Raw genomic sequence first — 49958 nt, 5'->3', positions numbered from 1 at the left:
CACCCCCCACACCAGGACGACCGCATACGAGATGAACCACAGCGTGAACGTCATGAACGCCACGTAGAGCGTATCCTTCACGCCGAAGTCGGTGACGTCGACGCCGACAACCTTCAGGATCGGGAACTGAACGGCCACGAACCCGGCCAGAACGAACAATGCCGTCGTCGATCCGGCGTCGGCTGGGGCCGTCCCGACGTAGCTGGCCGACGCGATTCCGGCACCGATTCCGGCCAGACAGGCGATGGTCGTGACGACCACGCTGCGAGCGTGGCCCGTGATCCCCGAGTCGTCGCTCATACGTACGCGTCCGCTGGCGGCGGTGAAAAGGCGTTCGTTCCCGTACGACTGCCGATCGCCGGTCGGTGTCGGCGGGTCACCCGGACTCGCCCGCCGACGTCCCGGTGGTTCCGACGGTTCTCGGGACGACATCTCGAGCGCGCGCGAGCCATATCGCTGACTGGCCGGTCAGTTTACGTCCGGATCCACGCCATCGTACCAGCAACAATATCCGGTTTATCCGTCGAATCCCACCCCAATATCCGCCCACATCCCCCCGAAATCGGGGTTCCGCATCAACCTTTATCACGATGTGCTTTTTCGAGACGAACAATGGCTGAAACAGAACAGGACGCGCTCGACGATGCCGAAACCCTCGAGGACCTACCGCCGAGCGCGAAGCTCGTGTTCAAGGTGCTCGAGTACAACGGAGCGCTCACACAGAAGGGGATCGTCGAGGAATCGATGCTTTCGGCACGGACGGTTCGATACGCTCTCGAACGTCTCGAACGGATCGGGGTCGTCGACGAGGACGTCTACTTTGCGGACGCCAGACAGAACCTCTATGAACTCACCGAGCCCGGGATCGAGGCCACCGCCGAGGAGGGTGAGGCCTGCTGTCACGCGGATTGACGCCGCTCGGCATCACGACTCCGATCCCGTCCCCGCCGACCCCGACAACCCCACCGACCACGCCGGTGTTCGTCGACGCGTCACCCGTCTTCGCTGTGGTTCTCGGTTGGCTCGCGGAGTCGTGTGATCGCCGACCGAACGGTCAACCCGATCGTGGTGAGCAGTCCGCTCGTCACCGCCAGCACGAACGCGAGCAACAGAAACCACCCGTCCGGCCCGAACACCGGATACTCGCGCGTGCCCGCCACGGGGCCGAACAGCTCGAGTACCCGGACCGCGTATGCGCCACCCCCAACCACGAGGCCGACGATCCCGCCGATCGCGGCGTTCCGGCGGACGCCGAGGGCGACGAAGAAGGCCGATAGCGACGCGTCATCGGGATGATCCTCGCTCACGATCGGATCCACCGGTTGCTCGAGTATAGGGCCGTCGACATCTCGTTCCACAGCCACGACCGGAGTCGGTTCCCAGCAGCAACCGGTTCCCACAACCGGTTCCCACAACCGGTTCCGTCCGATGACTGCGTCGATCGGATCCACTCAAGTGGTCGTCTCCCGAACCGACGGCCGTATGGATCGCCGGCCATCGCCTGCTTCGGTCTACGCCGACCTCCGGGATCGCCTCCGTGACGGTCCGTCCGACGTCTCGATCACGTCACTACCGGACGGATCGATCGACGTCCGCTGCCGCGTCGAGTTCGGTTCCGGGGGCGTGGTACGATCCCGGAAACGGTTCGGCGAGGCGATCGCCTCGGGTGCTCACAAATCGGCTCGTCTCATCCCGACTGCCCGTGAGCCCGGCGGACAGGCGGTGAACCTCGCGATCGGTGCCGACGCACTCGGCGCGGAGGTGTGTCTCCTCGGCCACCTCGACGCCGACGAACTGTCCTCGTTTCCGTTCCCGACCTACTCCTTTGGTGAGCCCGCGACCGTCCGCCTGCTCGAGTTCGCGGACGAAACCGTGATGCTTGCCGAGGAGGCGCCGACGCTCCGCTCGTGGGGACGGACCGATCTATCCGCCGCCGTCGAGGCGATGGATGAACCGCTGTGTGCCGACGTCGTCTGTTGGGGCAACTGGGTGTCGATTCCAGGAACCACCGCAATGCTTCGGCACGTCGCCGAGCGGCGTGACTCGGTTCCCGGGATCGTCCTCGTCGATCCCGGCGACCTCGTCGACAGCGATCCCGACGCGATTCGGGACCTGTTCGATGCACTGTCGGCGCTCGAGTCGGTTGCGGACGTCGTGTTCAACGCCAACCGACGCGAGATCCGTGCGTGCACCTCGGTCCTCGACCCGCCGGTGAAACCACCCGGAGACGAACCCCGTGCCGATCCCGAGTCGGTCGAGATCAGCACGGCCGACGACGACACACGGCTTCGGTCCCTTCGTGCAGCGGTCGGGCTCTCCGGCGTCGTGATGCACGCGGCCGACCGGAGCGCGATGGCGACTGCCGACCGTGGCGCGGTCGTTTCGGTCCGGAACCTCGAAACGACCTCGCCGATCCGATGGACCGGCGGCGGAGACCGGTTCGGCGCCGGTCTCGCGGTCGGCCTCGGCGCCGGCTGGCCGGCTGAGACCGCGCTCGCTTGCGGCAACACGGCCGCGTCCTACTACCTCACGCACGATCGGACCGGTGACGCCGCCGATCTCGCCGACTTCATCGAGGAGACGATCGAGGAGACGATCGATGAGTTCGATCGATCGGACTCTCACGACGACGTCGACCGTCGCTGAACACTCGGGCGTGTCCTTCGATTCGGCGTGTCTTACAGCGGTGACTCGACGTCGCCGCCGGTGCGGTCGTCACCGTCCTCATCTCCGCCATCGCCGCCGGTGTGGCCGTCGCCGGCGTCGCTCTCGGACGTCCGGACCCTCCCTTCGTCGGCCGCATAGACGCCGGTCTCGTCGGCGGCGTGCTCGAGGCGATCGGCCAACGCCGATCCCATATCGTAGGTATCCCGGACGGTCCGGGCGAGGATCCCGTCGTCGTCGAAGGCGACGAGCACCGCGACGTAGGGGTCGGCCGTCGGCCGCAGCAGAAACACTGCCCTGTCGCGATCGTCGTCGAGCCGGTCGTTGACCCGCGCTATCAGCGGTTCGATCGGGATCCGTCCGCTCCGGAGCTCGGCCAGGGTGTCCCGGTCGGATGCATCGGGGAACAGGTACAACGCCCCGTTCGGATCGCCGTCCTGGCCGCGGGTGGTCGTCGACACCACCGATTCCCCAGCGGCGCGGGCCCCGTTCCACGCCTCCCGTGCGGCCTCGAACATCCCGGTGACCTCGTCGGCGACGTACAGACGCGTCCGGGAGACGATCTCGAACTCGATGAACCGGGCGGTTCCGTCCGTCCAGCCGACCGTCGCGTCGACGACGTACCCCGGTTCGAGGGGAGCCGTCGGGACCGCGTGCGGGCCGTCGATGTGCAGCGGTGCGTACGCCTCGGCCGCGTCCGGATCGTCCGGGGCGACCGGTTCCGACGGAAGCTCGACGACCGTGAACGAGGGCGACTGGTCATCCTCTGCCGACTCGTCATCATCCCCCCCGACACGTCGCTCCTGTATCCGAAACCGTCCCGACGTCGTCGGTTCCATACGGCGATCCAGTCGGTCCTGCCGGATAAGCCGGCTGATCCGGGCTACAGGTGTGAACACGTTTCGTCGTCCGGATCCGCATCGTTATGGGGGCGCGGCCCCAACGCCACGCCACGAATGGGATTTCTGGAGGACAAGGGCCGCGCGCGGCTCTTCTACAAGTATCTCTCGACGGTGTATGACCGGATCAACCCCTTCGTGTGGGACGAACGAATGCGCGCGGAGGCGCTCGACTGGCTCGACGTCGAGGCCGGTGATCGCGTGCTCGACGTCGGCTGCGGGACCGGGTTCGGCACCGAGGGATTGCTCGAGCACACCGACGACGTACACGCGCTCGACCAGAGCGTCCACCAGATGGAGAAGGCGTTCGCCAAGTTCGGCACACGCGATCGCGTTGCCTTCTACCGCGGAGACGCCGAACGGCTGCCCTTCGCCGACGACACCTTCGACGCCGTGTGGTCCTCCGGCTCCATCGAGTACTGGCCACATCCCGTGGCGGGGCTTCGTGAGATCCGCCGCGTCGCCAAGCCCGGCGCGTCGGTCCTCGTCGTGGGGCCGGACTACCCCAACTCCCACCTGCTACAGCGGCTGGCCGACGCGATCATGCTCTTTTATGACGCCGAGGAAGCCGACCGGATGTTCGAACGGGCCGGGTACGAGACCTACGAGCACCACATTCAGCAGGCCAAACCCGGGAGCCCGAAGGCGATCACGACGGTTGCGACCGTCCCCGACAGCTGAGCCCTCGCTCCCGACAGCTGATCCGTCGCCACCGTCTTCGGGACCGTCGTCCCGCTCCCGACCGCGTTCCTTCGGCTCCCGACCGCTTCCTTCTGGCCCCGATCACGTCGCCGTCGTCGTCAGCTTCGCCACCGGCTGGTCGCCGTCGAAGATGCGTAGTTCCACGGTCGTTCCCGGCGTAGGAACCGGATCGTTGGTCCCGGCGACGCGAAACGACGCGCTCTCTCCGGTGGAGAGCGTGGTGGTTCCGGCGCTGTTGAACGCCCCGGTCGGCCCCGGATCGAATCCGGCGGCCGAGAAGAAGGGAACGGGCGGTTGGTCGGCCAGCGGCTCCCCGTCGACACGCAGCCGGATCCGGAGGTCCGGGATGGAGAGCGCGTCGCCGCCGCGGTGTCTCAGGGTGACCGTCCGGTCCTCGACGGACAGCGATACCGACGCCGTTGGTGCTGGCTCCATCGGGTCGACGGCGCTCGTGACGAGCACCGCCGATCCGCCGGCAAGGACCGTGACGAGCAGGATCAACAGCACGGCCCCGATCGGGGCGAACCCACGTGACGATCGGTTAGGCCGACCAGTTGACGAGTCGGCGTCCGCGGTCGGTTTCATACTCCGCCTGCGTCGACTTCCGGTTAAAACCCTCGGCCGGTCATTCACTCTCGGATGACGGTTCCGGGACCCGCGGCAGATCCGTCGGCCTGATCTCGGAGATCCACGCGACGCGTGGGTCGTCAACGACCGTCACCCGGTGTGGTCGATCGGGAGACAGCAGCCAGAGCTCACCGTCGCGATCGGTCGTTCCGACTTCGCGACTGTCGTTGTCAGCGATCGCGACCGTCACGGTAGCGTTAGCGATCGGGTCGCCGCCCGTTCGGTCGATCGCCTGCACCCGAACCGGTCCGGCAGGATACGTCCGCTCGACGACGAGATCGATGCCGTCCTGCGTCGTCGTGACCGTGTCGCCGTCGTCGAACGCCTCGAGGTCCCGTTGCTGGTGCTCGATGAAGATATCGCCGTCCCCGGCGCTGACGAACGTCCGGAGCCGCCCTCCGTCGAACGGGACGGTCACCCGCGTCACGCCGCCGGTCCCGAGCGTGTCGGCCGACCCGCTCCGCTCGTCGATCCGTGGATACGCCGAGAGGGTCCGGTCGAGCGCTCGTTGGCTGTCACGGCCGCTCCCCTCGGCGGCTCGGTCCCAGCGGTCGCCGCGATACACCTCTCGAAGGTACTGGTCCCCGTCGATCGCCGCGAGGACCATCCCGTCCGCGTGCGTCTCGACGGCGATCCGATCGGGGGACGCCCCGCCGCGAAGCGTTTCGACGGCGTAGTCTCGAACTGGCCCGGAGTAGACGGTGAGCCGGAACGCCAGCGATTCGGTTTGTAGGTCCGTCTCCGGTGTCTCCGATGCGAGCGCGTTCAGGACTTCGAGTCTCGTCCGGAGGACCTCCGCCGTCGACGAGATCCGAGCCAGCTCGATCACGAACTCCTGGTCGGTCAACTCCCCGTTCGTGTGTGCCTCGATCGCTTGGTGTTGTCGCTTGTAGAGCGTCGTTTCCGCCTCCCGGATCGCGTTTTCGGCGGCGACGAGGCGACGCTCCCGCTCGCGTTCGGTCTCGGCGGCGCTGACGCGTTCGATGATCTCCGCGGTGCCGATCTCGGCCGTCGTTTCCGCCGTTTCGAGTCGGCTCGCCGGACCGAGGCTCGCGCCGTGATGGTCGATCGAGACCGTCGTCGCACGGTTTCTCGGCGGACCGAGGACGTGAATACGGGTGTCGTTTTCGTCGGTCCCGTTCGATTCGGCCTGTGGAATTCCCCCGTTCCGGTCGATTCGCGCTGCGGGATTCCCTGCCGATTCCGAACTGCGATCGCTGCCGATCGTGACTTCGCCATCGATCGTGGGTTGGTCTATGGACTCGCCCGGGTCGGCAGATCCACCGGTGCCGACACCCCCGCCCCAGCCGACGACACCGGCCGGTCCCAGCACGGCCGCAACCACCAGCGCTGCCGCACACAGGACAGGGAGGGCCCTCATCGAGCGGAGATCCGTCGGCATCGAATAAAAAGCCCCGTATCGCTTCGTCGTCGCGTCTCGGCCATTGGCCCCGTCGTCACGTGCCGGTGCTGCTTCGGACGTCGCGTGCCGGTGCTGCTTCGCCGTCGGCGCTCGATCGATGCCATCGCGTACCGGTCGTGGCACGGAAATCAACCGATGAAAAGGATTTTGCCACCCGCACGTGAGTGAACGCCTGTATGCGGTCGTCCGCCCTCCCTATCGTTCTCGCCTTCCTGCTCCTCCTCTCCGGAGGGCCCATCGCCGCCGTCGCCGGGGCCCAGTCGGGTGGCCCGACACCACTCGACTCCGATGACGTCGCCTCCGTCGGCGGCGGTCCGACGGAACCGGGCGACAGCGCCGCCGCCGTCGGATCACGACCGCGACAGATAGCCGAACTCGACGCCCGTTCTCGGACGGTCTTCGAGATCGACCTCCAGTCGGATCGTGATGCGCGCTGGACGGTCACCGTTCGATACGTCCTCACGGACGACAACGAGACCGCGGCCTTCGAGCGCATCGCCGGTCGATTCGAGTCTGGTGACGTCGGCCCCTCGGCTGACCTCTATCGAAACCTCGCCGCCGGCGCCTCCGCGGCCGCGGGTCGGGAGATGTCCATCGATGACGTCGACCGTGAGACGGCCCTCGATCGCGGCGTCGATCCGGCTGACGTCGACGGGATCGACTCCCTCGAGGGTCTCGAGGACGGCGAGACGGTCGCGGTCGGTGAGCTCCGCCTCACGTTCACGTGGACGGCGTTCCTCAGAGCTGACGGCGATCAGCTCGTCCTCGACGACGCCTTTCGAACGGCCGATGGCGGCACGTGGCTGCCGTCGCTCGATGCCACCCAGCGAATGGTGATCCATCCGCCGGATGGCTATCAGGCCGATTCCTTCCCCGGGATCGGGCTCTCGCTGTCGGACCGCGCGGTGGTCATCGATGGGCCGCGAACCTTCGGTCCGGACGACCACATCGAGGTGGTCTACTCGCCTGCGCCGGGTGCAATCTCCGGACCGCCGTGGCTGCTTTTGGCGGGTGCGATCGTCCTCGCGGCGACGGTGATCGCGATCGGCTTGGTTCGGTATCGTCGCCACGAGGGACCTGCACCCGAGCCGACCGCCGGCACGGACCAGTCCACGGTCAGCGAGTCCGGCGAGACGGAGTCGGGAATGGCCGTCGAATCCACCGAACCGACCGGTGGAGCGGCTGATGTCGAGGACGCCGAAGCTCCCGATACCGCTCCCGGAGCCGAGTCGACGGATGCGTCCCTCGAATCCGGGGCAGGAGACGGGACGGTGGCCGGATCTGGCGAGACGGTTGACGAACCGGACGAACCGGACGAACCGGAAGATGCGGACGGAACGGAGGGAACGGGTGAAGCGGAGACGGCGGACGGAACGGAACCAGCGGACGAAGCGGGCGACGCGGACGAGGCCGGCGATGAGGGTGCTGCGACGGCGCCGGATCCCTCCCTGCTCTCCGACGAGGAGCGCGTGGAGGCGCTGCTCGAACGCAACGGTGGCCGAATGCGGCAGGCCGACATCGTCTCTGAAACCGGCTGGTCGGACGCGAAGGTGTCCCAGCTCCTCTCCGCGATGGCCGACGAGGAGCGTGTCGAGAAGCTTCGCCTCGGTCGTGAGAACCTCATCTCCCTTCCGGACCACACGCCCGAGGACGTCGAGGAATAGCGCGCTCCGGGCTCCGACGACGTGGAGGGCCCATACCGTGTGTGGTCCGATGACGGCGCGGGGAGAACGGTTTCGAAAGTCCTTACAGGGGGTGCTGGTAGGTATTCACTATGAAGGTGCTGGTAACCGTCAAGGAGGTAGCCGAAGTCGGGGACGACTTCGCGATCGAGGGAACCGACATCGCCGAGGGCGACCTCGAGTACGACCTCAACGAGTGGGACGATTACGCGATCGAGGCGGGCGTCCAACTCGCCGAGGCCGGGGTCGCCGACGAGGTCGTCGCGCTCACGATCGGACCCGAGCGGTCCGAGGAAACGATCCGGATGGCGCTCGCGAAAGGTGCCGACCGCGCCGTCCGTGTCTGGGATGACGCGATCGAGGACGCCTTCCTCGACGTCGAGACCAAGGTCGACCTGCTCGAGGCGATCGTCGACGAGGAGGAGCCGGACCTCGTGCTCTCGGGCGTCCAGGCCGCCGACGACGCCTTCGGTGCGACCGGCGTCGCGCTCGCCGACCGGATCGGCTTCGAACACGCCGCCGTCGTCAACGACCTCGACCTCGACGCCGATGCGGGCGTCGCGAACGTCCGCCGCGAGCTCGAGGGCGGCGTCGAGGAGCTGACCGAGGTCGATATGCCGGCCGTCCTCACCGTCCAGACCGGGCTCAACGAGCCCCGGTACGCGAGCCTTCGCGGGATCCGGCAGGCACAGCGCAAGGAGATCGCGACCCGGAATCTCGCCGATATCGGACTCTCGCCGGCCGACGTCGAGGGCGCGTTGACCGTCACCGAGATGTACGAGCCCGAAAGCGAGTCCGACGCGGAGATCATCGAGGGCGACGCCGGCGAGGCCGCCGGGCGCCTTACCGAGGTCCTGCGTGAGAAGGGGGTCGATGCCTGATGGCCGACCCAGCCGTTCTCGCCGTCGCCGAACACCGTCGCGGGGAGCTTCGCGACGTCTCCTTCGAGCTGCTCACCGCAGGTCGAGAACTCGCGGACGCCATCGGCGGCGAGTTACACGTTGCGGTGATATCCGGCGACGTCGAGACACACGCGGACGCGCTGAACCGTGAGGGCGTCGACGCGATCCACACGGTCCCGGTGGGCGAGGAGTTCGACCACACCGTCTACCAGGGCGCCGTCGAGGAACTGGTGGACGCTCACGACCCGGCGACCGTCCTGTTCCCCAACTCGGTCAACGGGCTCGATTACGCACCCGCGGTCGCGGAGAGTCTCGGCGTCCCGCTCGTCACCGACGCCATCGACGTCGCCTACGACGACGAGCTGACCGTGACCCGCGAACAGTATGGCTCGAAGGTCGAGACCATACTCGCGGTCGAGGGCGACCGATACGCGCTCACGGTTCGTGGCGGCGAGTGGCCGGCTGCAAACGGTTCCGGGAACGCAGTCGTCGAGACGTTCGACGTCGACGTGGATCCCGCCGACTCGGGTGCCCGCGTGCAGGGGTACGAGGAGGTCGGCGGCGGCGACGTCGACATCGCGGACGCGGACGTCCTCGTGTCGGTCGGCCGCGGGATCGAGGAGGAGGACAACCTGGATCTGATATTCGATCTCGCGGAGGCGATGGACGCGACCGTCTCCTCCTCGCGACCGATCGTCGACAACGGCTGGCTGCCGAAGAACCGGCAGGTCGGCCAGTCGGGGAAGGTCGTGACGCCCGACGTGTACCTCGCGATCGGGATCTCCGGCGCCGTCCAGCACGTCGCCGGGATGAAGGGGGCCGAGACGATCATCGCGATCAACACGGACCCGAACGCGCCCATCTTCGACATTGCTGATTACGGCATCGTCGGCGACCTCTTCGACGTGGTTCCCGAACTCATCGACGACTTCGAGTAGCGCGTTGGCTGGGGACGACCGGCCGTGGTGCGGCGGTCCCGTCTCACTCCGTTTCTCCCTTCGTGTGTCCCGCGGGGCAGGTCGTTCGCTCCGTCCACCGTGCCGTATCGCGACGCGTCTCCCTCTCGTCACCGATATGTGATAAGACTGTAGACGACGAACACGAACCCGAGCGCGGTGAGTCCGTTGTTGACGGTCAACAGCGACGGCGTCGCGGTGAACTGCGTGAGGAACGCGCTGATGGAGGTGGCGACCGCGGCGGCGACGACGAGCGAAAAGCCGATCGAGAGGTGGATCATCGCGTACCGCTCGGTGTGTCGGTACGCCTGGAGGGCGAGCGTGACCATCGTGAGGCCGGCGACGACGAGTGCGAGGGTCACGAACAGGTAGAGGCCCTCTGCGAGTTCCATATCTCCCCTGAAACCGGGCGGGAAATAAAACCACGGATCGGGATATCAATAGTGATAATATGGGAGGCGCGGGATCGCCGACGAAACGCGATTCGAGCGACGCCACGTTGGAGGAAAGAGTATATACCCACAGGGCCGCAGAATCAACACGAAGAATCGGATGTCGGGGGAAGACTTGATCGAGGTACTCGGAAACAAGTACAACACGGAGATCCTTGCGGCGGCCGACGACCCGAAGTCGGCCCAGGAGCTGAGCGACGAGCTCGACGTCCCGATCGCGACGTGTTATCGCCGGATCGACGAACTGGAGGAGGCTAACCTGATCGAACTCCACGACCGGCCGCTCTCGGACGATCACCGGCGGGTGAAGGTCTACCGACGGCGGATCGACAGCGTCGCCGTGGAGTTTCACGACGGCGTCTCGATCGAACGCACCGAGCGGACGACCGCGGCGAACCGACTCGATGAGGTCTGGCGGAACCTCTCGAACGCGTGAGTCTGCCCCCCGGGATCGAGAGTCTCAAAACGGCGATTCAGACCGTTCCATCATCGCGAACCCGCCGGCCTGGTCGTGGACGGTGAGTCCTCCCGGCCCGATCTCCAGCGGGAAGATGTCGGTGTCGATGTCCTGTTTCCGCATCTTGGCCACCCAGACGTACCGGTTGACACCCGATTCCGTCGGCGTCTGAATGAGGTAGACGTTTCCGTCGGTGAGGAAGTTCTCCAGGCCGATCTCCGTGTCGGGGAAGACGGCACCCTGTTCGTTGATCAAAAGCGACGTCAGCCCGCTCTCCTTGAGGATATCGGAGAACTTCAGCAGGGAGGTTCGCTTTTCGTGTTCGTCCTCGAAGAACAGCTGAAACATCGACAGCGAGTCGAGCACTAGCCGGTCGAACTCGCCCTCGGCGACCGTCTCGAGGAGCCGGTCGATCGTCTCGGTGAAGTCCTCGATGCGGAGCATCTCGCGTTTATCCAGGATCACGATCTCGCCGTCGTCGACGAGGTCGCCAAACTCCTCGAACCCGACGGATTCGGCGGCCTCCCGGATGTCCTCCTCGTTCTCCTCGAAGGAGACGTACACCCCGCGGTCGCCGTGTTCGGTCACCCCGGTATAGAGGTACTGAATGCCGAAGATGCTCTTCCCGGTTCCCGGGTTTCCGGAGACGAGCACCGTCGACCGTTCGGTGATCCCGCCGCCCAGGATCGAGTCGAGGCCGTCGACGCCGGTGGAGACGAGGTGTGGCATACCGTCTCTCCCTCCGGCAGCGATGGATAAAGTCCTCCCGGTCGATCCGGGCACACGGCGGATCAATCGGACCGCTCCGTGGCCGATCGGGCTGTCCGATGTCCGTCTGGATACGCACGACAACCCCTATAGGTGTTCGTCCCGAACGTCCCGAGAATGACCGAGGAGTTCGACCTGCTCGAGTCCGATGGCCAGCCGGGCGACGAGTGGGAGGAACTCGACGTCTCCGACACGGAGGCCGACCGTATCGCCCGCCGGCAGGACCGGGAGTTCAACGAGTTTCGCAAGCGGCTGAAGGACGCCGACCAGTTCAAACTCGACGGCTCCGTCTTCGACGACGCCACGCTCGCGGCGATCTACAAGCTCGTGCAGGACGGCTACATCACCGCCTTCGGCGGGCCGGTCTCGACGGGCAAGGAGGCCAACGTCTTCGAGGCGTTCGGCGAGGACGAAGACCAGGAGGTCGCCGTGAAGATCTACCGGATCAACTCCTCGAACTTCACCCAGATGCGTGAGTACCTCGAGGGCGACCCGCGCTTTGAGGGCATCGCCTCCGACAAGAAGGCGACCGTGCTGGCCTGGACCAAAAAGGAATTCGCGAACCTCCGTCGTGCTCGCGACGCCGGCGTGCGCGTCCCCGAGCCGATCGCCGTCCAGCGGAACGCGCTCGTGATGGAGCTCGTTGGCCACGCCGACGACCGCGCGCGGCGGCTCTCGGAGGTGACCGTCGAGAACCCCGAAACGGCCTACGAGGTCGTTCGCGAGTATATGCGCCGGCTCTATCGGGCCGGGTTGATCCACGGCGACCTCTCGGAGTACAACCTGATCATTCACGATGGGGAGCTCGTCGTCATCGACCTCGGTCAGGCGGCCACCGTTCACCACCCGAACGCCCGGACGTTCCTCGAGCGGGACTGCCGGAACGTGGCGGCCTTCTTTTCCAGACTGGGGATCGACGTCGACGATGGCGATCTGTGGGATTACGTGACCGAACCGGAGCCGGATCCCGAAGCCGGTCGTGACGACGACTCGGGAGTCGACGACGCGATCATCGACTCGTAGCATCGTCGCGGACGTAGCGCCGTCGCGGAACGCTTTTCGCCGGGCGCACGAAGGGACGGTATGGCGCTTGCATCGATCGTCGCCGGGTCCGGACTGTTGCTCGCCGCGGCGGCCGCGATCGCGGTCTACTGGGACGCCGACCGGCTCGGGATCGCGCGGGCTCCGCTGTGGGCGGCGTTCGTCTTCTCCACGGTCGCGGTCGGACTGACGCTGCCGGTTCTCATCCCGACGGTCCCGATCGCCGGCACGCTCGTGGTTCTGGTGATGGGCCCCGCGATCTACGCCTTCGAGCGCGACGACACGCTTCACGGCGGCGACGCCGACCCGTCCTCGCTACCGGACGAGGCTGACGGAAACGATCGCGACTGACCGCTTGTCTCCGAGACGGTCGGCCGCTACCGGCCACCACGTGGGTACGTGCGGCCGAGGTCGACCGGTGAGTCAGTCCCTCCTTCGGGAGCGTCGCCCCCGTTGACTCGGTCGCCCCCGTCGATCTCGTCATCCTCGTCGATCTCGTCAATCTCGTCGTCCCCGTCAGGGCTGACGCTCCCGGTTCGGTACCCCTCCAGATCGAGCGTGACGTGGTCGAAGCCGATCTCCCGAAGCCGGTCGGCGACCGCGTCAGCGAAGTCCGGATCGAGCGCAGCCGGAAGTTCGTCGGGGGAGACCTCGATGCGGGCCAGCCCGTCGTGGTCGCGGACGCGAAACTGGCTAAAGCCCCGCTCTCGAAGCGCCTGCTCCGCCCGCTCGACGCGCGTCAACCGTTCCTCGGTCACCTCGAGGCCGGTCGGGATCCGCGAGGAGAGACACGCCATCGACGGTTTATCCGAAACCGAGAGGTCGTAGGCGTCGGCGATCTCGCGGACCTCGGCCTTGTCGATGTCGTGGGTCAAAAGCGGCGATCGAACCGACAGCTCCTCGACGGCGCGGAGCCCGGGGCGATGTCCCTCGCCGGGATCGGAGGCGTTCGTCCCGTCACAGACCGTCTCGATGCCCAGATCCGCGGCCGTCTCGTACATCCGCCCCAGCCGCATCGTCCGGCAGTGGTAACATCGGTCCCCGTCGTTGGCGACGAACGCGGGGTCATCGAGCTCGGAGAACTCGACGATCTGGTGGGAGATCCCGATCTCCTCGGCGACCCGGGTCGCATCGTGCAGCTCGGCTGCCGGGAGCGTTTCGCTTTTCGCGGTGCAGGCCACCGCGTCCTCCCCGAGTGCGTCGTGGGCGAGGGCGGCGACGACCGAGGAGTCAACGCCGCCGGAGAAGGCGATCACGGCGCCGTCGAGGTCGGCAAGCGACTCCCGAACGAGGTCGACCTTCCGGGCGAGCGGGGGCGCGAGCGCGTCGCGATCGAGGCCGTCGGTCATCGCGTCCGCCGGCGTCCCGGGCGTGTCCGTAGCCGGATCCATACTCGACGCTTGGGCACTGTGCAGGAAAAAGGGCGTCGTCGCGGTCGTGGTGACGGACCCGCACCCTTTTGATGGTTCCCGCGATACCCCGGAGTGAATGGAGCTGGAGGCGATCCCCGGCGTCGGGGCGAAGACGGCCGACGCCCTGCGGGAACTCGACGATCCGGAGGTGGCGCTACACAACGGCGACGTCGCCGCGATCGCACGGGCACCCGGAGTCACCCACGGTCGTGCCGTCCAGGTCGCTCGGGGAGCGATCCGGAAGCGGCACGACGACGACGGTCGCGTGGTGGCCACCGATCGCGCCCGCGAGATCTACCGCGACGCGGTCGGCCTCCTGCAGGATCGGACGGTCACCGACTACGCGGCACAGCGGCTCGAGACCTTCTACCCCTCGGCGTCGCCGTCACGGATCGAGTCGGTCCAGTCGCTCGTCGAAACCGCGATGGACCGCGATCCGGACCCCGAGACCCTCGAGGCACTCGCGGACGTCGAACCGCTCGTGTCGCCATCTACGGTCCGGGTCCGGGAGCGCTGTCTCGCGACGGCCGACGCGGAGCGATACGCCGAGGCCGAGGACGCGGTGCCCGAGCTCTCGGTGGAGATCGTCGAGGACGGCCGCGACGTCGCGGAGCTCGCGCGCTCGTACGCGACGGTCGTCGTGCTCGACGAGTCGTTTGCGGGACTCGACGTCGAGGGGGACGTTCGGGTTCGCCCGGACGCCCTCGAGACGCCGGGTGAGACGGTTCCCGAACGCCTCCTCGCGTTCTTCGCCGAGAACCGTGACCGGCTGATCGCGGCGGCGACCGTCCACGAGACGGCCGGGATGGACCCGGCCTGTGACCTCGCGGCGCTCCGGGACGCGCTCTCACGACTCGACGACGACGGCACCGTGATCGGGGACGACGAGCACGAGCGGCTGGCGGTCGCAGTCGACGACCTCGACGCGGCGGTCGGCACCGCCGAATCGGTCGCCAACGACCACCTCCGGGATGCGATCCGCGAACAGGACGTGACGATCGAGGGACAGGACTTCCTCTCGCTCGTCGAGCAGGGCGCCCGCGTCGATTCGCTGCTCTCGCGGGAACTCGCCGACGAATACGACGCGGCCCTCGAGGCCGCCACCGACCACGTGGTCGACAGCCTGCGACTTGCGCCCGGCGAGGCGGAGATCGCCGACCGGATCTTCCGCGGCGACCCGACGTTTCCGGTCGAACACGACGAGGACGCCGTCTCCAGGCTCCGAACGGAGCTGACGGCGGCTCGCGACCAGCGCGCGACGAGCCTCAAGGAGACGCTCGCCGCCGACCTCGCCGACCTCCGCGAGCCCGCCGCCGATCTCGTCCACGACGCGCTCGAGCGCGACGTCGAGCTGGCTATCGCCCGCTTCGCCCGCGACTTCGAGTGCACGCTGCCGACGTTCGTCGACGGTGACGGGTTCGCCATCGTCGGCGGCCGGTCGCCGCTGCTCGACGTCGAGTTTGCGGCCGTCGAACCGGTCGACTACGCGGTCGAGGGGGCAACCCTACTCTCGGGCGTCAACTCCGGCGGAAAGACGTCGACGCTTGACCTGGTCGCGCTCGTGACGATCCTCGCCCAGATGGGACTGCCGGTCCCGGCCGAGCGGGCGCGCCTCGAGCGGTTCGAGGAGATCCACTACTACGCGAAGTCACAAGGGACCCTCGACGCGGGCGCCTTCGAGGCCACCATCAGTGAGTTCGGCGACCTCGTGGCGGGGGCCAGCGGTCGGCTCGTGTTGGTCGACGAGCTCGAGTCGATCACCGAGCCCGGCGCCTCCGCGAAGATCATCGCCGGCATCCTGGAGGCGCTCGAGGGTCAGGACGCGACCGCCGTGTTCGTCTCTCACCTCGCCAGGGAGATCCGCGACGCCGCCGACTTCGACGTCGCCGTCGACGGCATCGAGGCAGTCGGACTCGTCGACGGCGAGCTCCGCGTGAACCGCTCGCCACAGAAGGACCACCTCGCCAGATCCACTCCCGAACTCATCGTCGAGAAGCTCGCCGACGAACGGGGCGAGACGTTCTACGACGACCTGTTGGAGAAGTTCTGATGGTGGTCGCCATCTCCCTCCCCGTCTTCCCCCTCGTCGTTGCGACCGATCCGGTCCTCCTCCTCGCCGGGTCCTCTCTCCCCCTCGTCGCTGCGATCGATCCGGTCCTCGTCGTCGTCGCACTCGTCCCGATCCTCGCCGTCCTCGCGGTCACCGTCGGGCCGCTGTACGTCGCCGACAGGTACCGAACGACCCGCGACCCGACACGGGCCGAGCGCGCTCAGCTCGATGAGTTGCGGTCGGCCGCCGGGCTCGACGTCGATCCGGTCGCGATCCTCGAACCGGACGGAACGAGCGGCGACGCCGACGACCGCGGAACGACTCCCGTCGAGGTCGCGGTTCGAGGACCGCCAGGACGACGCGTGCTGTTCGTCTCCGAGGCCGTGCTCTCGTCGCTCGAGGAGGACACCGCGGTCGCCCTCCTGGCCGCCGAGGCAGGGCGCGTCGAGACGCGCTACACCGAGGTGCGTGCGTTCGGGATCGCCGGCGTGACCACGATCCTCGCGGCGATCGTCACGACGCTCGTGCCCTTCGATGCGGGATTTACCGCCCTCGCCGTCGTCGGCGTCGTCTCACTGTGGGCCGGCAGACGGGTGCAGTACGCCGCCGACGAGCGGGCGGCCGACCGCGTGGGAGCTTCACGGGTGGCCGACGCCTTCGAGCAAATGGCCGACCGCAGGGGCGTCGTGCCCGAACGCGGGGACTGGCGGACCTGGTTCGAGGTCCAGCCCCCGCTTGGAGACCGGATCGACCGGCTTCGGGGCCGGGGCGGAACGTGATCGCCCCGCGGACGCCACCGTGGATCGGCGGGCTTTAGGTCCGGATGCTCGCAACGATCACACGAGCGATCGATCCGCGCTCCACGGGACGCGCTCCACGGGGCGCGACCCAGGAGCCGCGATCCACAACGCGCGATCACGAGATCACACCCGACACATACCTATGAGCCACGAAGACTTCCCCACGGACGACCCCGCGGTGGTGACCTGCGGGTTGCCCTACGCCAACGGCGACCTCCACGTGGGTCACCTCCGCACCTACGTGGGCGGCGACGTCTACGCCCGCGCACTCGAACGACTCGGCCAGCAAACCGCCTTCGTCAGCGGTTCGGACATGCACGGCACGCCCGTCGCCGTCAACGCCGAACAGGAAGGCGTCTCCCCCGAGAACTTCGCCCTCGAGTGGCACGAGCGGTACGCCGAGACGTTCCCGAAGTTCAACGTCGACTTCGACAACTACGGGCACACCCACGACGAGACGAACACGGAACTCACACGCGATCTCGTCCGGGATCTCGACGAGCGCGGCCACGTCTACGAGAAGGAGATCATGGTCGCGTACGACCCCGTCGACGACCAGTACCTTCCGGACCGGTACGTCGAGGGGACCTGCCCCTACTGCGGGGCCCACGCACGCGGCGACGAGTGCGACGAGGGCTGTCAGCGCCACCTCGAGCCCGGCGAGATCGAGGACCCCGTCTCGACGATCACCGGGAACCCCGCCGAATACCGCGAGCGGACCCACAAGTTCTTCGCGGTCTCCGAGTTCGCCGACTACCTCTCGGACTTTCTCGACCGGCTCGAAGGGACCTCGAACGCCCGCAACCAGCCTCGAGAGTGGATCGAGCAGGGCCTGCAGGACTGGTGTATCACCCGCGATATGGACTGGGGGATCGACTATCCCGACGCCGACGGGGAGGAGACCGACCTCGTCCTCTACGTCTGGGTCGACGCCCCGATCGAGTACGTCTCCTCGACGAAGCAGTACGCCGACCGAGCCGGCGCCGACGTCTTCGACTGGGAGGCCGCCTGGCGGGACGACGCCGACCACGACGGCGGCCAGATCGTCCACGTGATCGGCCGCGACATCATCCAGCATCACACGATCTTCTGGCCCGCGATGTTGCACGCCACCGACCACGTCGAGCCCCGCGCCGTGATGGCCTCCGGGTTCGTCACCCTTGGCGGGAAGGGCTTCTCGACGAGCCGCGACCGGGCCGTCTGGGCCGACGAATATCTCGAGGAGGGGTTCCACCCCGACCTGCTGCGGTACTACCTCGCGACGAACGGCGGCTTCCAGCAGGACGTCGACTTCTCCTGGGAGCGGTTCCGCGAGCGCGTGAACACCGAGCTGGTGGGGACGATCGGCAACTTCCTCTACCGGTCGCTGCTGTTCGCCCACCGCAACTACGACGGGACGCCCGAAGGCGTCGAGACCGCCAGCGAGGAGGTCACGGCGGCGATCGACGAGGCCGTCGCCGACGTCACCGACGCGGTCAACGACTACTCGGTCCGCGATCTGGGCGACGCCGTCACCGACCTCGCCGGGTTCGGGAACGAGTACATCCAGCGCAACGAGCCGTGGGCGCTCGTCGACGACGATCCGGATGCCGCCGCGCAGGTCATCTACGACTGTGTCCAGATCGCGAAGGCGATCGCGGTCCTCTTCGAGCCGATCGCCCCCGACACATGCGAGCGGCTCTGGAACCAGCTCGGCGAGGACGGCTCCGTCCACGACGTCACCGTGGATGCGGCGACGGAACCGCCCGCGGGCGCCTTCGAGGAACCCGGCGAGCTGTTCGAGAAGATCCCCGAAGAGCGCGTCGAGGAGCTGAACGAGAAGCTCGAGGAGCGTGTCGCCGAAGCGAGCGACGCGGACACGGCGGACGCCGTCGAGGACGCGGACACGACGGACGCCGAGGACGACGGGACCGCCGATAAGTCCGGCGAGTCAGCAGCGAGCGACCTCGAGCCGCTCGCCGAGGAGCGCATCGGCTTCGAGGAGTTCGAGGACCTCGACCTCCGAGTCGGCCGAATCGTCTCCGCAGAGGGGATCGAGGGCGCCGACAAGCTCGCCCGCCTCGAGGTCGATTTGGGGGTCGAAACGCGCCAGATCGTCGCCGGGATCAAGCAGCTCCACGACCTCGAGTCGCTGCCGGAAACGCGCGTGATCGTGCTCGCGAACCTGGAACGCGCGGAGCTGTTCGGCGTCGAGTCGAACGGGATGGTGCTCGCCGCGGGCGAGGAGGCCGACCTCCTCACGACCCACGGCGACGCCGAGCCCGGGACGCAGGTCAAGTAGTCGTCCCGGTCACGGACCGTTGCGTTTTGGGTTATAACGCGTCGGGAAGCGCCTCGAGCGACACCGTCTCCGTCCGGACGTCGGTCGGGTCGCCGACGGACTCCTTGAACCCCGATCCGGTGGCGATGCAGATGACGTCCTCGTCGGGACCGATCTCCCCGTCCCGAGCGAGCCGACGGGCACCGGCCAGCGATGTCGCCGAGGCGGCCTCGACGGTGAGGCCGGCCGCGGTCGCGAGTCGCCGTTTCGCCTCGCGGATGGCGTCGTCGGCGACGGCGATCGCCGTGCCGCCGGTCTCGCGAGCGCCGTACAGGGCACGGGTTCCGCTCGGCGGCTCGGGGTTCGCGATGGAGTAGGCGATCGTCTCGCCGGGGTCGACGGGATCGACCGTTTCCGCCCCGCGTGTGGCCGCTTCGGCGATCGGCGCGCACGCAGCCGCCTGGACGAGGTAGAGCCGGGGCATCGCGTTCGCCGCGCCCGGTTCCGAATCCGCATCGATCAACCCGGCCGCTCGGAGCTCCGCGAGACCCTTATATGCGCCGCTGGCGTGGCCGCCGGAGGAGGTCGGAAGGACGATCGCGTCCGGCAGCGCCCCGGTTCGTCGGCGGTGCTGGGCGAGCGCCTCCAGCACCGTCGTCTTCTGGCCGGCGACGCGGCCCGGCGAGTCGGAGTTGATGAACCGGATCCCCCGCTCGGCACCGGCCTCGATCGCGTCGTAGTAGAGTCGGCCGTACTCGCCGTCGATCCGAAGGATCCGTGGGTCGTATCGGCCGATGTTTCGGATCCGCTCGTCCGAGATGTCGTTCGGAACGCAGACGGTACACTCGAGGTCGGCGGCCGCGGCGTGTGCGGCGACGGACATCGCCATATTGCCGTGTGAGACCGTTCCGACCGCATCGTTCCCCTCCGCCAACGCGATCTCGATCCCGACCGCGGTGCCACGGTCCTTGAACGAGCCGGTCGGATTCCGGCCCTCATCCGCGATCGAGACCGCTGCACCCGCGTAGTCGTCGAGCGCCGGCGTTCTGACGAGCGGCGTTCCCCCGCTTGCGGTTGCGAGCCCGTCCGTCGGTGGGTCGACCGGCAACAGGTCCGCGAACGCCCACGTACCGGCATCGAGATCGGACGGCCACTCGATGTCGGCGACGTCGCCGACGGCGGTCGACTCCGTCTCATACCACCGCGGTTCGCCACAGGAACAGCGGGGCGACGCGGGCGCTTCGACCGTCTCGCCGCAGGCGTAACACGCGAGCCTTGCCATGGTTCGGGTCATCTCGGCGGCGAGAAAAACACGGCGGTCGGCGGCGCAGTCCCGTACATCACCGGTTCACGGAGGGGTTTTGAGGGGCCCTCGACAACGGGAACTATGCGAAACGCCAAGATCGTCTGTACGCTCGGACCAGCGTCGGACGACGTCGAAACGATCCGTGCGCTCGCGGACGCCGGAATGTCGGTCGTCCGGCTCAACGCGAGCCACGGGACCACGGACCACCGTCGGGACGTGATCAACCGCGTTCGGTCCGTCGACGACGCCACCGACTCCCCCATCGCGGTGATGGTCGACCTGCAGGGACCGGAGATCCGCACCGCCGAGACGGACGAATCGGTGACCCTCGAAGCCGGGACCGATGTCCGGTTCGCCGTCGGCGAGACCGTGACACCAACCGCGGTCGGGCTCTCCCACTCGATCGCCGCTGCCGAGATCGGGGATACGGTCCTGCTCGATGACGGGCGGATCGAGGCGACCGTTGCACGCGTCGAATCCGACGGCACCGTCGTCGCCACCGTCGACTCCGGGGGCGAGCTCGGATCCCGAAAGGGCGTCAACCTTCCGGGCGTCGCGATCGACGTCGACCTCGTCACCCCGAGCGATGAACGTGAACTCGAACTCGCGGCGGAGACGAACGCGGACTTCGTTGCCGCCTCGTTCGTCCGCAACGCTGCCGACATCTACACGATCGCGGATCGTTTGGACGCGTTCGGCGGTGGGGACATCCCGATCCTCGCGAAGATCGAGCGAGCCGGCGCCGTCGAGAACCTCACCGAGATCGTCGACGCCGCCGACGGCGTGATGGTCGCACGCGGCGACCTCGGCGTCGAGTGTCCCCTCGAGGACGTGCCGATGATACAGAAGCGGATCATCAGAATCTGCGTCGATGCCGGCGTGCCGGTGATCACCGCGACCGAGATGCTCGACTCGATGGTGCACTCCCGGCGACCGACGCGGGCGGAGGCCTCAGACGTCGCCAACGCCGTCCTCGACGGCACCGACGCGGTGATGCTCTCGGGAGAGACGGCCGTCGGTGATCATCCGATCCGCGTGGTCGAGACGATGGACCGGATCGTTCGACAGGTCGAGCGGAGCGACGAATACGCCGAGACCCGCGACCAGCGCGTGCCCACGGCGGACGAGGATTCACGGACCGAGGCGCTTGCACGTTCGGCCCGGTACCTCGCGCGTGACGTCGGCGCGAGCGCGATCGTCGCCGTCTCCGAGTCGGGATATACGGCCCGCAAGACGGCGATGTTCCGTCCTGGGGTCCCCGTCGTCGCGACGACCCCGACCGATCGGGTTCGCCGGCAGTTGGCGCTCTCGTGGGGCGTCTCCCCACAGTACGCCGACTACGCTGCCGACATCGAACACGTGCTCGACAACGCCGTGGACGCCGCGATCGATGCCGGCGTCGCGAGCTCGGGCGACACGCTGGTCGTGCTCTCGGGGATGATGACCGAGATCGAGGGAACCGACACGACGAACACCCTGAAGGTCCACGTCGCCGCCGAGACGATCGCCACGGGCAAGGCGGTCGTGAGCGGTCGCGTCGCCGCGCCGATCGTTCGCCTCCCGGATGGTGACCTCTCGGCCCTGACGACCGACTCGATCGTCGCCCTGCCGGCGTCGTTCGACGGAGAGTTCACCGGCGACCTCTCGCGGATCGCCGGTGTCGTCGGGGAGCGGCCGGGAATGACCGGCTATCCGGCGGTCATCGCCCGCGAACTCGGCGTTCCGATGGTGTCGGGCGTCACGCTCCCGCGTACCGTCACCGACGGTGACACCGTGACCGTCGACGGCGAGCGTGGCGTCCTCTATGAGGGCGACGTCACCCTTCAGACTCGCCGTCGGTGAGTCCTCGCCGGCCCTCTCCACCCAGCCGCGTGGAATCGGATCGGCCGACCCCACCAGCCATTTAGCCGTCGCCCGCGAAGCAACGGGTATGAGTCGGAGTGACGACGGGCGCGAACGCGCGAACACGGCGGCCGGGGATGGAACGGACACCGAGACGGAGGCCGAGTGGCGGTTCGGCATCGACGACGTCGGTCCCGACGGCATCGTCGAGGAGACGAGCCCGGGTGAGGGCCCCATCGAACCCGAGGCGATCGAACCGATGCACGCCGTGTTCGTCGCTCTCGGGGTCGTCCTGACGGTCGGCCTTCTCGCGACCGCGCTGTAAGACCCGGCGGGATCCGGCTCGCCCGCCCACGACCGTCCGTGCCGTGGGATCACTTGTGCCGTGGATCTCTTGTGCCGTGGGATCACTTAATCGGCTGGAACCCGTACGTCGCGTATGGTGCTTCCCTTTCAGGCCGGCGTTCTCGACCCGGGAACCCTGCCGATGCTGCTCGTGGTCGCGGGGCTCCTCCTGTCGCTCGCCGAGGCGATCGCCCCCGGCGCGAACTTCATCGTGGTCGGGGTCTCCCTGCTCGGGGCGGGGATCGTCGGACTGGCGTTCACGCCGCTCGCCAGCCCGTTCGCTCTCGGCCTGTTCGTGCTCGTGTTCGGCGCGATCGCCTTCTACGGCTACCACGAGCTCGACGTCTACGGCGGGAAGGGCCAACCACAGACGCGCGACAGCGAGTCGCTCACCGGGGTAACCGGTCGTGTGACCGAGCGCGTGACCGAGACCGACGGACAGGTCAAACTCGACGAGGGCGGGTTCAACCCGTACTACTCGGCCCGCACCATGGACGGCGAGATCCCGGAGGGAACCGAGGTGTTCGTCGTCGACCCGGGGGGCGGAAACGTGCTCACCGTCGAGTCGGTTGCGGCGGTCGAGGACGACATCGATCGCCAGCTGGCCGTCGACCGGGAGCAAACACTCGCCGCCAATGACGCCGGGACGGCGGCTGGAGACGACAACGTCGGGACGGCTGGGGACGATGACACCGGGACAGCTGGAGATGACGACACCGGGACGGTAGTCCAGGACGACGACGCGACCGAACGCGAGCACGCGTGATCGATCAACTGGCGGACCGAACGCTTATGATTGTCCTGTGGTAACGATCGGTATGGATACACTGGTCCTCCAAGCGCTGTTCGGCCTCGCGCCGATCGGCTTTTTGTTCCTTCTGTTGGTGGTGGTGGTCGTCTGGCAATCCGTCGAGATCGTCGACGCCTACGAGAAGAAGGCCCTCACCGTCTTCGGGGAGTACAGACAGCTGTTGGAGCCGGGAATCAACGTCGTTCCGCCGTTCGTCTCGCGGACGTATCCCTTCGATATGCGGACACAGACCCTCGACGTTCCGCGTCAGGAGGCGATCACCCGCGATAACTCCCCGGTGACCGCCGACGCCGTCGTCTACATCAAGGTGATGGACGCCAAGAAGGCCTTCCTCGAGGTCGATAACTACAAGAAGGCCGTCTCGAATCTCGCCCAGACGACGCTTCGCGCCGTCCTCGGCGATATGGAACTCGACGATACCCTGAACAAACGCCAGGAGATCAACGCGAAGATCCGCAAGGAGCTCGACGAGCCGACCGACGAATGGGGGATCCGCGTCGAGAGCGTCGAGGTCCGGGAGGTCAACCCCTCCAAGGACGTCCAGCAGGCGATGGAGCAGCAGACCTCCGCCGAGCGCCGTCGCCGCGCGATGATCCTCGAGGCGCAGGGTGAACGCCGGTCCGCCGTCGAGCAGGCGGAAGGTGACAAGCAGTCGAACATCATCCGGGCACAGGGTGAAAAGCAAAGCCAGATCCTTGAGGCGCAGGGTGACGCGATCTCGACGGTTCTCCGCGCGAAGTCCTCCGAGGCGATGGGCGAGCGTGCGATCATCGAACGCGGGATGGAGACGCTCGAGGCGATCGGACAGGGAGAATCGACGACGTTCGTCCTCCCGCAGGAGCTCACGAGCCTCGTCGGTCGGTACGGCAAGCACCTGACCGGCTCCGACGCCGCAACCGACACCGAACCCCTCGACGGGCTGGAGTTCGACGACGAGACCCGACAGCTGCTCGGCCTCGACGACATCGACGAGATCCTCGGCCAGATCGACGCGGCCGCCGAGATGGACGTCGAGGAACTCGAGCAGGAGGCTGAAGCGATCAAGTCCGGTGACACGAGCGGCATCAAGTCGGCCGACGAGCTCATTCAGGAGATGGACGAGGAAGCACCCGCGACCGACGTCGAAACCGAACCCGAGTAGTTCGGTTCACCGCCTCGGCCGGTATGAATCACGTTCCTTCCGGGCGATCGAAACGAGCGACGTGTTTTTAGCCCCCGGCCGACACCCTTCGACAATGAGTGACGGCGTCGACGAACGGAAACGGCGGACGCTCCGACGCTTTGCAGCCCTCGGAGCGGCCGGCTCGTTCGTCGGCGGCGCACGTGCGGCCACCGACGCGGAGGGGGAGACGGATGCGGACGCCGGAACGCCGTCCCCGGCCGGTGACCGCTCGGAGACGAACGAGACCCGCGAGGCGATCCGCGGGTACGTCGCCACGACGCCCGGCGCACACTTCTCGAAGCTTCGCGACGACCTCCGGCTTGGAACCGGTGAGACGCAGTACCACCTCCGGAAGCTCGTCGACGCCGCAACCATCGAAACGGCGAAGGACGGGGAGTTTCGCCGGTACTTCCCGGCCGGGCGATTCGACGCCGCCGACAAGCGAGCCCTCGGTGCGCTTCGACGCGAGACGCCCCGCGGCGTCGTCCTCCATCTCCTCAGGGAGCCGGACGCGACCGGCTCCCGGATCGCCGACGCGCTCGACGTATCCCGGCCGACGATCAGCGCGGCCGCCGGCGAGCTTGAGGACGCCGGCCTCCTCGATCGAACCGACGGTTACACGCTCCGTACCCCGGAGCGGCTCATCACGCTCGTCGTTCGATACGCGGACTCGTTCGGCCCCGATGCGCGGGCGTTCGCCGACGACGCGGCCGCGTACGTGCGGTACGACCCGGAGTAGGGTGGTCAGCCGTCGATCACGGCCTCGATCCCGTACAGGGAATCGACGACGTGGTCGGGGGCGATCGCGAATCCGTCGGGGTCGGCGTGTGGTCTATCGATCACGATCGACTCGATCCCGGCTCGCTGGGCAGCGATCACGTCGGTTTCCCGGTCGCCGATGTAGTATCCCGGCATTGACGCTGAGTCCGACCATACCTCCGTCTCCGACGTTGCCTTCGAGTCCGACCCCGATGTGGTCCCCAGCGCCGCGAGGCCACGCTTCAGGAACTCCGGTTCCGGCTTTCGTCGCCGGTACGACTCGATCGTCGGCTTTCGGCCGACGACGGCGTCGAACCGGCCCGGGAGGCAGTAGGTCGCGACGAACTCGGCGGTCGCCGTCCGGTTGTTCGTCACCAGCGCGAGCGGCCGATCGGCCGAGAGCGTCGAGAGCGCGTCGACGTCCGGGTACGTCGGCCGTTCACCGGACCGAACGCGGGCGTTCGTTCGTCGCGATGCGTGTCGTTCACGCGCCCGCCACCACGCGTCCCGATCCACGCCCAATCGCGAGCACGCCTCGTCGATGGCCGGCGAGTAACGGACCGCCTCGAGCGCATCGAGGACCCCGGGATCGGGCGGCTCTGCAGTCGTCGGATCACCCGGAAGTCCCGTTCGAGTCCGGGTGTCCACGCCCGAGTCACGGAGTGCATCGTGTGCGGCCGCTCGGTAGACGCCGGAATGGGTCCCCCGGCCAGACAGGATCACGCCGTCCATATCGAACAGCAACGCAGGTGTCACGGGTTCCACTCGGCCGTCTTTGGTGGAAAACCCATCGCTCGATCCGGGGCGTTGGCGCGGATCGACACGCGGCGTTGGCGCCGATCGGCACTCGCCTCGATCAGCGCTCGACCATCCACGTGGTCCCCGAGGAATACCCCCATTTTTCGATCGATAGATCCGTGTCCGCTTGACGGACCGTTCGGAGGTTCGCACCCACCTCCTTCGCCGACAGACCCAGCTCGTCGGCGATGAGCCGCGATTTGAAGTACGTCTGCGTGTCAGCTCGTGCCCGGAGGTACGTGAGGATGCGCCGCTGTTTCTCCGTCAGCGTCGCGTCGCCGGACTGTGAGGTCGTCGCGCTCATGGACGATCCTACGGTGTGACCCCATAAGCACCGTTTGGTAGGATCGGTTAACACGGTGCAGTCCGTCGATTTCTCCGTCTTGGAGGGCTCGATCCGACGCCGATCGCACCGGCGTGGGTACGATCCGCAAATCCTCGCTGCCACCGTCGAGACCACGCGTGTCGATCGTCGAACCCACGAACGTCGATCGACTCTCAGCATCCCTGAACGGTTCGATCCACGACGTCTCCGAACCGTCCCATGCTTCAGAAGGTACTTACCTCGCCCGGAGCGAAGTGGCGGTGATGACGGACTCCGACGGTGCTCGTGTGAGCGTGGTTCTTCCCGCGTACAACGAGGCGGCCACGATCGAGGACACCGTCGGGCAAACGATCGCCGCACTCGAGGGGTTCCTCCCGCGAAACGGTTTCGAGGTGATCGTCGCCGAGGACGGCTGTGAGGACCGGACTCCCGAGATCGCCGACCGGCTCGCGGCCGCCGACGATCGGGTTCGGCACGTCCACAGCGACGAGCGACTCGGACGCGGCGGGGCGCTCGAACGCGCCTTCAGGGACGCCGAGGGCGACGTTCTCGTCTACTTCGACACCGATCTGGCGACCGACCTCGACCACCTCGAGGAGCTGGTCGAATCGATCCGGTCCGGCGAGTACGACGTCGCGACCGGATCGCGATGGATGCCGGGCCGTGAGGCCGACCGGCCGGCCAAACGGGGTGTCCCCTCCCGCGTGTTCAACCTGCTCGTCCGAGGAGTCCTCCGGTCGGACGTTCGGGATCACCAGTGTGGGTTCAAGGCGATGTCGCGGGACGCGTTCCGGGCGCTCGTCGACGACGTCGAGGACGACCACTGGTTCTGGGACACCGAGCTGCTGGTTCGGGCACAGCGGTCGGGGCTCGCGGTCACGGAGTTCCCCGTCAACTGGGAGCCGAAGGGCGACACGAAGGTCGACCTCGTCCGTGACGTCTTCGGGATGGGTTCACAGCTGCTGCGGCTCTGGTGGCAACTGTCGGTCCAACCACGGATCACCCCGCGTGCGAGCTTCACGGCCGGGCTCCTGCTCGTTGCAGTCGCGGTCGCGTTGATGTCGACGTACATCGACTTCGGCGCCGTGATCGCGGAGATGCGCCGTGCTGACACGACGCTTCTTGCGGTCGCGACCGTCGTGTATCTCCTGTCGTGGCCGCTCCGGGGCTATCGGTACCGGGACATCCTTCGGGAACTCGGGTTCACCGAACGGATCGGGTTCCTGACCGGTGCGGTCTTCGTCTCGCAGACGGGCAACCTCGTGTTGCCGGCCCGGGGTGGCGACGCGATCCGCGCGTACATCGTGAAGGTCCGCCGCGGGATCCCGTATCCGTCGGGATTCGCCTCGTTGGCGGCCGAGCGCGTCTTCGACCTGTTGACCCTCGCGGGACTTTCCGGCGCCGTCCTCGTCGGGTACGCCGCCTCCGGTCGGCTCGGTGAGGTGATCGCCGCGCTCACCGATAGCGAGACGGCGGGCAACGCCGGTTGGACTGCCGCACTCGTCGCGATGGGCGTCGGTCTCGTCGCGGTCGGCACCGTGATCGGGATCGTGTTGTCGGCGCGGTCGGACTCGAATCACGTTCGGTCCCTGGTTTCACGGGTGAGTACCGACTCCTACGGGACGGCGGTCGCCGACGTCCTCGAGCGGTTCGTCGGCGACGTGCAACAGGTGGGCGGCGACCCGATCGCCTTCTCCCGGGTCGGTGCCGTAAGCGTGGTCATCTGGGTGCTCGACGTGCTCGTCGCGGCGATCGTTCTCGCCGCCTTTGCGGTCGAGTTGGACCCGATCACGCTGCTTGCCGTCTGTTTCTTCGCGGTCAGCGTTGGCAACCTCGCGAAGGTGATCCCGATCTCCCCCGGCGGGATCGGCCTCTATGAGGGCGCCTTCACCGCGATCATGGTCGGGTTGACGCCGATCGGCGTCTCAACGGCCCTCGGCGCGGCGGTCCTCGATCACGCACTGAAGAACGTGGTCACGCTCGTCGGCGGCGTCGGATCGATGCTTGCGCTCAACGTTTCGCTGACGACGGCGGTCGAGGAGACCGCGGATGTGAACGAGACCGAGGCGCTCCAGGAATGAGTTCGCGTTCGACGGGACTCGATCCGGCGGTATGACTCCACCCGGGAAGCCCCCGATCGGCCGATCGGGGGCTGTGTGTGGCGAACAGGCGACACGGGCCCCGAACCGGGCCATCGACCCGACGGCGGAGCCAGTCCGCGAGTCCGTCCGACCGTGGGTCGTCGGTTCGATCACGTCGAAGACGCCGATCCCGGACCGTCCGTGTCGCACACCCGCGTTCCGTCCCGGGACGGAAATCACTGCACGGGCCGTCTGGCTCGTGATCGGTCAAAAAGGTCAGGGGACGTCGAGTGCCACGTGCCGGATCAGTGCGAGGAATCGTACAGGTTCGTCTCGATGGGGCCGAGCGCGCCGTCGACGGCGGTTGCGAGCGCGTCGGTTCGATCGATCCGCCCGTTCGTGAACACCGCGATCGCTCCTTTCTCCCGTGCGAGACCGCGTTCTCCGGTAACGTCGTCCATTACCGGGCCGAGCTCCTCGCCGTCACGGACCCGTTCCGCGACGGGAGCGGGGAGCCGAACGCTCGGACCGGCGCCTCGCCCGACCGTGGCTCCGTCGTCGATCGCGGCCCACATGATCAGGTAGAGGCCGTCCGTTCCGTCGATCGGCGCGACGCCGCCTTCAAGCCCGACGCCGACATCGTAGCCCGCCTCGCGGGCGGCCGCGGCGCGCGTCTCGGCCCCGCGGACGGTCTCGGCGTGGCCCCACGGCTGCTCGGAGACGCCGCTGTCGACCGCCACGGCTTCGACGTTCCCGTCGAGGACCGTCGCGACCGCCGCGCGTTTCACCGGGTTCCCGCTTCCGACACCGATCTGCATAGCCGACGATCCGTCGCCGCCGAGGATACGGGTGTCGGTCGATCGGCCGACCGTCCGGTCCGTCGTTTCGGGCCGATCCGTGCCGTCTGTCCGGATCGTCGATCCCGAGTTGACCCGGGCCGTCAGTCTTCGGTCGTGCCGGGCGAGCCGACGACGTCGGAATGAAGGATCCGCGCTACTCGTTCAACCCCGTCGATCAGGGTGGGGCCGGGCTGGTTCAGGAGGTCGTCGTCGATGGCGTGGACCGATGCGTCGAGATCCCAGTCGCGGTCGTGGATCGTACTCGGGTCGGCGCGGTCGCCGTAGCCACAGGGGTGTAGAATCACGTGGTCGGGGTCGTGTCGTTCGACTTCCTCACGGGTGATCTCCCGGGAGCGCTCGCCGGGATCGACGAACGGGTATCGCCCGCCCGCGGTCTCGACCACGTCGGGGACCCAGTTCCCGGCAGCCATCGGTGGGTCTGACCATTCCTCACAGTAGACGACCGGTCGATCGGTCGTTCCGGCGGCGCGAGCCGAGTCGATGCTCGCCTCGACGGCGTCGAGCCTGGCGCGGAGATCGTCGGCAAACCGGGTCCCTGCGGTCGGTCGGCCGATCGCCTCGCCGATCGCCACGACGGATCCGATCACGTCGGGGAGCCGTTCGGGCTCGTGATGGGCGACCTGGTGGCCGCGGTTCCGGAGCGTCGTTGCGATCGCCGCTTGCAGCGCGTCGTTCGTGATCACGAGATCGGGAGCGAGTTCGTCGACACGGTCGAGATCGGGGGTCGTCCATCCTCCGACGCGGGCCGGTGGTGGGTCGGCGTCGCCGGGGTCACAGTGATGGCTCACCCCGACGAGCCGGTCGGCGGCCCCCAGCTCGCGGACGATCGCGGTCGCGCTCGGCGCGAGGGAAACGACGCGTGGCCCGTCCATAGCGATCGATCACGTGTCCACCCGCAATGGGTCTTCGGTATCTCTCCACATCCGTGTGGGTCGATACCATCGTATATCGTGATCATTCGTTCGGTTCGGTGGCTCCGGATTCCGGTCGATTTAAGTGTCGTTCCACCGTCTTTCGGGTAAGCACTTCCTTGGGATCTTATTGACCCACCCAGGGGGATGGCATCTATGAGTGAACGCACACATACGCGGGAGAGAACCTCCCAGCGCGAAACGGAATCCGACGAAGGGCTCACGTGCCCGGAGTGTAACGGCCACGTCGTCACCGACGAGGAGCACGGCGAGACGGTCTGTTCGGACTGTGGACTCGTCGTCGAGGCCGACTCGGTCGATCGAGGACCCGAATGGCGGGCCTTCGACTCACGCGAGAAGGACGAGAAGTCCCGCGTGGGCGCCCCGACCACGAACACGATGCACGACAAGGGGCTCTCGACGAACATCGACTGGCGCGACCAGGACGCTTACGGTCGGTCGCTGTCCGGCCGCCAGCGCCAGAAGATGCAGCGGCTCCGCAAGTGGAACGAGCGCTTCCGCACCCGTGACTCCAAGGAGCGCAACCTCAAGCAGGCGCTCGGCGAGATCGACCGGATGGCCTCCGCGCTCGGCCTCCCGGACAACGTCCGCGAGACCGCCTCCGTCATCTACCGGCGCGCGCTCGACGAGGATCTCCTTCCCGGCCGCTCGATCGAGGGCGTCTCGACGTCGTGTGTCTACGCCGCCGCCCGGATGGCCGGTGTCCCGCGCAGCCTCGACGAGATCTCCGACGTCTCCCGCGTCGAGAAGTCCGAGATCGCCCGGACGTACCGCTACGTCGTCCGCGAGCTCAAGCTCGAGGTCAAGCCCGCGGACCCCGAACAGTACGTCCCGCGGTTCGCCTCCGCACTCGAGCTCTCGGATGAGGCCGAGATGCGTGCCAAGCAGCTGCTGAAGAACGCAAAGGAGAAGGGCGTCCACTCCGGGAAATCGCCGGTCGGTCTCGCGGCCGCCGCCGTCTACGCCGCCGCGCTGCTCACCAACGAGAAGACGACGCAGGCCGCGGTCTCGGAGGTCGCCGACATCTCCGAAGTAACGATCCGGAACCGGTATCACGAACTGCTCGAGGCCGAGGAAGGCCTGATCGCCTGACCGCGATCGGTTCAGCTTTCCGCACCAGTTCCACCGGTGTCCCCCCGACTCGTTCATCGTCCCGCCGCCGAAGGGGATCGTCACTCGTCGCTCGAAGTCGCTCCCCTCGCCACCAGGGTCGACCGTGCCGACTCGTTTCTCTCGCGGGCCCGTGGACTGATGTTTCGTCGATCGATCCCCGACGAGTACGCGCTCGTGTTTCCGTTCGGGGAACCGAAATCGCGGACGCTGCATATGGCGTTCGTTCCGTTCGCGATCGACGCCGTCTGGGTCATCGACGGGGAGGTAACCGCAGTCACCCGGCTGCGTCCCTTCCTCGGGTTCGGCCGCGGCCGCGGCGACGCCGTCATCGAACTGCCTGCCGGCGCGGCCGCCGCCGTCGAGCCGGGCGACCGGATCGAACTCGTCCACCCGGACGGGACGACCGACGTTCCCGGGTGACGACGACGTAGACGTAGGCGGTCGTCTCCGAGACATCGTTTCGGCCCCTTCTCGGTGATCGATCGTTCGAAAACCCGATACCTTATTAGGATGGGCACCGTTCACACGAACACGAATGACACGAGATACTCGTGGTAATTCGGAGGATAGAGGAAGTCGCCACACGGCGGCTGGCCGTGAAATTCTCCGGTAACACCGACTACCCGGCTCGTCCTTCTCACGACGGGCCAGCAGACGATGCCGTTCTCACACCGCTTTCCGATCGCGATTCCGTTCGACTGCTCGACACCACGTTACGCGACGGCGAGCAGATGCCGGGCGTCTCGTTGACTCCCGAGCGGAAGCTCGAGATCGCGCGTGAACTCGACGCCACCGGCGTCCACGTGATCGAGGCGGGGTCGGCGTGCACCTCCGAGGGTGAACGCGAGGGGATCCGGCGGGTCGCCAACGCCGGGCTCGACGCGACGGTGACGAGCTTCGCCCGCGGCGTGCAGGCGGACATCGACCACGCCCTCGACTGTGACGTCGACGGCGTCAACCTCGTCGTGCCGGCCTCGGACCGACACGTCGAGACGAAGGTCGGGTCGACCCGCGAAGACGTACTGACGAACGTCGAGGAGCTCATCGCGTACGCCAAGGACCACGGCCTCTGGGTCGAGCTGCTCGGTGAGGACGGCTCCCGAGCGGACCGGTCGTACCTCCACCGAATGGCCGAGACGGGCCACGACGCCGGCGCTGACCGGTTCTGTTACTGTGACACCGTCGGCGCCGCCAGTCCCGAACGCACCTTCGAGATCGTCTCCGGCCTCGCCGACCTCGGCCCGACCGGCGTGCACACCCACGACGACCTCGGGTTCGGAATGGCGAACGTTCACGCCGGCCTCCGTGCGGGTGCGGACTTCGTCCACGCCACGGTCAACGGCGTGGGCGAGCGCGCAGGCAACGTCGCGCTCGAGGAGGTCGCCATCGCGCTGGACCGGTGTTACGACGTCGAGACCGTCGAGCTCGAGCGGCTGTACCGACTCGCCCGGCTCGTTTCGGAGGCGACGGGCGTGTCGCTGCCGCCGAACAAGGCGGTCTGCGGGGCGAACGCTTTCGCCCACGAGTCCGGCATCCACACGGACGGCACGCTCAAGGACGGCGCGATGTACGAGCCGTATCCGCCCGAGGTCGTCGGGCGTGAGCGCCGGCTCGTGCTCGGCAAACACGCCGGTCGCGCCGGCGTGGCGGCCGCGCTGTCGGAACACGACGTCGACGTCGACGAGGACGAGCTCTCGGCGATCGTCGAGCACGTCAAGGATCTCGGCGACCGCGGCAAGCGCGTCACCGACGCCGACCTGTTGGCGATCGCCGACGACGTCCAGGAACGCGATCGCGACCGCCAGGTCGAACTGCTCGATCTCACCGCGTCCTCCGGGTCCGGCCTCCCGACCGCTTCGGTCCGACTGCGCGTCGGCGGCGAGGAACGTGTGGCCTCCGGTCACGGTTCCGGGCCGGTCGATGCGGCCGTCACGGCGGTCCGCGAGGCGCTCGCCGACGAGAACGTCGAGTTCGAGCTCGACTCCTACCACGTCGACGCGATCACCGGCGGGACCGACGCCGTCGTCACCGTCGTCGTCGAGCTCTCGCGTGGCGATCGGACCGTCACCGTCGAGGCCGCCGAGGCCGACATCACCCGCGCGAGCGTGATCGCGATGGTTGACGCACTCGACCGGCTCTGTGGCGACGTGCTTGAGTCGGGCGCCGAACCCGCCCCGGCTGACGACTGACCACGGTTCCGCTCGTCGGTCGTCGGGTGCATGCGTCTCCGTTTCCGCGACCGCCGATCGCTGCCTGCACCGGACGTGCGTCTGACGGGGTTTTTATTCGATCGCCGTCCACGACCGCGTGTGAGCGTCGTCGTCGCGATCAAGCCGTCCGCACGCAAACGAAACGCGAAGGCCGGGACGCTCGTCTTCGAGGACGGCGTCCGCCATTCCTTCCCGAGTCGTGACGCCGCCGAGCGGTGGGCTGATGACCTGTCGGCCGGTGACGGCCACGTTTGGGTCGCGACGGCTCATCCCGCAGACGACAGCCCGGTCGACTGTTATCTCGTCTCGCGGGCGACGAACGCGAAGCTCGAGGCGGCCTACGACAAGCGTCGTCGACGAACACGCGGCGATCTGAAACCGGATCAACGGTCGCTGGACGGAGCGTGACCTCGGCGTTCGAGCACGAAGACGAAAAAGCGCCGAGGAAGGGATTTGAACCCTTGAGTCCGAACGGACAGCAGATTTCGAATCTGCCGCCTTGGCCAGGCTAGGCTACCTCGGCTCGTTCGGGCGTAATCGCGGTCCGATGAAAGGGGTTTCGATTCCGGCTCCGTCCCCTCGGTCGATCCCGCGGCGTCCCGTGTCACTTTTAGGACATCGCGGTTAGGTGCGATCAATGGTCGAAGCGTTCGCGGTCGCCAGCGGGAAGGGCGGGACCGGTAAGACGACGAGCACCCTCGCGCTCGGAATGGCGCTGGCTGCAGAACACGACGTGACCGTCATCGACGCCGACACCGGGATGGCGAACCTGCTGTTTCACGCGGGACTGGCGGACGTGGAGGTGACCCTCCACGACCTGCTCGTCGCCGAAACCGCAACGAGCGTGGCGGACGCGACCTACGACCGCTTCGGGATGTCGGTCGTCCCCTGTGGGACCTCGCTTGCGGGGTTCGACCGGGCCGATCCGGGGCGACTGCGGGACGTCGTCGCCGAGCTGGCGGCTGACGCCGACGTCATCCTGTTGGACTCGCCGGCTGCGCTCGGGTCGAAATCCGCGGTCCTCCCGGTCGTCCTGGCCGATCGCGTCATCATCGTGGTCCAGCCGACGATCCCCGCGCTCTCGGACGGCCTGAAGGTGCAGGAGTACGCCCGCTCGTACGGCACCGGAACCGCCGGCGTCCTGTTCAACAAGGTTCGCGAGGACATCGATCGGATCGCCGAGCAGGCCGACCGCCACTTCGGCGGACCGACCCTGGCACGGATCCCCGCCGCCGACGTCGTGCGGAGCGCGCGACAGGCGGGTGAACCGCTGCTGTCACACGCGCCCGACAGTCCCGCGGCGTCGGCGTTCCGGCGCGCGGCGTCGTCGATCACGGTTCGGGAGGGTGGCGGTGCGGATCTCGCCGACCGATTCCGGAGCGCCGTCGTTCCGGAGACGATATGACCGACGCCGAGCCGCCGCCCGACTCGGGCACTCTCGGCGCGGAGCCGTCCGAGTCGGGCTCCGTGAACGCGGAGCGTTCGCTCACGCTCGATCATCTTCCGGTTCCCAACGGCGATCTCCGCCGGTCACGGGTGCTCACCGATCCGGGCGTGGTGTTGCGCTCGGTCCTCGAGGCGGGAATGGACGGCTACCTCACGCTCGTCCCCCAGGAGACGCTGTTGCTCGGCGGGGACGCACGGGCGGTTATCACCTTCGCGGACGGCGTGCCGACGGTCGCGTACAACACGGAGACCGACCGGGGTGGAACCGCGGCGCTCGCCGACGTCGCGCTCACCGGTCCCTATCGGGTCGAGGTGTACGAGCTTCCGCCGGACGCGCTCCAAGCGGTCCACGACGACGAGACGCTTGCGGTTCCACCGGGGGCTCCCGCTCGGGAGCTGGCCGACGACGCGGCGTTGGCCGATCGAACGCGTGAGCACGCGCCCGCGGACCGGTCGGTCGGGAAAACGCCACGCGAGGAGCCGAGCGCCGTCGAGGCGTTTCTGGCCGACGAGGACCGGATCGCGGCCATCCGCGATCAGGCACGCGCGGAGGCGGCCGACCGGGCCGCCGAGTGGGGATTGGACGGACTCGCGACCGAGACGGACGCGACCGAGACCCCGACGGACGATCATCCCGCATCTCCCGGTGCCGATCGCGACGTCGAGACGCCCGCCCGACGTGACGACGTGGAGGGTGGTGACTCGGCGAGGGAGGGGCCGCCCGGCGCGGCGAACCCACGGAATCCGTAGACTTACGGGGATCGCGCCGGCCAGGGGCTCGTGTATGTCGACGACATCGATACGCGCGACGGTCGGCGGGCTGGGACGACGCGCCAACCCGGCCTTCGCCGGCGGCGTCGTGCTCTTTGCGGTGTGTGCGCTCGGCTACGCCGTGACGGCCGCGTCGCTGCAACACCACATCTACATCCACGTGATGGCGGGGATCCTCTGGACCGGCATCGACGTCTTCCTCGGCGCGGTCCTCGGCCCCGTGGTCGGTGGGCTCGACGAGGAGCAAAGCGCCGCGGTCTTCGAGCGATTGACCCCGAAAACCGCCTTTCTGTTGCCCTCGATGGCGCTCGTGACGATCGCCTCGGGGATCGTCCTCGCGCAGCGACTGGGGCTGTTCCCGAACGCCGAGCCCTGGCTTGCGGCGTTCACGGCCGTCACCCTCGTGCCGGTTCTGCTGTGTTTGGGTTGGCGGTTCGATGCCTTCGACGACCGCCGCTGGCAGGTTCCGTTCGCGGTCGTCGCCGTCGGATCGCTGGCGTGGGTCGCAACGACGATCGGGTCGCTGCAGCCGACGACTCCCGCGGTCGTCCTCGCGCTGGCGATCGTAACGGTGCTCTCGGTCCAGGGGTTCGGATTCCTGTTGCCCGGCGAGGTCCGGATGTATCAGGAGATGACCTCGCCGGACCCCGATCCGGGCGTCATCGCCGCGATCGGCCGACAGAACGCGAAACTCGGCGGCGTCCAGGGCGGCTTCCAGCTGGCGTTGATCCTCGTGATGGTCTCTCTCCGGTTCGGTGGCTTCTGAGCGGACGCCGGCCGTCAGATCGGTTCGGGCGTGAACGCACGGGTGCGTTCGGGACCACTACCGTCACCACCGTCACTCCCGATCCGCAGTGACGTCCGCCGAACACACGGCGGCGAGGGATCGGTCCGCGTCCGCCTCGATCGCGTCCGCCCGCTCGGCGAACGCCGCTGCCGGCTCGTCCTCGAGGTGATCGAGGTTGGCACGAACGGTCGCGACCGACGCGTGCACTGCGGCGTGTGCGAGGAACGCGCCGGTTACCCCGTCAGGAACGGCGTTCCGAGTACCGTGCTCGGTCACCGCGATCGCATCCACCAGCACGTCGCGGGCTGTGGCCGCCGTCTCGATCGGCACCTCGGTGGCTCGTTTCGCGGCCTCGTGCTGGCGATCCGGGCTGCCGTCGGCCGCGAAGGCCTCCCCGACGGCATCGACGGCGGCGACGTCCGCGTCCGCGAGATCGAGAAGCCGCTCGCGGCGGCTCTCGAAGGCGTTTCGGAGCACGATGAAGTCCGGGGGCGACGTCTCGGCGTTCGCCCGCCCCGGATTCGTGGCCGTTTCCGTGGCGTTCGCCGGAGCGCGGTCGTCCCCGTGTTCGATCGTGTGGATACAGACCATTCCACAGAGCGCAGCCCCCATCGCGCCGCCGATCGCTGCGACCGCGCCGCCGCTTGGCGTCACGCGGGCCGAGGCGACGTCCGAAAGGAACGCGCCGATGGGTTGGTCGGCGATCGTCATCGTGCGCCCGTCGCTTCAGTCGGTCCTGTTCGTGACGTCGTCGAGTCGTCCATATCGATCCCCTCCGGGGCGTCCCGAGTAAGCCTTTTCCCGACTTCATTCGGTGTGGTCGCGTAGCTCCGCGGCCGCCCGCTCGAAGCGCTCGGCGAGGAACGGCGTGCCGGACGTTGCCCGGTCCTCGAGGAACGAAACGGCGGTATCGACGGCGTCGTCGGTCGCTGCGGCCGCGACGCAGTCGACGTAGCCGTCGAGCGCCGCCGTGAACGCCCTCGTGAAGTGGTCGTACGAGCCGTCGACCAGTTCCATATGGTCGTCGAGCGATTCGGTCAGGCCACGGTACACCGTCGCCGCCGCCAGGTGGCGACCGTGGCTGCGGTGCGTCTCCGCAAGCTCCAGGAACTCGTCGAGGTCGACCGGCTCGAAGACGACGTCGTAGTCCGGGTTCGTCTCCTCGAACCGGCGGTCGATCTCGGCGCGGATCCCGTCGACTGATCGCGTCCCCTCCTCGTCGGACCGGGCGAGGAATCGGTCACGGAGGCCGGCATCGGTCGCGATCGCCTCGCGCAGGAACGCGCGGAGCGCTTCGGGATCGGCGGCCTCGAGGACGGGATCGATCCGGTCGGCCTCGTCCGGCGGGAGATCCTCGACGCACCGTAACAGCACGGCGACGACGTGTTTGCACGCACCGGGCCCGTCGTACGGACAGCTACATCTCGGGTCGAACCCGTCGGCCACGAGGTCGACGCGAACGTCGTAGTGCCGGCTGCCCCGTACGATCGCCGTCACCGCGTCGTCGAATCGGTGGATCTCGCGTATCCGGCCCTCTGCGTGGTAGTTCTCGCCGCGTTCGTAGACGGCATCCGTACAGATCCCATAGATCGCGTCCGTCGATACCGTCATTCCCGTGCTCGACATCGTCGTGGTGGCACCAAACGGTTACGCATACCCCGTCTCGGGCCGGGGCCAGGTCGACGTCCGGTTCGGTTCCTCAGTCGCGCCCCGAAAGCGTCGATCGGGGATACAGCGCGTCGTCGACGAGGAAGTCCTCGTGGAACGTGCGCAGTTCCGCCGCGGCCTCGGCGACGATCTCTGCCGGCGTCGATCCGGAACACTCGTGGACGACGATCGCCTTCTTGTACTCCGTCTCGTCAGCCCTCACGACGGTCCTCGCGCCGGTTTCGAGCCACTGCCGCATCTCGGCGGGACGGTCGGTTCGGGCGATCCCGTCCGTCCACTGATTGAAGCTGTTCATCGATGCCCACAGCTCCAGATCCCGGTCGGCGGCGTACGCGAGGAGGTCATCGAGCCGGTCGGCGACGTACTCCCGATGCACCTCGACTTCCCGGACGTTGAACACGACCCCGACGTGGACGTCGTGGGTCTCGGTGTCCACCGTGACCGTCAGGTACGACCGCTGGCGCTTCCAGTCGTCCTCGCGGGACGAGCGCACGAACGGGACGTCGAGGCGCTTGGGGACGAGCCGTTTCCAGGAGGTCGGCTCCGGGTCGGTCGTCGTGGAGGTGTGTATCTTCCCGGGCTGTTCGAGGTCCGTGTCGGTCAGTTCCTGTCTGAGGTCCCGGATGAAGTAGCGATACTGGAGCTTGTCGGCGTGGTCGAAGCCTGTAAACGGGTGCATTCCTTCCGCCTCGAAGAGGTCCTGCAGCATTTCGCAGATCGGGCGTTGTTCGGGCGTGAGATCGTCGACGTCGGTTCGGATGAGCTTCCGCGCGACCGTGTTCCATCCGACCCAGTACACCCGATCGTCGTCGATCCGTTCGACTGCGCTCGGCGGCGTCGTGTGTGGGGTCACCGCGACGAGGACGACGTCGCGTCCGTCCGCGTTCAGCTCCAGCTTCGCGAGTTCGTCCCGGAGCTGGGTCGTGCCCAGCGAGTCGCCGTACTTCGACTCGTACCCGATGAGCCGGTCCGGGTCGCGGACGACCCAGTCGATCTCCCGATCCGGGCCGTCGTCGGTGTACCGCGGAAGCGGCGCGTCCTGGGTCCCGACGACGCGGGCGCCCTCGGCGATCGAGAACGGCTGGTCCTCGTGGATCCGGTTCAACAGCTCCGGGCCGATCCGAAGGCTGTACGCGAGATAGCCGGCGAACTGCCGGTTGAGTCGTTCCTCGTACCCATTCGGCGCGGCGAACGGATAGCCCATTCGTGTGGTGAACGTTCCCGTGATGGGAGAAAAGTCGATCGGAAATCGGTCGGTTGCGGCGTCGAAACCCGGGCGTGTCGATCGTTACGGCGCTTCGCCGGTTTCGATGCTGAAGGAGTCGCGCGGATACGCGACGCAGGTGAGCGTGTAGCCGTCCTCGATCTCGGCCTCGCCGAGCATCTGCTGGTCGTCGTGGACGACGAAGTCCTCGGAGGGACCGTCGGTGATGTGGGCCGCACAGGAGACACACTGGCCCTGCCGGCAGGCGTAGGGCATGTCCCAGCCCTGGTCCTCGCCCTGGTCGAGGATCGGCTCGTCGTTCGCGATCTCGACCGTCTCGCCCTCCTTGACGAACTCGACCTCGTAGTACTCGACCTCGTCCTCGGGGATGTCGCCGGGGCCGGCGGACTCCTCGGCGCCGCCCTCCTCGAGCTCGCCGGTCTCGCCCTCGGCGCCGCCGCCGACCGCGACGGCGCCGCCACCGCCGCCGATCGCGCGGTTCATCGGCTCGGGGAAGTCGGTTTCGGGCACGGTGGCCGCGCGGCGCTCGAGCACCTCCTCGGAGATGTCCTCCGCCGGGCTCCAGCCGGTTCCCTCGAGGGAGGAGAAGAACACGACGACGAGCACGATCGCCGTCGCGACTCCGATCGCCAGTGGATCAACCATACGTGCGAGTACGAAGAGGTCCCATAAGGGGGTTTTGATCGGTCCGAGTCGCTGGGAGGCGGGCGATCCGATCGAGACCACGGCGACGATCGGAGGAGATAGCACGGATGAGCAGTGCCGCCGCTGGCCGGAGAATTCCGATAAAACGTGAGAACGAAACGGCGGTTCACGATCGGCGTGACCTCGCGGCCGGACGCGATCGGGGTGACGGCGGAGCAGCGATCGTCGAGTGAGCGGATGGGTATGACCTATCGGCCGACGCTTACATTGCGCCGCCCATACCGCCCATGCCGCCCATGCCGCCCATACCGCCGGCACCGCCGGGCGCGCCCGCGTCGTCGCCGCCGTCGTCGGAGCTGCCGCCCTTGAGGTCGCCAGCAGCGATGACGTCGTCGATGCGGAGGATCATCACGGCCGCCTCGGTGGCGGACTCGATGGCCTGGGTCTTCACGCCGAGGGGCTCGACGACGCCCTCCTCCTCCATGTCGATCACGTCGCCGGTGTAGGCGTCGAGGCCGGCGCCGAGCTCGCCACCGTCGTGGCGGGAACGGAGGTCGACAAGCGAGTCGATGGGGTCGAGACCGGCGTTCTCGGCGAGGGTGCGCGGGATGACCTCCAGCGCGTCGGCGAACGCCTCGACGGCCAGCTGCTCGCGGCCGCCGACGGAGTCGGCGAAGTCACGCAGCTGGAGCGCCAGTTCCGTTTCGGGTGCGCCGCCGCCGGGCAGGACCGCGCCCTCGAGCAGCGTCGTCCGGACGACGCCGAGCGAGTCGTCGACCGCGCGCTCGACCTCGTCGACCACGTGCTCGGTGCCGCCGCGCAGGATGAGCGTGACCGAGCGGGCCTGCTCGACGTCCTCGACGAAGATGCGCTCGTCGCCGCCGACGTCCTTCTGGGCGACGGAGCCGGCGAAGCCGAGGTCGTCCTCCTCGAGGTCCTCGAGGGTGGCGACGATCTGGCCGCCGGTCGCGCGGGCAAGCCGATTGAGGTCGTCAGACTTGGCGCGACGGATCGCGAGGATGCCCTCCTTGGCGAGGTAGTGCTGGGCCATGTCGTCGATGCCGCCGTCCACGAAGACGACGTCGGCGCCGACGTCCACGAGCTGGTCGACCATCTCGCGCAGCTGTTTTTCTTCCTGGTCGAGGAACTGCTGGAGCTGGTCGGGGTCGGTGACGTTGACCTCGGTGTCGATCTCCGTCTCCTGGACCTCGATGGCGCCGTCGAAGAGCGCGACGTTCGCGTCCTCGACCGCGTAGGGCATGTTCTCGTTGACGCGCTCCTTGTCGACGATGACGCCCTCGACGAGCTCGGACTCATCGATGGAGCCGCCGACGACCTTCTCGACGGAGACGTTCTCCGTGTCGATGCCGTCGTCGTCGGCCACGGCGAGCACCGCGTCAACGACGAGGTCAGCGAGCTCGTCCTTGGCGGACTCGGCGCCCTTGCCGGTCATCGCCGTCGCGGCGATCTCGGTGAGCGTCTCGCGGTCGTCCTCGGTGACCTCGATGGCCTCGCCCTCGAGGATCTCCTTGGCCTTCGCGGCGGCCTGTCGGAATCCCTGTGCGAGCGTGGTCGCGTGGATGTCCTGGTCGAGAAGTTCCTCGGCCTGATCGAGGAGTTCTCCGGCCACGACGACGGCGGTAGTCGTTCCGTCCCCGACTTCCTCCTCCTGTGTCTCGGAGACTTCGACGATCATGTTCGCCGCCGGGTGGTCGATGTCCATCTCCTTGAGGATGGTCACGCCATCGTTCGTGACGACGACGCCGCCCGTCGAGTCGACGAGCATCTTGTCCATCCCCTTCGGGCCAAGCGTCGTTCGGACGGACTCGGCGACGGCCTTGCCGGCCGTGATGTTCATCGTCTGCGCGTCCTTGCCGGACGTGCGCTGTGATTCCTCGGAAAGTACGATCATCGGCTGGTTGCCCATTCGCTGTCGCTGACTCATAGTACAGAGTGTGATTGTCTGTAGTTCTATAAAAGGCTTATGCTACCGGTTGGACGAAGCGCCCAACGGGGGAGGGAAAAATCCGTGTGGTATACGTTCTCACAGTCCGATTTATAAGTGGTAGTTGCTGACGAACACACCCGCGTTTATCCGATCGACCCGACACCGAGCAGCTCGTGACCCAACGGCGGACCGGTCGGTTCCCGGTGCCGTGCTTCGTGGTTCCGGTCACGATGCGGACGAGGATGCGGCTCCGGTCACGGTGGAGGCCGGGAGGTGGCTCCGGTCACGGTGGAGGCCGGGAGGTGGCCCCGGTCACTGCGGAGCCGAGAAGTCGACGTCGTCATCGAGCTCGTTCGATTTGCGCTCGAGGAAGGAATAGACCGCACCGTGGGGGGCGCCGTCGAGCAGCATCCCGACCGCGCGCCGGACCGCCGAGACCTCCTCGGCGTCGCCGATGATGCCGACGGTCGAGCCGTAGACGACGACCTCGGCACCGGTCAGTTCCTCCATCAGCTCGCGCGTCCGGCCGTTTTCGCCGATGATCCGGCCCTTCTTCCGTTGCATATCGTTGTCGTTTCGCGTGTGGTCCGCCAGGTCGATCAGCTCGAACCGCCGCAAGTCGTGGTCAAAAAGCGAGAGCGCGACTTCCGGGGTGAACCCGCGGCCGATCGCCTTGACGATGTCCGGAGCCACCAGCGCCGTGACCGGATCGCCGGTCGAGTCGATCGCCACCGACCCCGTCTCGGAATCGACGTCGAGGCGGACGTCGGCACGATCCTCCACCTCGCGCAGCGTCTCGCCGCCCTCGCCGATGAGGACGCCGATACGGTCTTGCGGAACCGTTACGTGTCTCATACCCTCGATTATTCGCGGATGGTTTTAAGGGTGTTCTCGTCGGCGTCCCCGTGAGGACCGCTGGCGCGGCTCGCGTCGATCCACACGAGTAAACCACCCTCCGGCAGGAGCGTCGTTCCGCGGGATCGTCACACCGCCAGCAGGTCGCCGACCAACGCGCGCGTGCCGATCGCGGTCAGACAGCCCAACCAGGTCAGCACCACGAAGTGGATGTAGCCGTTCGCGGGGTTGCCGCCGTCGATCGTTCGGATCATCATCGCCGAGAGCACGGCGTTGAACAGCACGATGGTCAACAAGAGAAACTCGATGAGCGGAAGGTCGTAGACGCCGGCGTAGATGATCTGCCCGATCTCCATCGAATCCAAGGAGAGATCGGCCGAGAGATCCGTGAGGATCGCGACGATCTCGAGCCCGATGAAGAACGCGAACGTCGCCGCCGCCGTGATCCCGTAGATCAGCCCGATCAGCGTCACGGCCGACTGGCGCCGCTGTTCGCGCAGTTGGATGACGACGTTCATGTTCGCCGAGATGAGCTCGCCGAGCTGTTTGGGGTCGCCACCCATTCGCCGCCCGACCAGGTACATCTCCGAGAACTTCTGAATGAGGTACGACCGCGTGTCGATCGCGAACCGTCGCCAGGCACCCTCCGGCTCGATCCGCATCTGTAATCGGCGGTAGAGGCGCTCGATCGACGGCGAGAGCGCGCCGAAGTCCTTCTCACGGAGCGACTCGAGCACCTTCGACGTCGTCGACTGCTTGGCGCTCTCGGTCGCCCCAAGCGCCCGGATGAACGACGGAAACTCCTCGTCGCGGGCGGTGATCGCCGACTCCTCACGCCGAAGGATCACCCCGGTGAAGAACAGCGGCGTCAGCGGGACACAGATGTACAGCGGAAGCGGCGTCGAATCGAGGAACCACAACAGTCCTGGAAGCCCAGGGCCGATGCCGTTCATCCCGAGACCGGTGATCGCGATGAGCACGATCGACCCGACTGCTCCAACGCCGAGGGCGGTATAGAGCCGACGATCGCCGGGCGCACCGCCCTCCGGATGGTACCAGATCGGGTCGTACGGCGCCATCATCCGGATCACGACGTAAAAGCCCGACTGAACCAGCACGAACAGGACGATCACGGCGATCACCGTGAGCGTGGGATCGGTCCCGGTCAGGATCGGCAACACGACCGCGAACACGAGCGCGAAGGTCATGGAGAGGATCATCGACATGTACAGGTCCTTCATCACCTCCAGGTTCGCGAGCGCGGATTCATAGAGCGTCTCGTAGTTCGACAGCATCACGTCCTGTTCGGACAGCAGGAACTCCTCGAGCGGCTGGCCGGCCCCGATCGTGTAGCCGAGTCGCTCGAAGAAGTCGGCCATCGTCTTCGAGGGGACCTCCTTGGCGCGGCGGCGACACGCGTCGTCGAGACTCTGGTTCCACGTGTCGACGAGGTGGACGACGCGACCGATCTCCTCGGCGGCGACGCCGTACTCCTCCTCCCGGGAGAGCGTCCGAAACACCTCCATCCGGTCGATGTTCGTCGTCGACAGAACCGTCATGTGCGTCATCACCAGGTGGAGCTGGTTCTCGATGTGCGCCTTTCGGCTGTTGATGTAGAGTTTCGGGTACACCGCCGCCGCCGAAAAGACCACGAGCCCGATGCCGATCACGGGCAGCGTCACCGTCAGCGGCAGCGACACCGTGACGGCGACGACGGTCGAAAGGAGGAGAAACAGCGTCGCCGGGAGGAGGATGTAGCCGACGTACTCCCGCCTGTCGACGTCGAGTTTGTCGTACGACTCCAGCAGGTCCGAGACGAACTCCAGGGCGTTCGAGATTCCGGTTCCGGCCTTATCGACGGACATCCCTGACTCGATCCTCCTAGCGGCGGCTCATATCGAACGGGAGTCCCTCGATCCCGTCGCGCTGGAACGCGGTGATCGCCTCGTTCACCTCGTGGTAGCCGACGATCCCCTCCTGGATCATTCGTTCCGTGAGCGACGCACGGAACTGGAGATCGTCGTAGATGTCGCGGGTGTCGGCGTAGCCGAGCAGCGTCGCGATCTGCTCTTCGAGGACGTAGGAGTTGTTCATCCCCTGGAAGACGATCTGGTCCTCAACGGGGTCCCAGCTGAACACCTCACGCGTGATGACGCCGTCCATCTCCTTGGAGTACCCCTCGATCTCCTGAACACTCGTCACCCGGCGTAACACCTCATCGCCCTGCTTGACCCGGTTCTGGAACAGTGCGACGTCGGCGTTGTCCATGAACGTCTCGGGGACGTTGATCGGGTCGGAGGTGAACCGCTGGATCATCGAGACGATGTCGCTCGCGTGGAAGGTCAACATCACGGGGTGACCCGTCTGGGCGGCCTGGAACGCCATCCGCCCCTCGGCGCCGCGGACCTCGCCGACGATGATGTAGTCGGGCCGCGACCGCAGCGCCGCCGCGACCAGGTCGAACATATCGACGTCGACGGAGCCTTCGCCGCCGCCCTCGCGGGTCAACAGCTGCTGCCAGGTGTTGTGCGGCGGGATCACCTCCGCCGTGTCCTCTGCGGTGTAGATCTTCGAGTCCCGCGGGATGTACGAGAGGACGGCGTTGAGCGTGGTCGTCTTCCCCGATGCGGTTTCCCCGACGACGAACACCGTCTGTTCGTTCTCCAGACACAACCAGAGATACGCCGCAAGCTCCGGCGAGAGCGTCCCCCACTCCGTGATCTGGTTGATCGACAGCGGCGTCTCGCTGCCCTGCCGGATCGTCAGCGAGGACCCCTTGATCGAGATGTCGTCCGAGTAGATGATGTTGATGCGTGACCCGTCGGGTAGCGTCGAGTCGACGATCGGGTCCGCATCGGAAACCGGATCGCCGATCCGTTCGCCCATGTTTCGCAGCCAGTTGTCGAAGTTCGATCGGCTCCCGAAATCGACCGTGGTCTCCAACATCCCGAAGACGCTGTGGTCGACGTGACACTCGTGGGGACCGATGACGTGGATGTCCTCGTTGGCCGAGTCACGCATCACCGGTTCGAGCGGCCCGTAGCCGACGATGTCGCGTGCAAGCCGGTAACGGATGCTCTCGTAGGTCTCCGGCGTCACGGTGAGCGAGCCCCAGTCGAGCGCATGTCGGATCCGGCCGAGTCGGCCGGTTTCACCAGTCTTCACCGTGGTGACCTCCGCCAACAGCGTGTCGATTAGCTCGTTGTACTCGGCCTCCGTTTCGGGGGCTCGGTAGCCGCCGGAGACCGTCAGCAGGCGGTCCTTGACGTCGGTGAGGGTCTGTTCCTCCGCACCGGTGAGCTCCGGCTCGATGGCGTAGTACTTCGTGTCCTGTCCGAGGTCGCCGTAGATGTGACAGAATATCGGTCCCCCGACCGGGTAGAGGACGTTCGGTCGGTCGGTCTCGTACTCGTCTTTCGCCTCCTCGATCAGCGTCGGGAACTCCCCCGTGATCTGCCGGAACTTCCGGAGGTGCTGCATCAGGTGTGGCCGACGCTGTGCCACCTGCCGGAGTTCCTTCGACGGCCTGACGGTACCCTGTTCTGTCATACTGCGTTCTTCCTAGGCGACGTTCCGGCTCTCGACGACGACGCCGGTTCCGGACCGGACCGAGTAACCGATCGTGTCTCCCACCTGCTCGCCCATTCCGGCGAACCGCTTGACGCTTATCTGTCGCCGCACTTCGCTGCCGACCTCTATCATCTCGAGCTGGAGGAAGACGTCCGCGATCGCGCGGAACGGTCCGATCGCGTCCTCGTCGATCGCCGAGGGGTCGATCGTCAACACGATCACTTTCCCCTGGGAGATGACGTCCCGGAAGAACGAGATGATCTCGAGGGCGGCCTGTCGCTCCTCGTTCTTCCGGATCAGTGACTCGAAGGTCGGATCGTTCCGGAGGATCGAATCGAACGTGTCGATGAAGATCACGTCCGTGTTCCACATCACCTCCGCGTTCATCAGCCGGGTCAACAGCTGCATCCGTTCGCCGGCTTCCTCCGAAAACGCCCCGCCGGAGTTGAAATCGGCGTGGAGGAACAGCAGCTGTTCGTTCAACAACGGGCGGACGACGTCGTAGGACAGCGAGTGCATCTGGTCGAGGAACCCTCGGATCGTCAGCTCCGTCGACAGCATCGTCACCGTCGCTCCCTCCTCGAGCAGCCCGTAGGCGAACCGCTGGGAGAGCGCCGACTTCCCGGCGCCGTAATCGCCCTCCATCAGGACGATGCTCCCGCGGGGGATCCCGCCGCCGAGCTCCATGTTCACCCGGTCGTGGCTCTCGAGCCCCAACGACAGCAGGTTATCTCGGGGCATCGGTTTCCTCCGTTTCGGTAGTCCCTGTTTCGATGTCCTTCATCTCGGTGTCCTCCGTCTCGGCATCCTCATTCGTGTCTGAACTCGAATACTTCCTCGTCGCCGTTCACCGTCAGGTGGATCCGGTGGTCGCCCGTGTCGATCGACCCGACGTCGATCGTGTACTCGAGGACGTCCCCCCGTCCCCAGGAGTCCCCGGAACCGCCGTGCAGCGTCGTCTCCATACTTCCGGAGCCGACGAACACGCCGTCGAAGACGACCACCGCCTCCGAACCGTCCGGGGCGAGCCGCTGTGTTCCCGTGTTCTTTACGAGCAGGGTCACCGTATCGTTCCCCGAGTCGTAGACGTTCGAGCTGCCCGCATCCGAGACGATCGTCACGTCGGTTCGGATGTCCTCGGAGACATCCATACTGGTCGCCTCGATCGCCGCGTTGACCCGGTCGACCTCGGTGGTCACCGTCCCGACGACGCCGGCGGCGATGACGAGGCTCGCGATGAAGAGGATCATGTGTGAGATGGAGACGCTCGCCATCTAGGCGGCCACCACCGTTCCGCGGACCTGGATCCCGGATTCGGTCGCAACGAGCACCGCGTTCTCTCCATCGCTCGGCACCGAGAACCGGAGCCGTTCGCCCGGCAGCCACAGCTCCGTTTCCGTATCGCCGGTCGAGGGATCCGCGTCCGCGTCGTAGACGGTCGTCTCGCTCGGATCCACGCTCACGTACTCGTTGTCCGCGACGAGCGTCGTTCGCGGGACCGGGATCGACTCCGCCCCCGTGTTCTCGACCGTGACGTTCAGCGTCGTCCCGTCGTCGGTGGCGTTCACGAACGTCACGTCGACGTTCTCCCGCTCGAGCGCGCGGTCGTGGGACGTCTCCTGTGCGCTCGTCACCCGGTCGAATCCGTTCTCGGCGACGGGGTACATCGCCCCGAACGCGATGAACAGCCCGGCGGCGATGATGGCCGCCGACGCGGAGACGCTAATTCCCATCCGGCTCCCTCCGCGATGTCGGTCGTGTCGCGTCGCGATCGACGTTGCTGGGGGCCCGTTTCGGGTCCCGTTTCCGCTCCCGCTCCGTCTTCCGATCCGGGTCCCGCTCCCGTCCCTGGCGCGGCTGCGACGGTCGGTCGTCCTCCGACGATGCCGACGGGGTCGACGGGGACGGATGGTGGCCGTTTCCGAGGCGTTCGTCCCCGGACCGGCCGTCGCCGGGCCACTCGTTCCCCAGTTCCCCGACGAGGTCCGCCGGCAGCCCCTCCATCCCGCGTTCGTCGCCCGATCTCGCCTCGTCGATCGAGGTCGGACCGTCGCCTGCAGCCGATCCATCCCCGTCCGGCTGCGCCCCCGGAAGCAGCACTCGGTCGGTCAGATCGTCCCACCGCTCGACGAGCACGTCCCGCGTGGTCGCCTCGTTGAGCTGGATGATGTACCGGAGGCTCCGCGTGTGGTGGTCCCGATCGAGCTCGTCGGTTCCCGGCCGGACCACGACGTTCCGGTCGACCTGTCCGAACCCCGCGAGGAAGTCCCGCAGTCGCTCGGCGACCGACGGCGACACCCAGTCGATCCGCTCGTAATACCGGATCGCGCGCGCAGCATCCGTCACCGTCGCCGTCTCGACGAGGTACTCGAGCCACTCCATCACGAGGAGGTCACCGACGTACCCCTCGGGCAGCGACCGCAGGTACGGGTCCCGCCGGGCGGGCTCGAGGTCCTCGTCATCGACGTACTCGAAGCCGTCGTCGACCCCGTTTTCGGGTCGCGTGTCCTCGACCTCGCGTCGCGTCCGCTCCGTCTCGACGCGGTCGGCGGGTGGGTTGGTGACCTCAGGCTCCGGTTCCGATTTCGGTTTCGGTTCCGAGTCCGGATCCGTCTCGGGCTTGTTCGGTCGCTCGGACTCCGTGACCGGAACCGATCCGGTACTCATCCGTACCGGGCCGGGGTTCCTCGTCGACGTCGCCGTCGTGTCAGCACCGCCGCGGTCGTATTCGGCCTTGAGGTCGCTGAAGCTCTTCGACCCATCGGTCGTTGCGTCCGGTTCCGAACGCCTCGTCGTTGGCTCCGAGTCCGCCGTTGTTTCCGGTTCCGAACGCCTCGTCGTTGGCTCCGAGTCCGCCGTTGTTTCCGGTTCCGAACGCCTCGTCGTTGGCTCCGAGTTCGCCGTTGTTTCCGGTTCCGATGCCGGTTCCGGATCGATCGAATCGGCGGAGTCCGTCTCCAGCTCCTGCTCCGGTTCGATCTCGTCGTTCGTCGGCTCGCCGGGGTCCTCCACTGGCGATCCCTCGTCGGTCGGGTCCGCGTTACCACTCCCCTCGAACTCGAGATCCTGCCCCGGGTCCGTCGTCGCGTCGTTTCCCCCCTGTTCGAACAGTCCGAGCGTGGTCTCATTCCCCCCCGAATTGAACCCGTTGCCGTCGAAGCCGTCCACCTCGTCGGCAAACGGGTTGACGCCCTGGGTCACCATCTCGTAGATCCCGAGCAGGTTTCGGATGTCCTCCTCGATCTCCTCGACGGTTCCCTGGACCGATTCGTTCTCCGACCGGACCGTCGAGACGGTGGCGTCGATCGCGTCGACGTCGTTCTCGAGCTCCTCGACGCGGCGCTCGAGCTCGAGCGTGTCGACCCCGCCGCCGCCGCCGTCGAGACTGTCCCCCCAGTCCCCAC

Annotated in this window: 50 protein-coding genes and 1 tRNA gene; 25 read left to right on the top strand and 26 right to left on the bottom strand. The window is 67.3% G+C overall.

Annotation, left to right across the window (positions count from 1 at the left end; all coding sequences use genetic code 11):
• Positions 1-300: hypothetical protein (locus OQF70_RS11890; protein WP_280537817.1), on the bottom strand; the 300-nt coding region annotated here is incomplete at its 3' end.
• A 312-nt stretch (positions 301-612) separates the two neighbouring features.
• Here OQF70_RS11890 and OQF70_RS11885 point away from each other — a divergent pair.
• Positions 613-912 (top strand): helix-turn-helix domain-containing protein, encoded by a 300-nt coding sequence (locus OQF70_RS11885; RefSeq protein ID WP_092813442.1) that lies wholly within the window; start codon positions 613-615, stop codon positions 910-912.
• Between the two features lie 80 nt (positions 913-992).
• Here OQF70_RS11885 and OQF70_RS11880 read toward each other — a convergent pair whose 3' ends face one another.
• A complete protein-coding gene (locus tag OQF70_RS11880) occupies positions 993-1307 on the bottom strand; it encodes a hypothetical protein (RefSeq protein ID WP_280537815.1) in 315 nt (104 codons plus the stop codon).
• A gap of 175 nt (positions 1308-1482) precedes the next feature.
• On the opposite strand from OQF70_RS11880, the gene OQF70_RS11875 reads away from it, so the two are divergent.
• Complete coding sequence (locus tag OQF70_RS11875) at positions 1483-2646, top strand: hypothetical protein (protein ID WP_280537814.1); 1164 nt, start codon at positions 1483-1485, stop codon at positions 2644-2646.
• Between the two features lie 32 nt (positions 2647-2678).
• Here the strand turns inward: OQF70_RS11875 and OQF70_RS11870 are convergent, their stop codons facing one another.
• Complete coding sequence (locus tag OQF70_RS11870) at positions 2679-3503, bottom strand: DUF6663 family protein (RefSeq protein ID WP_280537813.1); 825 nt, start codon at positions 3501-3503, stop codon at positions 2679-2681.
• A gap of 117 nt (positions 3504-3620) precedes the next feature.
• On the opposite strand from OQF70_RS11870, the gene OQF70_RS11865 reads away from it, so the two are divergent.
• Positions 3621-4244, top strand: a complete 624-nt coding sequence (locus tag OQF70_RS11865) for a methyltransferase domain-containing protein (protein ID WP_092813451.1) — start codon at positions 3621-3623, stop codon at positions 4242-4244.
• Between the two features lie 102 nt (positions 4245-4346).
• On the opposite strand, the gene OQF70_RS11860 is transcribed toward OQF70_RS11865, so the two are convergent.
• Both OQF70_RS11860 and OQF70_RS11855 read right to left on the bottom strand, forming a co-directional pair.
• Positions 4347-4850 (bottom strand): type IV pilin, encoded by a 504-nt coding sequence (locus OQF70_RS11860; RefSeq protein ID WP_280537811.1) that lies wholly within the window; start codon positions 4848-4850, stop codon positions 4347-4349.
• A 40-nt stretch (positions 4851-4890) separates the two neighbouring features.
• Positions 4891-6273 (bottom strand): hypothetical protein, encoded by a 1383-nt coding sequence (locus OQF70_RS11855; protein WP_280537809.1) that lies wholly within the window; start codon positions 6271-6273, stop codon positions 4891-4893.
• Between the two features lie 218 nt (positions 6274-6491).
• Here OQF70_RS11855 and OQF70_RS11850 point away from each other — a divergent pair, with 218 nt between their 5' ends.
• The 3 genes from OQF70_RS11850 (at position 6492) to OQF70_RS11840 (ending at position 9837) form a co-directional block, all read left to right on the top strand.
• Positions 6492-7979 carry a hypothetical protein gene (locus OQF70_RS11850; RefSeq protein WP_280537807.1) on the top strand — a complete coding sequence of 496 codons (1488 nt, stop codon included), beginning with the start codon at positions 6492-6494 and terminating at the stop codon, positions 7977-7979.
• A 110-nt stretch (positions 7980-8089) separates the two neighbouring features.
• The gene (locus OQF70_RS11845) at positions 8090-8878 is read left to right on the top strand and encodes an electron transfer flavoprotein subunit beta/FixA family protein (RefSeq protein WP_280537806.1); all 789 of its coding nucleotides are present in this window, start codon (positions 8090-8092) and stop codon (positions 8876-8878) included.
• Positions 8878-9837 (top strand): electron transfer flavoprotein subunit alpha/FixB family protein, encoded by a 960-nt coding sequence (locus tag OQF70_RS11840; RefSeq protein WP_280537805.1) that lies wholly within the window; start codon positions 8878-8880, stop codon positions 9835-9837. Before OQF70_RS11845 ends, OQF70_RS11840 begins: the two co-directional genes overlap by 1 nt.
• Positions 9838-9965: 128 nt before the next feature.
• Here OQF70_RS11840 and OQF70_RS11835 read toward each other — a convergent pair whose 3' ends face one another.
• Positions 9966-10247 (bottom strand): hypothetical protein, encoded by a 282-nt coding sequence (locus tag OQF70_RS11835; RefSeq protein WP_092813466.1) that lies wholly within the window; start codon positions 10245-10247, stop codon positions 9966-9968.
• A 160-nt stretch (positions 10248-10407) separates the two neighbouring features.
• On the opposite strand from OQF70_RS11835, the gene OQF70_RS11830 reads away from it, so the two are divergent.
• Complete coding sequence (locus OQF70_RS11830) at positions 10408-10743, top strand: helix-turn-helix domain-containing protein (RefSeq protein ID WP_280537802.1); 336 nt, start codon at positions 10408-10410, stop codon at positions 10741-10743.
• 24 nt (positions 10744-10767) lie between these two features.
• Here the strand turns inward: OQF70_RS11830 and OQF70_RS11825 are convergent, their stop codons facing one another.
• Positions 10768-11493 (bottom strand): ATPase domain-containing protein, encoded by a 726-nt coding sequence (locus tag OQF70_RS11825; protein WP_280537800.1) that lies wholly within the window; start codon positions 11491-11493, stop codon positions 10768-10770.
• A 156-nt stretch (positions 11494-11649) separates the two neighbouring features.
• Here OQF70_RS11825 and rio1 point away from each other — a divergent pair, with 156 nt between their 5' ends.
• Positions 11650-12555 (top strand): serine/threonine-protein kinase Rio1, encoded by a 906-nt coding sequence (gene rio1, locus OQF70_RS11820; protein ID WP_280537799.1) that lies wholly within the window; start codon positions 11650-11652, stop codon positions 12553-12555.
• Positions 12556-12615: 60 nt separating this feature from the next.
• Entirely contained in the window at positions 12616-12924 is a 309-nt protein-coding gene (locus tag OQF70_RS11815) for a hypothetical protein (protein WP_092813478.1), read from the top strand.
• Positions 12925-12950: 26 nt separating this feature from the next.
• Here the strand turns inward: OQF70_RS11815 and larE are convergent, their stop codons facing one another.
• Positions 12951-13964: an ATP-dependent sacrificial sulfur transferase LarE gene (gene larE / locus OQF70_RS11810; protein WP_280537797.1), complete on the bottom strand. Its 1014-nt coding sequence runs from the start codon at positions 13962-13964 to the stop codon at positions 12951-12953.
• A 97-nt stretch (positions 13965-14061) separates the two neighbouring features.
• On the opposite strand from larE, the gene OQF70_RS11805 reads away from it, so the two are divergent.
• The 3 genes from OQF70_RS11805 (at position 14062) to metG (ending at position 19116) form a co-directional block, all read left to right on the top strand.
• A complete protein-coding gene (locus tag OQF70_RS11805; RefSeq protein ID WP_280537796.1) occupies positions 14062-16035 on the top strand; it encodes an endonuclease MutS2 in 1974 nt (657 codons plus the stop codon).
• Complete coding sequence (locus tag OQF70_RS11800) at positions 16035-16814, top strand: peptidase (RefSeq protein ID WP_280537794.1); 780 nt, start codon at positions 16035-16037, stop codon at positions 16812-16814. Before OQF70_RS11805 ends, OQF70_RS11800 begins: the two co-directional genes overlap by 1 nt.
• 163 nt (positions 16815-16977) lie before the next feature.
• Positions 16978-19116 carry a methionine--tRNA ligase gene (gene metG, locus OQF70_RS11795; protein WP_280537793.1) on the top strand — a complete coding sequence of 713 codons (2139 nt, stop codon included), beginning with the start codon at positions 16978-16980 and terminating at the stop codon, positions 19114-19116.
• A 31-nt stretch (positions 19117-19147) separates the two neighbouring features.
• On the opposite strand, the gene OQF70_RS11790 is transcribed toward metG, so the two are convergent.
• Positions 19148-20377: a pyridoxal-phosphate dependent enzyme gene (locus OQF70_RS11790; RefSeq protein ID WP_280537792.1), complete on the bottom strand. Its 1230-nt coding sequence runs from the start codon at positions 20375-20377 to the stop codon at positions 19148-19150.
• A 105-nt stretch (positions 20378-20482) separates the two neighbouring features.
• On the opposite strand from OQF70_RS11790, the gene pyk reads away from it, so the two are divergent.
• The 5 genes from pyk to OQF70_RS11765 all read left to right on the top strand — a co-directional run bounded on the left by pyk (position 20483) and on the right by OQF70_RS11765 (position 25300).
• The gene (pyk, locus tag OQF70_RS11785) at positions 20483-22243 is read left to right on the top strand and encodes a pyruvate kinase (RefSeq protein ID WP_280537790.1); all 1761 of its coding nucleotides are present in this window, start codon (positions 20483-20485) and stop codon (positions 22241-22243) included.
• 88 nt (positions 22244-22331) lie between these two features.
• Entirely contained in the window at positions 22332-22568 is a 237-nt protein-coding gene (locus OQF70_RS11780; protein WP_280537789.1) for a hypothetical protein, read from the top strand.
• A 114-nt stretch (positions 22569-22682) separates the two neighbouring features.
• Positions 22683-23354, top strand: coding sequence for an NfeD family protein (locus tag OQF70_RS11775; RefSeq protein ID WP_280537787.1), 672 nt, complete (start codon positions 22683-22685; stop codon positions 23352-23354).
• A gap of 52 nt (positions 23355-23406) precedes the next feature.
• Positions 23407-24540: an SPFH domain-containing protein gene (locus OQF70_RS11770; RefSeq protein ID WP_092813498.1), complete on the top strand. Its 1134-nt coding sequence runs from the start codon at positions 23407-23409 to the stop codon at positions 24538-24540.
• Between the two features lie 94 nt (positions 24541-24634).
• On the top strand, positions 24635-25300 hold the full coding sequence (locus OQF70_RS11765; RefSeq protein ID WP_280537786.1) for a MarR family transcriptional regulator: 666 nt from the start codon (positions 24635-24637) through the stop codon (positions 25298-25300).
• A 5-nt stretch (positions 25301-25305) separates the two neighbouring features.
• Here OQF70_RS11765 and OQF70_RS11760 read toward each other — a convergent pair whose 3' ends face one another.
• A complete protein-coding gene (locus tag OQF70_RS11760; protein ID WP_280537785.1) occupies positions 25306-26076 on the bottom strand; it encodes an HAD family hydrolase in 771 nt (256 codons plus the stop codon).
• Between the two features lie 100 nt (positions 26077-26176).
• Positions 26177-26422 (bottom strand): hypothetical protein, encoded by a 246-nt coding sequence (locus OQF70_RS11755; RefSeq protein WP_092813507.1) that lies wholly within the window; start codon positions 26420-26422, stop codon positions 26177-26179.
• 284 nt (positions 26423-26706) lie between these two features.
• On the opposite strand from OQF70_RS11755, the gene OQF70_RS11750 reads away from it, so the two are divergent.
• Entirely contained in the window at positions 26707-28524 is a 1818-nt protein-coding gene (locus tag OQF70_RS11750; protein WP_280537784.1) for a flippase-like domain-containing protein, read from the top strand.
• A 305-nt stretch (positions 28525-28829) separates the two neighbouring features.
• Here the strand turns inward: OQF70_RS11750 and yjjX are convergent, their stop codons facing one another.
• Entirely contained in the window at positions 28830-29342 is a 513-nt protein-coding gene (gene yjjX / locus OQF70_RS11745; RefSeq protein ID WP_280537783.1) for an inosine/xanthosine triphosphatase, read from the bottom strand.
• Between the two features lie 122 nt (positions 29343-29464).
• The gene (locus OQF70_RS11740; RefSeq protein WP_280537782.1) at positions 29465-30256 is read right to left on the bottom strand and encodes a cobalamin-binding protein; all 792 of its coding nucleotides are present in this window, start codon (positions 30254-30256) and stop codon (positions 29465-29467) included.
• 195 nt (positions 30257-30451) lie between these two features.
• Here OQF70_RS11740 and OQF70_RS11735 point away from each other — a divergent pair, with 195 nt between their 5' ends.
• From OQF70_RS11735 to OQF70_RS11720, 4 genes are all read left to right on the top strand, one after another.
• Positions 30452-31408, top strand: coding sequence for a transcription initiation factor IIB (locus tag OQF70_RS11735; RefSeq protein WP_092813513.1), 957 nt, complete (start codon positions 30452-30454; stop codon positions 31406-31408).
• Between the two features lie 36 nt (positions 31409-31444).
• Positions 31445-31849 (top strand): DUF192 domain-containing protein, encoded by a 405-nt coding sequence (locus OQF70_RS11730; RefSeq protein ID WP_280537781.1) that lies wholly within the window; start codon positions 31445-31447, stop codon positions 31847-31849.
• 131 nt (positions 31850-31980) lie between these two features.
• Positions 31981-33618 (top strand): 2-isopropylmalate synthase, encoded by a 1638-nt coding sequence (locus tag OQF70_RS11725; RefSeq protein ID WP_280537779.1) that lies wholly within the window; start codon positions 31981-31983, stop codon positions 33616-33618.
• Positions 33619-33738: 120 nt separating this feature from the next.
• Positions 33739-34047 carry a hypothetical protein gene (locus OQF70_RS11720; RefSeq protein ID WP_280537777.1) on the top strand — a complete coding sequence of 103 codons (309 nt, stop codon included), beginning with the start codon at positions 33739-33741 and terminating at the stop codon, positions 34045-34047.
• Positions 34048-34077: 30 nt separating this feature from the next.
• On the opposite strand, the gene OQF70_RS11715 is transcribed toward OQF70_RS11720, so the two are convergent.
• A tRNA-Ser gene (locus tag OQF70_RS11715) sits at positions 34078-34162 on the bottom strand.
• Between the two features lie 114 nt (positions 34163-34276).
• Between OQF70_RS11715 and OQF70_RS11710 the strand changes: the two genes are divergently transcribed.
• The 3 genes from OQF70_RS11710 (at position 34277) to OQF70_RS11700 (ending at position 36622) form a co-directional block, all read left to right on the top strand.
• On the top strand, positions 34277-35044 hold the full coding sequence (locus OQF70_RS11710) for an AAA family ATPase (protein WP_280537776.1): 768 nt from the start codon (positions 34277-34279) through the stop codon (positions 35042-35044).
• Positions 35041-35835 (top strand): hypothetical protein, encoded by a 795-nt coding sequence (locus OQF70_RS11705; RefSeq protein ID WP_303651091.1) that lies wholly within the window; start codon positions 35041-35043, stop codon positions 35833-35835. Before OQF70_RS11710 ends, OQF70_RS11705 begins: the two co-directional genes overlap by 4 nt.
• 70 nt (positions 35836-35905) lie before the next feature.
• A complete protein-coding gene (locus OQF70_RS11700; RefSeq protein ID WP_321169496.1) occupies positions 35906-36622 on the top strand; it encodes a hypothetical protein in 717 nt (238 codons plus the stop codon).
• A 72-nt stretch (positions 36623-36694) separates the two neighbouring features.
• Here OQF70_RS11700 and OQF70_RS11695 read toward each other — a convergent pair whose 3' ends face one another.
• From OQF70_RS11695 to OQF70_RS11640, 12 genes are all read right to left on the bottom strand, one after another.
• On the bottom strand, positions 36695-37354 hold the full coding sequence (locus OQF70_RS11695; protein WP_280537774.1) for a cyclodeaminase/cyclohydrolase family protein: 660 nt from the start codon (positions 37352-37354) through the stop codon (positions 36695-36697).
• Between the two features lie 96 nt (positions 37355-37450).
• On the bottom strand, positions 37451-38254 hold the full coding sequence (locus OQF70_RS11690; RefSeq protein ID WP_280537772.1) for an SWIM zinc finger family protein: 804 nt from the start codon (positions 38252-38254) through the stop codon (positions 37451-37453).
• Positions 38255-38342: 88 nt separating this feature from the next.
• Positions 38343-39515, bottom strand: coding sequence for a hypothetical protein (locus tag OQF70_RS11685; RefSeq protein ID WP_280537770.1), 1173 nt, complete (start codon positions 39513-39515; stop codon positions 38343-38345).
• Between the two features lie 84 nt (positions 39516-39599).
• The gene (locus OQF70_RS11680; RefSeq protein ID WP_280537769.1) at positions 39600-40181 is read right to left on the bottom strand and encodes a 2Fe-2S iron-sulfur cluster-binding protein; all 582 of its coding nucleotides are present in this window, start codon (positions 40179-40181) and stop codon (positions 39600-39602) included.
• A 262-nt stretch (positions 40182-40443) separates the two neighbouring features.
• Entirely contained in the window at positions 40444-42093 is a 1650-nt protein-coding gene (gene thsA, locus OQF70_RS11675) for a thermosome subunit alpha (protein WP_280537819.1), read from the bottom strand.
• 348 nt (positions 42094-42441) lie between these two features.
• Positions 42442-42984 carry a KH domain-containing protein gene (locus OQF70_RS11670; RefSeq protein ID WP_280537768.1) on the bottom strand — a complete coding sequence of 181 codons (543 nt, stop codon included), beginning with the start codon at positions 42982-42984 and terminating at the stop codon, positions 42442-42444.
• A 128-nt stretch (positions 42985-43112) separates the two neighbouring features.
• The gene (flaJ, locus tag OQF70_RS11665; protein ID WP_280537767.1) at positions 43113-44849 is read right to left on the bottom strand and encodes an archaellar assembly protein FlaJ; all 1737 of its coding nucleotides are present in this window, start codon (positions 44847-44849) and stop codon (positions 43113-43115) included.
• 16 nt (positions 44850-44865) lie between these two features.
• Positions 44866-46533 carry a type II/IV secretion system ATPase subunit gene (locus OQF70_RS11660; protein WP_280537765.1) on the bottom strand — a complete coding sequence of 556 codons (1668 nt, stop codon included), beginning with the start codon at positions 46531-46533 and terminating at the stop codon, positions 44866-44868.
• A 12-nt stretch (positions 46534-46545) separates the two neighbouring features.
• A complete protein-coding gene (locus tag OQF70_RS11655; protein ID WP_280537763.1) occupies positions 46546-47295 on the bottom strand; it encodes an ATPase domain-containing protein in 750 nt (249 codons plus the stop codon).
• A 68-nt stretch (positions 47296-47363) separates the two neighbouring features.
• Complete coding sequence (locus tag OQF70_RS11650; protein ID WP_280537762.1) at positions 47364-47828, bottom strand: flagellar protein G; 465 nt, start codon at positions 47826-47828, stop codon at positions 47364-47366.
• Entirely contained in the window at positions 47829-48287 is a 459-nt protein-coding gene (locus tag OQF70_RS11645; RefSeq protein ID WP_280537761.1) for a flagellin, read from the bottom strand.
• On the bottom strand, positions 48277-49958 hold a 1682-nt coding region (locus OQF70_RS11640; RefSeq protein WP_280537760.1), incomplete at its 5' end, for a FlaD/FlaE family flagellar protein. The genes OQF70_RS11640 and OQF70_RS11645, both read right to left, overlap by 11 nt.

It is taken from the genome of Halopenitus sp. POP-27, from assembly GCF_029889855.1.
Classification (GTDB): Archaea; Halobacteriota; Halobacteria; order Halobacteriales; family Haloferacaceae; genus Halopenitus; species Halopenitus malekzadehii.
Note: the sequence above shows the minus strand (reverse complement) of the source record. Positions and strands in the feature narration are given on the sequence as shown.

What these genes read in the sequence shown, in the direction of transcription:
- OQF70_RS11775 (WP_280537787.1), top strand. Translation starts at nt 22,683, where the DNA reads ATGGTGCTTCCCTTTCAGGCCGGCGTTCTCGACCCGGGAACCCTGCCG.
- OQF70_RS11765 (WP_280537786.1), top strand. Translation starts at nt 24,635, where the DNA reads ATGAGTGACGGCGTCGACGAACGGAAACGGCGGACGCTCCGACGCTTT.
- OQF70_RS11690 (WP_280537772.1), bottom strand. Translation starts at nt 38,254, where the DNA reads ATGACGGTATCGACGGACGCGATCTATGGGATCTGTACGGATGCCGTC.
- thsA (WP_280537819.1), bottom strand. Translation starts at nt 42,093, where the DNA reads ATGATCGTACTTTCCGAGGAATCACAGCGCACGTCCGGCAAGGACGCG.
- OQF70_RS11865 (WP_092813451.1), top strand. Translation starts at nt 3,621, where the DNA reads ATGGGATTTCTGGAGGACAAGGGCCGCGCGCGGCTCTTCTACAAGTAT.
- OQF70_RS11815 (WP_092813478.1), top strand. Translation starts at nt 12,616, where the DNA reads ATGGCGCTTGCATCGATCGTCGCCGGGTCCGGACTGTTGCTCGCCGCG.
- OQF70_RS11790 (WP_280537792.1), bottom strand. Translation starts at nt 20,377, where the DNA reads ATGGCAAGGCTCGCGTGTTACGCCTGCGGCGAGACGGTCGAAGCGCCC.
- pyk (WP_280537790.1), top strand. Translation starts at nt 20,483, where the DNA reads ATGCGAAACGCCAAGATCGTCTGTACGCTCGGACCAGCGTCGGACGAC.
- OQF70_RS11670 (WP_280537768.1), bottom strand. Translation starts at nt 42,984, where the DNA reads ATGAGACACGTAACGGTTCCGCAAGACCGTATCGGCGTCCTCATCGGC.
- OQF70_RS11850 (WP_280537807.1), top strand. Translation starts at nt 6,492, where the DNA reads ATGCGGTCGTCCGCCCTCCCTATCGTTCTCGCCTTCCTGCTCCTCCTC.
- OQF70_RS11705 (WP_303651091.1), top strand. Translation starts at nt 35,041, where the DNA reads ATGACCGACGCCGAGCCGCCGCCCGACTCGGGCACTCTCGGCGCGGAG.
- flaJ (WP_280537767.1), bottom strand. Translation starts at nt 44,849, where the DNA reads ATGTCCGTCGATAAGGCCGGAACCGGAATCTCGAACGCCCTGGAGTTC.
- OQF70_RS11655 (WP_280537763.1), bottom strand. Translation starts at nt 47,295, where the DNA reads ATGCCCCGAGATAACCTGCTGTCGTTGGGGCTCGAGAGCCACGACCGG.
- OQF70_RS11805 (WP_280537796.1), top strand. Translation starts at nt 14,062, where the DNA reads ATGGAGCTGGAGGCGATCCCCGGCGTCGGGGCGAAGACGGCCGACGCC.
- OQF70_RS11660 (WP_280537765.1), bottom strand. Translation starts at nt 46,533, where the DNA reads ATGACAGAACAGGGTACCGTCAGGCCGTCGAAGGAACTCCGGCAGGTG.
- OQF70_RS11710 (WP_280537776.1), top strand. Translation starts at nt 34,277, where the DNA reads ATGGTCGAAGCGTTCGCGGTCGCCAGCGGGAAGGGCGGGACCGGTAAG.
- OQF70_RS11645 (WP_280537761.1), bottom strand. Translation starts at nt 48,287, where the DNA reads ATGGGAATTAGCGTCTCCGCGTCGGCGGCCATCATCGCCGCCGGGCTG.
- rio1 (WP_280537799.1), top strand. Translation starts at nt 11,650, where the DNA reads ATGACCGAGGAGTTCGACCTGCTCGAGTCCGATGGCCAGCCGGGCGAC.
- OQF70_RS11855 (WP_280537809.1), bottom strand. Translation starts at nt 6,273, where the DNA reads ATGAGGGCCCTCCCTGTCCTGTGTGCGGCAGCGCTGGTGGTTGCGGCC.
- OQF70_RS11875 (WP_280537814.1), top strand. Translation starts at nt 1,483, where the DNA reads ATGGATCGCCGGCCATCGCCTGCTTCGGTCTACGCCGACCTCCGGGAT.
- OQF70_RS11750 (WP_280537784.1), top strand. Translation starts at nt 26,707, where the DNA reads ATGACGGACTCCGACGGTGCTCGTGTGAGCGTGGTTCTTCCCGCGTAC.
- OQF70_RS11845 (WP_280537806.1), top strand. Translation starts at nt 8,090, where the DNA reads ATGAAGGTGCTGGTAACCGTCAAGGAGGTAGCCGAAGTCGGGGACGAC.
- OQF70_RS11685 (WP_280537770.1), bottom strand. Translation starts at nt 39,515, where the DNA reads ATGGGCTATCCGTTCGCCGCGCCGAATGGGTACGAGGAACGACTCAAC.
- OQF70_RS11840 (WP_280537805.1), top strand. Translation starts at nt 8,878, where the DNA reads ATGGCCGACCCAGCCGTTCTCGCCGTCGCCGAACACCGTCGCGGGGAG.
- OQF70_RS11885 (WP_092813442.1), top strand. Translation starts at nt 613, where the DNA reads ATGGCTGAAACAGAACAGGACGCGCTCGACGATGCCGAAACCCTCGAG.
- larE (WP_280537797.1), bottom strand. Translation starts at nt 13,964, where the DNA reads ATGGATCCGGCTACGGACACGCCCGGGACGCCGGCGGACGCGATGACC.
- OQF70_RS11735 (WP_092813513.1), top strand. Translation starts at nt 30,452, where the DNA reads ATGAGTGAACGCACACATACGCGGGAGAGAACCTCCCAGCGCGAAACG.
- OQF70_RS11860 (WP_280537811.1), bottom strand. Translation starts at nt 4,850, where the DNA reads ATGAAACCGACCGCGGACGCCGACTCGTCAACTGGTCGGCCTAACCGA.
- OQF70_RS11830 (WP_280537802.1), top strand. Translation starts at nt 10,408, where the DNA reads ATGTCGGGGGAAGACTTGATCGAGGTACTCGGAAACAAGTACAACACG.
- OQF70_RS11780 (WP_280537789.1), top strand. Translation starts at nt 22,332, where the DNA reads ATGAGTCGGAGTGACGACGGGCGCGAACGCGCGAACACGGCGGCCGGG.
- OQF70_RS11650 (WP_280537762.1), bottom strand. Translation starts at nt 47,828, where the DNA reads ATGGCGAGCGTCTCCATCTCACACATGATCCTCTTCATCGCGAGCCTC.
- OQF70_RS11695 (WP_280537774.1), bottom strand. Translation starts at nt 37,354, where the DNA reads ATGACGATCGCCGACCAACCCATCGGCGCGTTCCTTTCGGACGTCGCC.
- metG (WP_280537793.1), top strand. Translation starts at nt 16,978, where the DNA reads ATGAGCCACGAAGACTTCCCCACGGACGACCCCGCGGTGGTGACCTGC.
- OQF70_RS11770 (WP_092813498.1), top strand. Translation starts at nt 23,407, where the DNA reads ATGGATACACTGGTCCTCCAAGCGCTGTTCGGCCTCGCGCCGATCGGC.
- OQF70_RS11870 (WP_280537813.1), bottom strand. Translation starts at nt 3,503, where the DNA reads ATGGAACCGACGACGTCGGGACGGTTTCGGATACAGGAGCGACGTGTC.
- yjjX (WP_280537783.1), bottom strand. Translation starts at nt 29,342, where the DNA reads ATGCAGATCGGTGTCGGAAGCGGGAACCCGGTGAAACGCGCGGCGGTC.
- OQF70_RS11740 (WP_280537782.1), bottom strand. Translation starts at nt 30,256, where the DNA reads ATGGACGGGCCACGCGTCGTTTCCCTCGCGCCGAGCGCGACCGCGATC.
- OQF70_RS11825 (WP_280537800.1), bottom strand. Translation starts at nt 11,493, where the DNA reads ATGCCACACCTCGTCTCCACCGGCGTCGACGGCCTCGACTCGATCCTG.
- OQF70_RS11680 (WP_280537769.1), bottom strand. Translation starts at nt 40,181, where the DNA reads ATGGTTGATCCACTGGCGATCGGAGTCGCGACGGCGATCGTGCTCGTC.
- OQF70_RS11755 (WP_092813507.1), bottom strand. Translation starts at nt 26,422, where the DNA reads ATGAGCGCGACGACCTCACAGTCCGGCGACGCGACGCTGACGGAGAAA.
- OQF70_RS11835 (WP_092813466.1), bottom strand. Translation starts at nt 10,247, where the DNA reads ATGGAACTCGCAGAGGGCCTCTACCTGTTCGTGACCCTCGCACTCGTC.
- OQF70_RS11800 (WP_280537794.1), top strand. Translation starts at nt 16,035, where the DNA reads ATGGTGGTCGCCATCTCCCTCCCCGTCTTCCCCCTCGTCGTTGCGACC.